Raw genomic sequence first — 57,079 nt, forward strand, 5'->3', positions numbered from 1 at the left:
TAGTTGCCTTTGCTGCTTGGCTTGATGTCGGGAGAGTAGTCGCCCGGCGCATGGCGCTGGACAACTTCAACCACTTGATCAACCAGTTCTGGCTGCGCCAGACCCATGACTTTGTAGGTAAAAGGCGTGGGGAATTCGAGCAGTTCTTTAAGATTGGTTTTCATAGGGGCTCCGGTAACGCCAAAACAAAGACTCCTGCCGCAGCAGGAGTCTGAATATACCACAGATATGGTGGCGTGGAGCACGAAATCAAGAGGGGCTGGCTGCCCCGATCAACCAAACCAGTGATGGAACATCAGCTTGATATAGTCAACGATGCGGCCGAAGAATCCGCCTTCAGGCATGTCATTCAGCACCACCAGCGGATGCTGTTCAATGGTTTTGCCGTCAAGCTGGAAGTTAATACTGCCGACAACCTGATTTTTCTTCAGCGGCGCGTGCAGTTCAGTATTACTCAGCGTGTAACTTGCCTTCAGGTCTTTCATCCGGCCGCGTGGAATGGTCAGATAGACATCTTTTTCCACGCCCAGCTGTACGCGATCGCTGTTGCCAAACCAGACCGGCTCGGACGCAAACTCTTTGCCTGCTTTGAGCGGGGCAACGGTTTCAAAGAAGCGGAAGCCCCAGGTCAGCAGCTTTTTGCTTTCGGTTTCACGTCCTTTGTAGGTATGACCGCCCATTACCGCCGAGATCAGACGCATCTGGCCTTCGGTTGCGGAAGCAACCAGATTGTAGCCTGCGGCTTCAGTATGCCCGGTTTTAATGCCGTCAACGTGCAGGCTGGTATCCCAGAGCAGGCCGTTGCGGTTGGTCTGACGGATATTGTTGAAGGTAAACTCTTTCTCTCTGTAGACCGCGTATTCGTCCGGCACGTCGCGGATCAGCGACTGACCAATCAGCGCCATGTCGCGTGCAGAGCTGTACTGTCCTTCCGCGTCCAGGCCGTGAACGGTCTGGAAATGCGTGTTTTGCAGGCCCAGCGCTTTTACGTAGTTGTTCATCAGGCCGACAAAGGCATCCTGACTACCGGCAACATAGTCCGCCATCGCCACGCAGGCGTCGTTGCCCGACTGAAGCACGATGCCGCGTGTCAGCTGCGAAACCGGTACGCGGTCGCCGGGTTTGAGAAACATCAGTGAGGAGCCTTTAAAGACCGGGTTGCCGGTTGCCCAGGCGTCTTTACCTACGGTCACCACATCTTCCTGATGAATTTTACCCGCTTTAACCGCCTGGCCAATCACGTAGCTGGTCATCATTTTTGTCAGGCTGGCAGGATCGCGACGCGCATCGGCATTTTTTTCTGCCAGCACTTTGCCCGAGTTGTAGTCGATCAGGACGTAAGCTTCAGCGTCAATATCCGGAACGCCCGGGATCATGGTTTTGATATTGACGTCGTCGGCGTGAGCGAAAGTGGTCAGGCTGAGCGCAATCAGCGATCCTGCCGTCAGGCGTTTGATCAGTAGGGAAGAGGTGAAATTGTTCATGTTAAGGACTACAACATCCATGGGCTGAGTTAAAAAAAGTGACTCACTATAGCAAAAGCCGTAACGCCCGGCATCCGTCTTTATCGGCAGTATGTAACAGGTTTAGTCGGCCGGTGACGGCATGCCGGAGCAGTTTGCCTCTGCTAAGGGGCGGCGGTGATAAAAGATTGCTGCTGCGCTTCGTTAAGCAAGCGCTGCTGAAGCGCAGCGGCCTGCTGGCGAGAAGAGAAACGGCCGAGCTGAACCCGATAGACGTTGCCCTGATTGCTGACTGCGCCAGGCACGCCGAATTTGTCGCTCAGCGATGTCTTTAACTGCTGGGCGCGTGCGCTATCGCTGAGCGCGCCGACCTGTACCGACCAGCCGCTGCCAGAGGCGGCTGGCTTGCTGTCAGCAACAGGCGCCGCAACCGGTGCAGCAGCAACGGCGGGCGCAGCGGCAGGCGCAGGCTCACTGCTTTCCAGCACGCCAGCGCGCAGAGGCTGCGCCGCGCCTAAAAAGCCGCTGGAACGCACCGGCGCACCCATTTCGTCACCGGCGGGGTTGCCGTTATCTACCGGATGAGCTTCCGCCTCAGGTTGCGCTGGCGCAGTTTGTGACGCGTCGCCGCCCAATGTGGTCATGCCGCCGGCAAGGTCAGGGCGGGGCGGCAGGGCATAGCTCTGTTTCGCCACGGTCGTGCCGATGGTGCCGGGGCCGGACAGCGTGCCGTCAGGCGCGACGTTGATAAAGTCCACCTTCACACGCGTATTATTAGAGATATTCAGGCGATCGCCAGCGGCGCGGGAGAGGTCGATAATCCGCCCCGGCGTGTAAGGGCCGCGATCGTTCACGCGTACTACGATCTGACGGCCGTTAGCAAGATTGGTTACACGAACATAGCTGGGCAGCGGCAAGGTGGGATGCGCGGCAGTCAGCGCATCGGGATCAAACTGTTCGCCTGTCGCCGTACGGCTGCCGTTGGCCTCTTCGCCATACCAGGTCGCCAGGCCGGTTTCGCTAAAATTAGCGGGATCTTTAACAATACGATAGGTTTTACCGTTGACGCTGTAGTCCTGCTGCGTAGCCGGATTGACCGGTTCATAGCGCGGTTCAACACCGCCGATTTCCACCACCGGCCCGTTATAGGCAGGCTGCTGGCTCTGCTGCACAGGCGCCTGCTGCTCATTTGTAGTACAGGCTGCCAGCAGTGCCGACGCCAGGCCAATCCAAAGCCAATCCTTACGCATGTTTAAGCCTCTTTAAACGCTTTTCGACAATAGTTTCCGGTGGGTATGAATCGACATAATAATGCCAAACCCGGCCATCAGCACAATTAAAGCAGAGCCTCCGTAGCTGACCAGCGGCAGAGGAACGCCTACCACCGGCAGAATGCCGCTGACCATGCCAATATTAACAAAAACATACACAAAGAAAATGAGCATCAGCCCGCCCGCCATCACGCGCCCAAAGGTGGTTTGCGCCCGCGCCGCCATCACCAGCCCACGCATAATCAGCAGCACGTAGAGTATCAGCAGAACCAGTACGCCGACCAGGCCAAGCTCTTCGGCTAACACGGCAAATATAAAGTCGGTGTGGCGCTCGGGTAAAAACTCAAGCTGCGACTGGGTGCCGTGCAGCCAGCCTTTGCCGCGCAGGCCGCCTGAACCAATAGCAATTTTCGACTGAATAATATGATAGCCCGCACCCAGCGGATCGGTTTCCGGATCGAGCAGCATCATCACGCGAGCGCGCTGATAGTCGTGCATCAGGAAGAACCAGAGCACCGGTATGAATGCGGCCACCAGCAGAACCGCAACGGCAATCAGTTTCCAGCTCATGCCGGAAAGAAACAACACAAACAGGCCGGAAGCGGCAATCAGGATCGACGTACCGAGATCCGGCTGTGCCGCGACCAGCAGCGTAGGCATAAAGATCAGCACCAGCGCGATGGCGGTGTTTTTGAGAGTCGGCGGGCATACGTCACGGTTAATAAAACGTGCCACCATCAGCGGCACGGCGATTTTGGCAATCTCCGAAGGCTGGAAGCGAACCACGCCAAGATCCAGCCAGCGCTGCGCGCCTTTACTGATGTGACCAAACGCATCCACCGCAATCAGCAATATTACACAGACAATATAGAGGTAGGGCGCCCAGCCCTCGTAGACGCGCGGCGGAATTTGCGCCATCACCATCATGACCACAAAGCCCATCGCAATCTGACCGATTTTGCGCTCCATCATGCCTGGATCCTGCCCGCTGGCGCTCCAGATCACCAATCCACTGTAAATCAGCAGCGCGGCGATGAGGATTAAAAACGTCGGATCGACGTGAATTTTAGCCCAGATCGTGCGTTTTTGATGACGATCGTTCATCGTTATTCACCTTCATAGCCTGGCGGCACCGGAGCAGCGTCAGGCAGGTTAGTGTTGTTATCGCCCAGCATGATGTGGTCGAGGATCTGGCGCATAATGGTGCCTACTGCCGGGCCGGCGCCGCCGTTTTCGAGGATCATCGTTACCGCCACGCGGGGTTTATCGTAAGGGGCAAAAGCGGTCATCAGCTTATGATCGCGCAAGTGTTCCGCTATCTTGTGCGCATTATAGGTTTCATTTGCCTTCAGGCCGTAAACCTGAGCGGTACCGGACTTGGCGGCGATTTTATAAGGTGCATCCTGAAAGCTCTTCCGCGCCGTGCCGTTAGGACGATTCGCCACACCATACATGCCATCTTTCGCAATTTCCCAGTAGCCGGAGTGGACATCGGCAACGGGCGGCTCGGCCGGCTCACGCCAGGGCACTTTCACATTACTGACAACTCTCGACATCATCAGGTGCGGCGTTTTAATGACACCGTCGTTAATCAGGATCATCATTGCCTTATTCATCTGCACCGGCGTCGCCGTCCAGTAACCCTGGCCGATACCCACCGGGATGGTGTCGCCCTGATACCACGGTTTTTTGTAGCGCTTCATTTTCCATTCGCGCGTCGGCATGTTGCCCGGCGTCTCTTCCGTCAAATCGATGCCGGAAAGCTTGCCGTAGCCGAATTTAGTCATCCATGAGGAGAGGCGGTCGATGCCCATATCGTACGCTACCTGATAGAAGAAGGTGTCCGCGGACTCTTCCAGCGATTTTGTGACGTTCAGACGACCGTGACCCCAGTGTTTCCAGTCGCGGAAACGTTTCTCAGAGCCCGGCAGCTGCCACCAGCCGGGATCGAACAGGCTGGTATTGCGGTTAATGACGCCGCTGGTCAGGGCAGAAACGGCAATATAGGGCTTCACCGTCGATGCCGGCGGGTAAGCGCCTTGCGTGGTGCGGTTAATCAATGGACGGTTAGGGTCGTTTAGCAGCCTGTTATAATCTTTGCTGCTGATGCCGTCCACAAACAGGTTAGGGTCGTAGCTGGGTGTGGAAACCAGCGCCAGAATGTCGCCATTACGCGGATCGGTCACCACCACCGCGGCGCGGCTGCCCGCCAGCAGCGTCTCAATATACTGTTGCAGCTTCAGATCGATGGTCAGGTAAATATCCTGCCCGGCCTGCGGCGACTGCTCGTGCAATTGACGGATTACCCGGCCGCGGTTGTTAACCTCGACCTCTTCATAACCGGTTTTGCCGTGCAGGGTGTCTTCGTAATAGCGTTCAATGCCGAGCTTGCCGATATCATGCGTGGCGGCGTAATTAGGCCATTTTCCCTCTTTATCGAGGCGCTCAACGTCGCGATCGTTGATTTTCGACACATAACCCAGAACGTGGGTGAGGGCGGAATTATAGGGATAGTAGCGGCGCTGATAGCCTTTGACTTCGACGCCGGGGAAAGCGTACTGGTTAACCGCGAAGCGCGCCACCTGAACATCATTCAGGCCGGTTTTCAACGGAATAGAGGTGAACCGACGTGAGCGCTTGCGTTCTGTTTCAAACGCGGCCAAATCGTCGTCGCTGAGATCGACAACAGGCCGCAGCGCCTCAAGAGTCTGCTTGAGGTTATCCACTTTTTCCGGCACCAGTTCCAGCTGATAAATGGTGCGGTTGAGCGCCAGCGGAATGCCGTTACGATCGAAAATAATGCCGCGACTCGGCGCCACTGGCACCAGCTTGATACGATTCGCGTTAGATCGCGTGCTGTAGTCGCTGTAACGAAGTATCTGAAGATGATAAAGATTAACCACCAGCACGCCGGAGAGCAGCAAAATGCCCAAAAATGCGATCAGCGCCCGGCGAACAAACAGCGTCTGTTCAGCGGTATAGTCACGAAATGAGTTGCGTTGTAATTTCATCCGCTGCTTAAGTATATCCGGTTAACCCTGTCGCCTATTCGCGATGATAAGGATGGTTCGCAGTAATGCTCCACGCGCGGTACAGGCTCTCGGCAACCAGCACCCGTACCAGCGGATGGGGCAGGGTCAGCGCAGAGAGAGACCAGCTTTGTTCCGCTGCGTCTTTGCAGGCGGGAGACAACCCTTCAGGGCCGCCGATCAGCAGGCTGACATCTCGTCCGTCCTGTTTCCAGCGTTCAAGCTGTTCAGCCAGATACGGCGTTTCCCATGACTGGCCGGGAATGTCCAGCGTGACGATACGGTTGCCTTTGCCGGTCGCCGCCAGCATCAATTCACCTTCTTTTTCCAGAATGCGCTTGATGTCTGCGTTTTTTCCACGCTTGCCGGCCGGTATTTCAACCAGCTCAAGCGGCATGTCTTTGGGAAAGCGACGCAGATATTCCATGAAGCCGGTTTGCACCCAATCCGGCATTTTCGTGCCGACGGCGATCAGTTGCAGCTTCATGGCTCAGCTCCAGAGCTTTTCAAGCTCATAGAGCTGGCGGCTCTCTTCCTGCATAACGTGCACAATAACGTCACCGAGATCGACAACAATCCAGTCAGCGGTTGCTTTACCGTCCACACCCAGCGGCCGTAATCCCGCAGCGCGGGACTCTTCCACAACATGCTCGGCAATCGAGGCCACGTGGCGCGTGGAAGTGCCGGTGCAGATAATCATGCAGTCGGTAATGCTGGATTTGCCCTGAACGTCTAAAGAGACGATATTCTGGCCTTTCAGATCGTCAATCTTATCAATGACGAAGTCTTGGAGTGCTTGACCTTGCAAAAGGTTCCCCCTCGGGTTTGTAAGTCTGAAACAGGACGATTTTTTCCGCGAACCCGGAAAATTTAGCGGCGCAGTATACCATGAGGCACCGGGTTTCGATATAAACCCGCGTCATTGATGTAGGAGAGCACGGCGGGCGGCAATAACGCATCACAGGACTGGTTCTGGTGAAGCCGCTGGCGAATTTCCGTTGCTGAGATGGCCAGCAGCGGCGTGGTCGCCAGAAAAACCTTTCCGGCCGGGGAGGCATGTAGCAACTGCGGATCGACCGTCTGATGCTGTTGCAGCCAGCGCTGCATCTCAGTCGTTTCCAGCGTGCTGTTATAGCCAGGACGTTTGCAAACCAACAAATGACACACCTTAAGCAGATCCTGCCAGCGATGCCACTTATGTAAGCTTAGCAGTGAATCCTGCCCGATAATAAACGCCAGGGGTTGATCGTTTCCGCGCTCTGCCCGCAGCGCCGTTAACGTATCAATTGTCCAGGAAGGCGTTTCGCGCTGCATTTCGCGCAGGTCGACGTTAAAAAGTGGTGCATCGGCAACGGCCAGTCGCACCATTTCCGCACGCTGTTGCGATGACGCCTCTGGCTGAGGCCGATGCGGCGGCACGTTATTTGGCAGCAGCGTGACGCTCTTCAGACCGATCTGCGCGGCCAGCGCCTCAGCAGGTCTGAGATGGCCATAGTGAATGGGATCGAAAGTGCCGCCAAGAAGCGCATGAAGTGGCTCAGACATCACAAAAACTTTCCGGAAAAGAGGGGCTACAGAGCAGCAGCGTTAACGTTTCCAGTTCTGGCCACACGTCCTGGCCATAATCCTGTTTGAGGGAGATCTCAATGCGCGTCAGCAGGCTGATGGCCTGAGCAAGCTGCCTTGCCGATAATCGCTGAAGCGCCTCAGAAAACAGCGGTCGGCGATTCTGCCAGACGCGATGTTTGTCAAACAGCGCTCTGAGCGGCGTGGTGGCGCTTTGGCGCTGAAGCGTCAGCAATGTCATCACCTCGCGTTGCAGCGTGCGTAGCAGAATGACCGGCTCGCTATCCTCTGCCTTCATCTGCCTGAGAATATGCCTTGCCCGTTTGCTTTTTCCGGCCAGAAGCGCATCCACCCAGTGGAAAGGCGTGAAATGCGCCGCATCGTTGACCGCTTCTTCAACTCTCGGCAGCGTGAGCTTGCCATCGGGCCAGAGCAATGAAAGGCGCTCCAGCGCCTGCGTCAGCGCCAACAGATTGCCCTCGTAACAGTAGCAAAGAAGCTGTGTGGCCGCGTCATCCAGCGTGAGTTTATACTTTTTCGCTCTGGCCGATACCCAGCGTGGAAGCTGCGCCGGTTCCGGCGTCTGGCACGGCACCATCACAGCCTGCGCGCTCAGTGCTTTGAACCAGGCGCTGTTTTCCTGGGCTTTGGTGATCTTCGCCGCGCGAAGCAGCAACAGAATATCAGCATGAAGCAGCGTGGAGAGCGTAACAAGCTGTTCGCTCATCGCTGCGTTTGGGCCATTTTCGGGGAGGGTGAGGAGCAGCGTCTGCCGGCTGGCAAACAGGCTCAGCGACTGACAAGCGGAAAAGATCGCTTCCCAATCGGTGTTGGCCTCAACCGCCATACTGAAATGTTCGGTGAAGCCCTGCTGCTGCGCGGCGTTGCGGACGGTATCCTGCGACTCCTGAAGCAACAGCGGCTCATTGCCGGTAAGAATATAACAGGCGCGCAGTCCTTCATTGAGCTGCGCGCCGAGCTGTTCGGGATAAACCCTGATCATCTTGCCAGCGAGTTGTTGGGGAGCATCGATTCAGGCGAGTTCTCATCAACGGCCGCAGGCGTGGCATCCAGCGTATTGATCGAACTGTCATCCTCTGCGGCGTGTACCGTCAGCAGCTTACGCACCAGCTGTTGTGCGGCCTGAGCGCGCATTTCGCTGGTGATAATGGTCTGCTCCGAATCCTTCGCCAGCGCGGCCAGCGGGTTATCGAAGAACGAACGATAAACCGTCGCACTGATTGGATAGATGCCTTTATTCGGCACCAGAACCTGTGCTCTGACCGTCATGACCAGCGAGTACTCCGCCGTTTTACCGTCCTGGAAAATCGAGGCCGTATCACGTCCCTGAGTTTCACCCAGCAGGCGCAGCGAAGGCACATCTTTGCGCAGCCCTGCATCATCCAGAATGGTAACGTCATTCAGGCGGAGCTGCTCACGAACGGCGCGGGTCAGCGGTCCGTAGGGGTCACTGGTGTCCAGAATCATTGTTTTCATTTCAGGCGGTACAGACGTTGTACCGCGGAGATGAAAGCCACAGCCTGCGGTGATCAGCACCAGCAGAGTGACAAACACAGAGATAATCGGATGTCGCACAGTTCCTCCTGACATCAACCTACGACCAGATTTAATAGCTTGCCCGGTACGTAAATCACTTTACGGATGGTGACGCCAGCAAGATATTTGGCGACCAGATGTTCCTCTGCGGCACGCGCTTGCACCTGCTCCTGCGTGGCGTCCGCCGCAACGGTTATTTTGCCACGTACTTTACCATTGACCTGTACAACAACCAGTATGGAATCTTCCACCATTGCCTGTTCGTCAGCTTCAGGCCAGGCGGCGTTATCGATATCTTCGATGCCGCCAAGCGTCTGCCACAGCGTAAAGCTGGCATGCGGCGTGAAAGGATAAAGCATACGGATAACGGCAAGCAGCGCTTCCTGCATCAGTGCGCGATCCTGCTCCGATTCTTGCGGCGCGCGCGCCAGTTTATTCATCAGCTCCATAATAGCGGCAATGGCCGTGTTGAAGGTCTGACGGCGTCCAATGTCATCGGAAACTTTAGCAATTGTTTTATGCAAATCGCGACGCAGTGATTTCTGTTCGTCGTTCAGACTCGCCACGTTTAATGCGGCGACGGCGCCTTTGCTGGTGTGTTCATACACCAGTTTCCAGACGCGTTTCAGGAACCGGTTAGCCCCTTCAACGCCTGACTCCTGCCACTCCAGCGTCATGTCGGCGGGGGAGGCGAACATCATAAACAGGCGAACGGTATCGGCGCCGTAACGCTCAACCATTACCTGCGGGTCGATACCGTTATTTTTCGACTTGGACATTTTGCTCATGCCCGCGTAAACCAGTTCACGGCCGGTCGTGTCGGTTGCTTTGACGATACGTCCTTTTTCGTCGCGTTCAACGGTGACGTCAACCGGAGAAACCCAATTGCGCTCGCCGTTCACGCCGTGATACCAGAACGCATCGGCCAGTACCATGCCCTGACACAGCAGGCGTTTGGCCGGTTCGTCAGACGTCACCAGGCCCGCATCGCGCAGCAGCTTATGATAAAAGCGAAAGTAGAGCAGGTGCATAATCGCGTGCTCAATACCGCCAACGTACTGATCGACCGGCAGCCAGTAATTGGCCGCAGCGGGATCCAGCATCCCTTGATCATAGTCCGGGCAGGTATAGCGAGCGTAATACCACGACGATTCCATGAACGTATCGAAGGTGTCCGTTTCGCGCAGAGCGGGCTGGCCGTTTACGGTGGTCTTTGCCCACTCAGGATCGGCTTTAATGGGGCTGGTGATGCCGTCCATGGTGACGTCTTCCGGCAGAATGACCGGTAACTGATCTGCTGGCGTGGGCATCACCGTGCCGTCTTCCAGGGTTACCATTGGGATCGGCGCGCCCCAGTAGCGCTGACGGGACACACCCCAGTCGCGCAGTCGGTAGTTTACTTTGCGTTCGCCGACGCCTTTCTCAGCCAGTTTGTCAGCAATTGCATTGAAGCCGTCTTGATAGGAAAGTCCGTCAAATTCACCTGAATTAAACAGCGTGCCTTTCTCTGTCAGCGCGGCTGCACTGATATCCGGTTCGCTGCCGTCGGCGGCGAGGATCACAGGCTTGATCGTAAGGTTATATTTGGTGGCGAACTCCCAGTCGCGCTGATCGTGGGCAGGAACCGCCATAACGGCACCCGTGCCGTACTCCATCAGCACGAAGTTGGCGACCCATACCGGCAGTCTTTCACCGCTCAGCGGATGCAGGGCGTATAAACCGGTTGCCATGCCTTTTTTCTCCATGGTCGCCATTTCCGCTTCGGCGACTTTGGTATTGCGGCACTCGGCGATAAAGTCGGCCAGCGCTGGATTAGAGGCTGCCGCTTGCGCAGCCAGCGGGTGGCCAGCCGCAACGCCGAGATAGGTGGCGCCCATAAAAGTGTCGGGTCGCGTAGTGTAGACGGTCACCTTTTCGCTGCTTTCAGCGACGTCAAAGGTGATTTCAACGCCTTCTGAACGCCCAATCCAGTTACGCTGCATGGTTTTGACCTGCTCCGGCCAGCTCTCCAGCGTGTCCAGATCGTTGAGCAGTTCATCGGCGTAGGCGGTAATTTTGACAAACCACTGCGGGATCTCTTTACGCTCAACCGGCGTATCGCAGCGCCAGCAGCAGCCATCAATAACCTGTTCGTTCGCCAGCACCGTCTGGTCGTGAGGACACCAGTTAACGGCGGACGTTTTTTTGTAGACCAGACCTTTTTCATACAGGCGAGTAAAGAACCACTGTTCCCAGCGGTAATATTCAGGCTGACAGGTTGCCAGTTCACGGCTCCAGTCATAGCCAAAGCCCAGTAGCTTCAGCTGGTTTTTCATGTAATCAATGTTGTCGTAGGTCCAGGGCGCGGGTGCGGTGTTGTTTTTTACCGCCGCGCCCTCAGCGGGCAGGCCAAAGGCATCCCAGCCGATAGGTTGCAGCACGTTTTTACCCAGCATGCGCTGGTAGCGGGAGATAACGTCGCCGATGGTGTAATTGCGTACGTGGCCCATATGCAGGCGGCCAGAAGGATAGGGCAGCATGGAGAGGCAGTAATACTTCTCTTTGCCTTCATCTTCCGTAACTTTAAAGGTTTGCTTCTCTTCCCAATGATGTTGAACGTGGGATTCTATCTCTTCCGGGCGGTATTGCTCTTGCATGGCAGCCTGTGATCCTTTGTAAATAAGCGCTCTTCTCTTTGTCCGTAAGCGTGATGGTTTTGAAACGACAAAGAGTTAACTTTTGCTGTGTTCGTTAAGATCCGCATAGCATAGCTGATAAGCACTCAGCGCAACAACAGTAACCGCCCTGCTGGCGGCCATTTCTCATAAAGGTGGAAGGCGGCAGGCAAAAAAAGTTGTCTGCCTAATCGCTCAGTAAACAATATGTTATCTGCTTCGCAAAAATTATCAGGAACCCGGCGCAGGGAATGAACACTTATGAACATCAACAGGGCGTGATTTCAACTGAAAAGAAAGGGAATTTTACATTCAACTAATGGCCTCTGTGCCGGGAGATTTTATGAATCCAATTAAACGTTCGCTACTGGCAGTCGCACTGACGTTAACCAGTTCTGTGGCGTTGGCCAGCGTTCACTCGGTATCCCAGTCGCAGTCTGACACTCGCCATAATGACAGTGTGGCTGACAGCATGGCCGATGCGGCCAGTGCCATCAACGGCGCCGGTACGGGCTCTTCAATAGGCAGCGGTGGAAACGGCGCGGGCGCGGGCTCCTCAATTGGCAGCGGCGGAAACGGCGCAAACCCGGTTGGCGGCGGCTAATCTGTTCAGGCTGCCTGCCCGTACCGCGATTAACGCGGGCAGGCGGCCCTGTTTTATCCCATCTTTTAGCACCAGAACGTTATTTCTCCGCTGCTTTCCCTCACAGTTGTCGTTTTACCGCTAAAATTAAAACGCTAACGTGCCGGTACGTTAAGGAGAAAAAATGAACAAGGTTGCTCAGTATTATCAGGAACTGGTTGCATCACTGACCGAACGCATTAACCAGGGCGAGCATGATATTGATGCACTGGTTGAGAGCGCGAGGATGCGGATGATCAATCGCGGCGAATTGACCGACAGTCAGATTGACGATGTCGTGCGCGCCGTGCGCCGCGATCTGGAAGAGTTTGCCCGCAGCTATACCGAACATCATGTTGATGCTGGCGACAGCGTCTTTTTACGGGTTATTCGTGAAAGCGTTTGGAAAGAACTGGCCGATATTACCGACAAAAGCCAGCTGGAATGGCGTGAAGTCTTTCAGGATCTGAACCATCATGGTGTCTATCAGAGCGGTGAAGTGGTGGGATTGGGCAATCTGGTCTGTGAAAAATGCCGCTTCACACGGGCAATTTACACGCCAGAAACGCTGACCCGCTGTCCGGAGTGCGGGAACGATCAGTTCCAGCGCCAGCCTTTCGAACCGTAAATCTGCCGGGCGGCGCTAATCCGCCCGGCAGGCGCTACGTTAATGCAGGATTTTCGCCAGGAAGTCCTTAGCGCGATCGGATGCCGGATCGTTAAAGAACGCATCTTTTGGCGAATCCTCCACGATTTTCCCTTCATCCATAAAGATCACCCGGTTAGCCACTTTACGAGCGAAGCCCATTTCGTGCGTCACCACCATCATGGTCATGCCTTCGTTGGCCAGTTCCACCATGACGTCCAGCACTTCATTGATCATCTCCGGGTCAAGCGCGGAAGTTGGCTCATCGAACAGCATGGCGATGGGGTCCATACAGAGCGCGCGGGCGATTGCCACACGCTGCTGCTGACCGCCGGAAAGCTGGCCGGGATGCTTATTGGCATGCGCTGAAAGTCCAACGCGCTCCAGCAGTTTCAGCCCCTTTTGCCGCGCGGCTTCTTTGTTGCGCTTGAGTACTTTGACCTGGGCAATGGTCAGATTCTCAATAATGGACAGATGAGGAAACAGCTCGAAATGCTGAAACACCATGCCGACTTTTGAGCGTAGCTGGGCCAGATTCGTGCGCTTATCGTTCACGGCAATGCCGTTCACTTCAATGCTGCCTTGCTGAATCGGCTCCAGGCCGTTCACCGTTTTTATCAGCGTGGATTTACCCGAACCGGACGGGCCACAAACCACGACCACTTCGCCTTTTTTCACTTCGGTTGAGCAGTCGGTCAGCACCTGAAAGTGACCATACCACTTAGAAACGTTTTTCAGGGAAATCATTTAAACTGTCCTTTTTTTCTTTAAATAGCTGACCAACAGTGAAGCGCTAAGGCTGATAACAAAGTAAACCGCACCGGCAAACAGCACCATTTCGATTTCGGTACCGTTGTTGATGCCGATGGTGTCGGCGGTACGGAAGAAGTCGGCAAGACTGAGCACGTAGACCAGTGAGGTATCCTGAAACAGCACGATACCCTGCGTGAGCAGCAGCGGCACCATGGCGCGAAAGGCCTGCGGCAGGATGATCAGCTGCATTGATTGCCACGACGTCATGCCAAGCGCCAGCGCAGCGCTCCCCTGTCCGCGAGCAATACTGATGATCCCGGCACGGATAATTTCTGAATAGTAGGCGGCCTCAAAGAGTGAAAAGGCGACCATAGCGGAAATCAGGCGAATATCGGTTTTTGGCGACAGGCCCAGCACCTGTTGTAAAAAGCTGGGTACAACCAGGTAAAACCACAGCAGCACCATGACCAGCGGCACCGAGCGGAACAGGTTTACGTAAAGCCGGGCGAACCAGCTGATCGGCTTAAAGCGCGACAGGCGCATTACCGCCAGAAGGGTTCCCCAGACGATGCCAAATATCACCGCGGTCACGGTGATTTTCAACGTGATGATCATGCCGTTAATCAGGTAGGGCAGGTTCGGCGCGATGGTGCTCCAGTCAAATTCGTACATTATTTACCTCCCATTCCACCGGGCAACCGGACTTTTCGCTCCACCAGGCTCATCAAAAACATCACCACCAGATTAATAGCGATATAGGCCACGGTTATGGCAGTAAAGGATTCATAAGCGTGCGCGGAGTAGTCGAGCAGTTTGCCCGCCTGCGCGGCCATATCAACCAGCCCGATGGTTGAGGCGATAGCGGAGTTTTTCACCAGGTTAAGCATTTCTGATGTCATCGGCGGCACGATAACGCGATAAGCGTTCGGCAGCAGCACATAGCGATAGGTTTGTGGCAACGTCAGCCCCATGGCCAGGCCGGCGTTCTTTTGTCCACGCGGCAGCGACTGAATGGCGGCGCGAACCTGCTCGCAGACGCGGGCAGCGGTAAACAGACCCAGGCAACAGACGGAACAGACAAAAAACTGGATGTCAGGATCCAGCTCGGACTTAAACCAGATGCTAATATCTTCCGGCAGCAGTTCAGGTATCACCAGATACCAGATAAAGAACTGCACGATCAGCGGAACGTTACGAAACAGTTCCACGTAGCAGGTGCCGATCCCGGAAAGCAGGCGGTTGGGGACGGTGCGCAGAATACCGAACAGAGAGCCGACGCAGAAGGCGAGTATCCAGGCGCAAAAAGAGACGGCAAGCGTCACCTTGAAGCCTGACCACAGCCAGCCCAGATAGGTGGTGTTCCCGAACGGAGCCTGTTGTAGAAAAATGCCCCAGTTCCAATCGATTGACATAACGTACTCCGTTAAAAAAAGGGTAGCGAAGCTACCCTGAAGATTGGTGAGAGCCTGTATCCGGACGCGATGGGGAACGACCACTGCGTTCAGTAAACCCAACGTCAGCCGCTGTCAGCGCAGCCTGCGGTCGGGGTGTCTGTCCGGCCCGTATTCAACAATCAGAAGGCGACATGAGCCGCCCTTATTTTCTTTATTTAGTTAAGCGCTTTGTCGTTCGGCGTTTTGAACGTTGCTTTCATGTCATCCGACAGCGAAAAATCCATGTTCAGATTTTTAGGTGGAATAGGCTGCTTAAACCACTTATCAAACCATTTTTCCGCTTCGCCGGAAGTCTGTGCTTTGGCGATGGTGTCATCCATCAGCTTTTTAAAGTCTGCATCGCCTTTACGCAGCATGCAGCCATAGGCTTCTTTGGATTGTGGCGTGCCGATAATGTCCCAGTTGTCAGGTTTTTTGGCCTTAGCGCGTTCACCAGCCAGCAGTGCGTCATCCATCATGAAAGCAACGGCACGACCGCTTTCCAGCGTGCGGAAGGAGTCACCATGATCCTTCGCACTGATGATGCGCATGCTCATTTTTTTCTCGTCGTTCAGCTTATTAAGCAGAATTTCAGACGTGGTGCCGGAGGTAACAACCACGGTTTTCCCTTTCAGGTCCGCGAAGTCTTTAATCGGGCCGCCTTTTTTCACCAGCAGGCGCGTGCCGATAACAAAGATGGTATCGGAAAAAGCGGCCTGTTTCTGACGCTCGAGGTTGTTGGTGGTGGAACCACATTCAAAATCATAGGTGCCGTTTTGCAGCAGCGGAATACGGTTTTGCGAGGTGATTGGCAGCATTTTTACCTGAAGGTCGGGCTTATTCAGTTTGGCTTTGATAGCTGCCACAATGGCGTTTGAATAATCCTGAGAGTAGCCAACGACTTTTTGCTGGTTATCGTAGTAAGAGAAAGGTACAGATGACTCGCGATGACCGACAACGATAACGCCATTTTTGGCAACTTTATCCAGCGTGGACATCTGCGGTGCGTCTTCTGCACGAGCAATACCGGATGCCAGACCCGCCAGAGCCAGGCAAAGTCCCAGTTTCCGTAATTTCATCTCTAACTCCTTCATTGTGTGGCGCGCAAAAAACGCGCCGATTATGATGTTATGTTTATTGCCTGCTGCTTTCTTTTCAAATCCCAAGCCGTAACGCGCTTTGAACAGCCATAACATAGCTGATTGTTAACAATATGAAACAGGAAAGTTTCTTTTTTGCGAGATGCCCCGCACCAAATAATGGCATTTCTGCCACGCTGCGCTTTTATGGCGCATCGGGTGAGCTTTTATGGTGCAAAAGTATCGTTAACCGGGCGTCACGGCGGTTTTAAAGCGATTTCGCCGTAATATTTTGCAAAGGTCATGCCAGATAGGAGAGGGAGGAGGGACTGGAAGAGAGAAAAAACGCTGAATCCGTGATGAATTCAGCGTTTAAAGATTAACGGCGTTTTCTTACGCTGACGATCGCAGCGATAACAGCAAACAGCGCGGTCACTATCCAGACCGACAGGTTGCCAAAGCGTGCATACGGCGTCAGCCCCCGTGTTGGCGTCACCTGAGCAGTCAAAACCTGCGTGGTAAACTGCGGGATCATCTCCTCCGCATCGCCGTTGGCATCAATCACTGCCGTTACGCCATTATTGGTGGCGCGCAGCAGCGGACGACCCAGCTCAAGTGCACGCATTCTGGCCATCTGGAAATGCTGCCATGGCCCGATAGAGTGACCAAACCAGGCGTCGTTAGAAATAGTTAACAAAAAGTCCGTGTCGGGGCGGAAGTTATCCCTGACCTGTTGGCCAAGCACGATTTCATAGCAGATGGCCGCCGTGAGCCGCATCCCGGCTACCTTTAACTGCGGCTGAACATAGGCGCCCCGGCTGAAGGAAGACATTGGCAGATCGAAAAACGGTGCCAGCGGCCGCAGTAGGGTTTCCAGCGGCACAAACTCTCCGAACGGCACCAGATGATTCTTTTGATAGCGATTCTGGCTGTTGTAGCTGTAAGGCTGCTCGCCGCCCAGTACGATAATTGAGTTGTAATCGTGATAGCGATTGTTTTCCAGGCGCGAATCGACAATGCCGGTTACCAGACTGCTTCTGCTGGCGCGCAGCTCACGATCGATGGTGGTGAGAAACGGTTGCTGATTGCTTTCCAGATCGGGAATAGCGGATTCCGGCCAGACGATCAGCGGAGTTTTGCCCACCAGCGGGCGGCTCAGAGAGGTGTAGGTTTTCAGCGTGTTGATCAACTGCTGAGGATCCCACTTCATGGATTGCGGAATGTTTCCCTGCACCAGCGCGACGTCAACAGCGCGATCCGGTTCAGGCTGGTACCAGCTTATTTGCTGCATGGGCCAGGGAAGCAGCAGCACGGCAAAGGCCGCCATTCCCGCAACCCAGCGGCGCTTAACCATGGCGAAAACCATCAGGCCGCAAATAACAGAAAGAAGGAAGGTAATCCCTTCAACGCCAACCAGCGGCGCCAGGCCTTTTAGCGGGCCGTCTATCTGGCTGTAGCCAAACTGAAGCCACGGAAAACCGGTCAATATCCAGCCGCGCAAAAACTCAGTGACCTGCCACAGCACCGGCGCGGCAATCACCAGCCGCACAACGCTGGCGACGGGAAACAGGCGATTAAGCAGCGCGGTGAACAGCAGCGGATAAAGCGCAAGGTAAGCCGCAAGCAGAATGACGAGGAAAACGTTGATCGGCCCCGGCATGCCGCCAAAGGTTGCGATACTGACGTAGACCCAATTAATACCGCTGCCAAACAGGCCAAGGCCCCAGACAAAACCAATCGCACTTGCCTGACGCGTCGAGCGGTTAAGCGTCAGGCCCAGCAGGCCAGACAGCGAAACAATTGCTGCGGGCCAAAAATCATACGGTGAAAATGCGCACGTGCCAACGGCACCCGTCAGCAGCGCCAGCAAAAGGCGAACGCGCTGGCGCTGATATAAAGAGGCAATAGCCATAGAGCGATTATTCTTCCATTATGGGTTGCGGTGCGTCTTCCGGGATCCTGACATGAACCTGAATAATACGACGGCTGTCGGCCATAGCGACCTTAAAGTGATAGCCGTCAATTTCAATGCTTTCGCCGCGCGCAGGGAGGTGACCAAACGCCTGCATCACCAGACCGCCGATGGTGTCGACCTCTTCATCGCTGAAGCTGGTTTCAAAGACGTCATTGAAATCTTCAATAGGCGTCAGGGCGCGGATAGTATAGGTGTGACGGCTGAGCTGACGGATATCGCGATCTTCTTCATCGTCATATTCATCTTCAATTTCGCCAACGATCAGCTCCAGAATATCTTCAATCGTCACCAGGCCGGAGACGCCGCCGAACTCATCAATCACAATCGCCATGTGATAGCGCTGCGAGCGAAACTCTTTCAGCATGCGGTCAACGCGCTTGCTTTCCGGCACCACGACGGCGGGGCGCAGAACCTCTTCCATGCTGAACGGCGCCGACTCGCTGCTCATAAAAGGCAGCAAATCCTTCGCCATCAGGATGCCTTCAACGTGATCTTTGTCTTCGCTGATCACCGGAAAACGGGAATGTGCCGACTCAATAATCACCTCCAGACACTCTTCTAAGGTCTGGTTACGCTTAAGGGTAATCATCTGGGAGCGGGGGATCATGATATCGCGCACGCGCTGCTCGGCGATATCCATCACCCCTTCGAGCATATCGCGGGTATCGGGATCGATCAGGTCGTTCTGCTCGGAATCGCGGATGAGTTCCAGCAGGTCGTCACGGTTTTTGGGTTCGCCGTGAAAAAGCTGATTGAGGATAAGGGTGAAAAATCCCTTTTTACTGCCGGGACTGTCATTATTCTGTGAATGGTCATCGCTCATGGCGTTTTGGTTTCTGTCACTCATGTTGTGAGGGGGAAGTGTCCCTTACCGGCAAAGGCACGGCCGGGACGATAAAATCAGGATTACGCTTTCTCCGAAATGTACGGGTCGTCATAACCAAGAGCAAGCATTATCTCGGTTTCAATCGATTCCATCTCTTCGGCTTCATCATCGTCTATATGGTCATAACCCAGCAGGTGCAGACTGCCGTGAATGACCATATGCGCCCAGTGCGCCAGCAAGGGTTTATCCTGTTCAACGGCTTCTTTCTCTACCACCTGACGACAAATAATCAGATCGCCGAGCAGCGGCAGTTCAATGCCGGGCGGCGCTTCAAACGGGAAAGAGAGCACGTTGGTAGGCTTGTCCTTTCCGCGATAGGTGTGGTTCAACGTATGGCTTTCGGCCTCGTCAACCACGCGAATCGTCACTTCGCTTTCTGCCTGGAACTGGGGCAGAACCGCTTCCAGCCAGCGTTGAAAATCAGCTTCAGGCGGAAGCCCTTCCGCGCTGTCGCAGGCAAGCTGAAGATCCAGGATCACCACGCTCATTTCTGCTCCTGCGCGGCCAGTTGAAGCGCCAGCGCTTCACGTTTGCGCTCTTCCGCCTGGGCGTCTCGGCGTTTCTGCTCAGCGGCTTCCCATGCTTCATAGGCGACAACCACGCGTGCAACGACCGGATGGCGTACCACGTCTTCGCTGTGGAAGAAGTTAAAGCTGATCTCTTCCACCTCCGCGAGCACCTCGATAGCGTGACGCAGGCCCGATTTCTGATTGCGTGGCAGGTCAATCTGCGTGACGTCGCCGGTGATCACCGCCTTTGAGTTGAAGCCGATGCGGGTCAGAAACATTTTCATCTGCTCAATGGTGGTGTTCTGGCTCTCATCAAGAATGATAAAAGCGTCATTGAGCGTGCGGCCGCGCATATAGGCCAGCGGGGCGACCTCAATCACGTTGCGCTCGATGAGTTTTTCAACGCGCTCGAAACCCAGCATCTCGAACAGGGCGTCATACAGCGGACGCAGGTAAGGATCCACTTTTTGACTCAGATCGCCCGGTAAAAAACCAAGCTTCTCGCCAGCTTCAACGGCGGGACGAGTCAGCAGAATACGACGAACTTCCTGACGTTCCAGCGCATCCACGGCGGCGGCGACGGCAAGATAGGTTTTCCCGGTACCCGCCGGGCCCACCCCAAAGGCAATGTCATGATCGAGGATATTCGCGACGTACTGTGCCTGGTTCGGCGTGCGCGGTTTAATCACACCGCGGCGGGTTTTGATATTTACCGCCTTACCGTACTCCGGCACGCTGTCGTCAGACTGCTCCAGCACCCGGCTCTCTTTAATTGAGAGATGGATCTGCTCAGGATCGATATCAGGCACGTTACCGCGAATCGGGGCGGTATCGACGTACAGATCGCGCAGGATGTTCGCAGCAGCATTGACGTTTAGCAACTTGCCGACCAGTTTGAAAACATTGTCGCGACGGTTGATCTCAATGCCCAGACGACGTTCAAGTTGTTTCACGTTGTCGTCGAAGGGGCCGCACAAGCTGAGCAGACGTCGATTGTCGGCAGGTTCTAAAGTGATTTCACGTGTTTCAATATTCAAACTAATCCTTTGGGTCGCTCAGGGCCAGTTAAGGATGGCATTTTCATCGGGACATCGCTGCGGTGATCCGCCATGTCACAGGAGAATTATTTATGGCTGTGCGCTAATGCGCAAGCGCAGGAAAAGATATTTGGGCGCTGCTTTCAGAAAGCAAGTGTAACGCGGTGAATAGATGCAGCGAACCCGGAAGGCCCGCCGCATTCATTAGCGATCAGGGCTGGAAAGTACCGACGCCCAGCTCATTTTCTTTGCGCGTACGCGCGATGACGGATGCAGGCGTTTCCATGCTGCGCAGATCCATCTGGTCTTCACTTCTCACCACCACGCCGCGCAGCGAGTTTGAATAGACGTCAACGATCTCCACATCCACGAACTTACCCACCATCTCAGGCGTGCCTTCAAAGTTGACCACGCGGTTGTTTTCGGTGCGTCCTGACAGCTCCATCACGTTTTTACGCGAGGTGCCTTCCACTAAAATGCGCTGAACGGTGCCCACCATGCGTCGGCTCCAGGCCATTGCCTGCTGATTGATACGTTCCTGAAGTATCCATAGACGCTGCTTTTTCTCTTCTTCAGGTACGTCGTCTGGCAGATCTGCCGCCGGCGTGCCGGGGCGCGCCGAGTAGATAAAGCTGAAGCTCATATCGAAATTAACATCGCCGATCAGTTTCATGGTCTGCTCGAAATCCTGCTGGGTTTCGCCAGGGAAGCCGATGATGAAATCTGAGCTGATCTGAATGTTGGGACGCGCGGCGAGCAGTTTGCGGATGATCGATTTATATTCCAGCGCCGTATGCGCGCGCTTCATCAGCGTCAGAATACGATCGGCACCGCTCTGCACCGGCAGGTGCAGGAAGCTCACCAGCTCGGGCGTGTCGCGGTAAACCTCAATAATGTCATCGGTAAATTCGATAGGATGGCTGGTGGTGAAGCGAATGCGATCGATACCGTCAATGGCCGCCACCAGACGCAGCAGATCGGCAAACGTGCAGACCTCGCCTTCAAATGTCTCGCCGCGATAGGCATTGACGTTCTGGCCGAGCAGGTTCACTTCACGCACGCCCTGCGCCGCCAGCTGGGCTATCTCAAACAGGATATCGTCGCACGGACGGCTCACTTCTTCGCCGCGCGTATAAGGTACGACGCAGAAGGTACAGTATTTGTTACAGCCTTCCATAATGGAAACAAACGCCGTCGGGCCGTCCGCTTTCGGTTCAGGCAGGCGATCGAACTTTTCGATTTCAGGGAAGCTGATATCCACTACCGGGCTTTTTGAACCGGCGACGGTGTTGATCATTTCCGGCAGACGGTGCAGGGTTTGCGGGCCGAAAACGATATCGACATAGCTGGCGCGCTGGCGGATGTGATCGCCTTCCTGCGATGCCACACAGCCGCCGACGCCGATAATTAAATCCGGGTTGCTTTCCTTGAGTGTTCTCCAGCGACCAAGCTGATGGAATACCTTTTCCTGGGCCTTTTCACGGATTGAACAGGTGTTGAGCAGCAGAACGTCGGCTTCTTCTGCTGCGTCTGTCAGAATGAATCCGTGGGTGCTGTTTAACAGGTCAGCCATTTTGGATGAATCATACTCATTCATCTGGCAGCCCCAGGTTTTGATATGCAGTTTTTTAGTCATCTGATTGCCGTTTATCATGCGGAACAAGGTGCAGGGCGCGTATTGTAATGCTTTGACGCGGTTGTGACCAGCGTACGACCTTTTAAAGCGTAATGGTATGGCAAATTCCGTTACACTACGCGTAAAAGAACCGCTTCTGAGCGTATAAAAGACAGGGGCCGTCCATGGGACAGGATAACGATCATGCCAGATTCAATACCGAAATATGATATCGCCGTTGTGGGCGGCGGCATGGTGGGCGCCGCGCTGGCCAGCGGGCTTACCGCGCAAGGCTTCACAGTGCTGGTGCTTGAACAGCAGGCACCGGCAGAGTTTGACCGCGACAGCCAGCCTGACCTCAGGATCTCCGCCATCGGCGCCGCATCGGTGGGGCTGCTTAAGCAGCTTGACGTGTGGCAGGCTGTGCAGCAAATGCGCTGCGCGCCTTACCGCCGGCTGGAAACCTGGGAGTGGCACTCCGTGCGCGTGAACTTTGATGCACAATCGCTTGGCCTGCCGGAACTGGGCTATATGGTGGAAAACAGCGTGCTACAGCGCGCGCTGTGGGAGCGTTTGCAACGGCAGCAGGTGAATATACTCTCTCCGGCGCGGCTGAGCGATTTGCAGCCGCACAGCGGCGGATGGCATCTGCGGCTGGAGGGCGGTAAAACGGTTTCCGCGCGGCTGGTGGTGGGCGCCGATGGCGCTAACTCACAGGTACGCCAGCTCGCCGGCATTGGCATTCACGGCTGGAATTATACGCAATCCTGCATGCTGATTAGCGTCAAATGCGGACGCGACGCGGGAGATTGCACCTGGCAACAGTTCACGCCGGACGGCCCGCGCGCCTTTCTTCCTCTTTTTGACGGTTGGGCTTCGCTGGTGTGGTATGACAAACCAGCGCGTATTCGGCAGCTTCAGGCAATGAACATGCTGCAACTGGAAAAAGAGATTCATGCGCACTTTCCCGCACGGCTGGGCCAGGTGACGCCGGTTACCGCAGGTGCCTTCCCGCTGGTGCGACGCCATGCCACGCGCTATGTATTGCCGGGGCTGGCGCTGGTGGGCGACGCCGCGCATACCATCAATCCGCTGGCGGGGCAGGGGGTGAATCTGGGCTATCGCGATGTGGATGCGCTGATTGAGACGCTGACAGCGTCGCGCGCGCGCGCGGAGAACTGGGCGTCTGAAGCGACGCTGCTGCGTTATCAACGCCAGCGGCAGAGAGACAATTTGCTGATGCAAAGCGGGATGGATCTGTTTTACTTCACCTTCAGTAATCAGGTGGCGCCATTGCGGATTATGCGCAATCTGGGGCTGATGGTTGCTGAGCGTTCAGGCGTGTTGAAGCGTCAGGCGCTGCGCTATGCGTTGGGCTTATAGCATGGGCGGGGGAAGCATTCTCCCGCGTTGCTGACGCACAGCAATAAAAAAGCCCGCATAAGCGGGCTTTTTTATTAAGTGGCTGGGGTGCAGGGATTCGAACCCCGGAATGCTGGTATCAGAAACCAGAGCCTTACCACTTGGCGACACCCCAATTTTTCATTGCGACCCGCAAGGCAGGTCGTCTTTTTTATGGCTGGGGTGCAGGGATTCGAACCCCGGAATGCTGGTATCAGAAACCAGTGCCTTACCGCTTGGCGACACCCCAATAAAATTGGTGGCTACTACGGGAATCGAACCTGTGACCCCAGCATTATGAGTGCTGTGCTCTAACCAGCTGAGCTAAGTAGCCAAATTTTACTGCGTACAACGTTAACATACTTTTGCGTGGCTGGGATACCTGGATTCGAACCAGGGAATGCCGGTATCAAAAACCGGTGCCTTACCGCTTGGCGATATCCCAATGTCCGTTTCACAAAGTACAGCGACCATCAAAAACTGGCTGGGGTACCTGGATTCGAACCAGGGAATGCCGGTATCAAAAACCGGTGCCTTACCGCTTGGCGATACCCCATCCGTGCATTACCGATTTGGAAATGGTGCGGGAGGCGAGACTTGAACTCGCACACCTTGCGGCGCCAGAACCTAAATCTGGTGCGTCTACCAATTTCGCCACTCCCGCAAAAAAGATGGTGGCTACGACGGGAATCGAACCTGTGACCCCAGCATTATGAGTGCTGTGCTCTAACCAGCTGAGCTACGTAGCCATCTTTTTTCGCGCAACCTTCATCGGCGTTGCGGGGCGCATTATGCGTATTGCGTCTTTTAGCGTCAACAAATTTTTTCCCGTTTTTGCCCTGAAACGGGTTGTTTGTCTGGCTTATAACCAGCCTGCCGATTAAATCAGCAAATTCCCGCGCTGACAGCGGAATAACAGAAAATAACGGGCTGAATATCAGCCCGTTATTTATCGTGTCTTACCGTGTATTAATAGGCGGACTGGTGAACGCCTACCGCACGTCCTGACGGATCGTCCATGGTTTTGAACGCTTCATCCCATTCAATGGCTTTTGCGGATGAACAGGCCACGGAAGGGCCGCCCGGCACGCATTCTGCCGCGCTGGGCAGCGGGAACAGCTCTTCGAAGATTTCGCGATACACGTAGCCCTCTTTTGAGCTCGGCGTATTGTGTGGAAAGCGGAAGTGCGCCGTTGCCAGTTGCTGATCGCTGACCTGCTTCGCGGCGATCTCTTTTAGCGTGTCGATCCAGCTGTAGCCCACGCCGTCGGAGAACTGCTCTTTCTGGCGCCACGCCACGCTCTCCGGCAAATAAGAGGAGAAGCATTCACGCAGAATATGTTTTTCCATTTTGCCGTTTTGCCCGCACATTTTATCCTGCGGGTTGATGCGCATGGCAACGTCGAGGAACTTTTTGTCCAGGAAAGGCACGCGCGCTTCAACGCCCCAGGCAGACATTGCTTTGTTGGCGCGAGCGCAATCAAACATATGCAGCGCGAGCAGCTTGCGGACGTTTTCTTCGTGGAATTCCTTCGCGTTGGGCGCCTTATGGAAATAGAGATAGCCGCCAAAGACTTCGTCCGCGCCTTCGCCGGAAAGCACCATTTTAATACCCATTGCTTTGATTTTACGCGACATCAGGTACATCGGCGTTGAGGCGCGAATGGTGGTCACATCATAGGTTTCAATGTGATAGATCACGTCGCGAATAGCATCGAGGCCTTCCTGCACCGTAAAGTGTATTTCATGGTGTACGGTGCCCAGATGATCCGCCACGGATTTCGCGGCTTTCAGATCGGGCGAGCCTTCCAGGCCTACGGCGAAAGAGTGCAACTGCGGCCACCAGGCTTCGCTCTTGTCCTGATCCTCAACGCGCTTGGCGGCGTACTTTTTGGTGATCGCTGAAATAATCGATGAATCCAGACCGCCTGACAGCAGTACGCCGTAAGGCACGTCGGACATCAGGTGCGTTTTAACCGACTCTTCCAGCGCGTCTTTCAGCGCAACAGCATCCGTTTTGTTGTTTTCAACGGCTTCATAGCTGAACCAGTCGCGCTGCCAGTAGCGACGAATTTCGCCGTCGGTGCTGGACATATAGCTTCCCGGCGGGAATTCTTTAATGGTTTTGCACACCGGCACCAGCGCCTTCATTTCTGAAGCGACAAACAGGTTACCGTGTTCGTCATTGCCCATATAAAGCGGAATGATCCCGATGTGGTCGCGGCCAATCAGCCAGCTCTTTTTCACGCTGTCGTAGAGAACAAAGGCAAACATTCCCTGTAGGTCGTCAAGGAAATCAACGCCTTTTTCCTGATACAACGCCAGGATCACTTCGCAGTCAGAACCGGTCTGGAATTCATAACGATCGCCCAGTTCAGCGCGCAGCGCCTGGTGGTTGTAGATTTCACCATTGACGGCCAGCACGTGCGTGCGTGCGGCATTAAACAGCGGCTGCGCGCCGTTGTTAACGTCGACAATTGACAGACGTTCGTGCGAAAGAATGGCGTTATCGTCCGCATAGATGCCGGACCAGTCCGGGCCGCGATGACGCATCAGACGGGAAAGCTCCAGGGCTTTCTTACGCAACTCAACAGGATCGCTTTTCAGATCCAGCACGCCAAAAATTGAACACATAGCTAACTTCCTCCCGACATCCCTGAATAACATTATTCTTTAATGGCGACCTATTTCGCCCGATAGATAAGAAAATGCGTCAGACGCAGGCATGATGCAAGCAATTTAGCTTTTCTGTGAAAAAAAGTCTGTTGCGTGGCGCAGATTATTGATGATTATTCATTTTTATACGCGAAAAATTATCGTATCGGTAAAAAGATGGGAATACTGTTCATTATTTAATCGACGAACTGAAGATTCGTTTATTAAAAAATGAGATGCGCAGGCCAGGCTGCGCATTGAGAAAGCGTTATGGGCGGCCTTCAAGAAGATGTTGTAGCAGGATACCGTTCAGCATGGCGCGCTTTGCCAGCGCGAAGGCGCCAATCGCAGAGCGGTGATCGATTTCGGAGCGCACGACCGGCAAATTTTTACGGAAAGCTTTTAATACCTGCGTATTGATGCAGCCCTCGATGGCGGGCAACAATACGCGGTCAGCCTCAGTGATTTCACCGGCAATAACGACTTTTTGCGGGTTGAACAGGTTAATGGCTATCGCCACCGCTTTGCCCAGATGGCGCCCCACGAATTCAATGACCTCGGTTGCCAGCGCGTCGCCGCGATTGGCCGCTTTACAAATTTGCGGCATATGGCAATCCTCCAGCGTCAGCGAGCTGGGATAGCCCTGCGTTAACAGATTGCGGACGCGATTCTCTATGGCACCATTCGCAGCAATGGTTTCCAGACAACCGAAATTGCCGCAGTGACAGCGTTCGCCCAGCGGATCGACCTGAATATGACCAAGCTCGCCGACGTTGCCGTTGCTGCCGAGAAAAATGTGGCCGTTGGCGATAATACCCGCTCCTGTGCCGCGATGAACGCGCACTAAAATTGAGTCTGCGCAATCGCGCGACGCACCAAAATAGTGCTCCGCCAGCGCCAGACTGCGTATATCGTGGCCGACGAAGCTGGTGACGTTAAAGCGCTCCTGGAGTCTTGCCACCAGCGGCCAGTAGCTCACGTTGATATGCGGCATATAGCGGATTACGCCGTTATTGGGGTCAACCAGGCCCGGCAGGATCACCGCAATTGCGATCAGCTCACGCAGCTTGCGCTGGTGCAGTTCGCTGAAGGTGGCAATGGCGTTAAAAAGGGCGAGTTCCAGATCCTCCTGCGAGCGTTCCGGCAGGGGATAGTCTTCCTGCGCCAGCGATTTGCCGCTCAGGTCGAAAAGCGTCAGCGTGGCGTCATTGCGGCCGAGGCGTACGCCGATAGTATGAAAACCCCGGGTTTCGGTAATAATTGAAATAGCGCGGCGGCCTCCGGTGGAGGCCTGCTGATCAACTTCTTTGATCAATCCGCGTTCAATAAGCTGGCGGGTGATTTTGGTGACGCTGGCGGGCGCAAGCTGGCTGTGCTCGGCAATCTGAATGCGCGAAATGGGCCCCTGCTGGTCAATCAACCGATAGACGGCCGCGCTGTTGAGTTGCTTTACAAGATCGACATTTCCGATTTGAGCCAGGCCGCCATTGGTCATTCAGTATCTACTCACTTAAGACTTCATCGCCATTAACGATAGTCTGGATTATTTTATAGTCGCGCGTGAAAACCGTCAGGTTTGCCACTTTTCCGGCTTCAACAGTACCCAATGTTTTATCGATTCCCATTGCTTTGGCCGGATAAAACGTCGCCATGCGCAACGCTTCGTCAAGCGCAATTCCAACATGTTCGACGCTGTTCGCAACCGCTTCGATCATTGTCAATGCAGAACCGCTCAGCGTGCCGTTTTCATCCACGCACAGTCCGTCGCGATAGTATATTGTTTTTCCTGCAAAAATGAACTTGTCAATTGCAGCACCCGCCGGCGCAGTCGCGTCTGTCACCAGGATCAACTTGTCGCCTTTAACGCGTTTGGCATTACGGATATTGGCGTAATGAACATGCAGTCCGTCAGCGATAATGCCGCAGTACACCTCTGGCGCATCCAACAACGCGCCGATCAGGCCGGGTTCACGACCAGAAGTGGTAGGCATGGCGTTATAGAGATGCGTCGAAAAACGGATGCCGGCAGCAATGCCGCAGCGTGCTTCATCATAGGTAGCGTGGCTGTGACCGCTGGAAATAATGATACCGGCGTCGGAAAGCTGGCGAATAAAGCGGCTGTCAACCTGCTCAGGCGCGAGGGTGATTTTAGTAATGACGTCGGCATTGGCGCAGAGAAAATCGACCAGTTCCTGAGTGGGTTTACGAATCAAAGCGGGGTTGTGCGTGCCGGGTTTACGCGGGCTCAGCCACGGGCCTTCCAGGTGTAGCCCCAGCGCTTTATTCTCATTTTGAGAAAGCCACATGCGCATCACGTCAACTGCACGCTTCATCATCTCGTCGGTACTGGTGATAAGCGTTGGTAAAAAACTGGTGCAGCCTGATTTTTCGTTCGCTTTCTGCATGATGCTCAGCGTTTCAATGCTCAGCGCGCTGATGTCGTCATTGAACTGTACGCCGCCGCAGCCGTTGAGCTGCAAATCGATAAAGCCGGGAGCAATGATTGCGCCGTTTACATCACGCGTGGTCACGCCAGCAGGCAGTGCGTTCAACGGACAGACGCGTTCAATCAGACCCTCTGCAATGACAACGGCATGATTATCCAGAATCTCGTGGCCGGTATAAATACGGCCATTGGTTAAAGCGTACATAGTTTCCCCCCGGAAATTTTCGACGCGACGACCGCCTGTGGTCCTGGCGTCGCGCCGTTAAACACTGTGCTGGCAACTTACAGATCTTTCACGTTTTCCGCTTCCATTTCACGGAAGTATTTAACGGTTTTCACCTTCAGTTCCATGGTGGCAGGCTCGTCACAAACGACCACGGCTTTCGCATGCAGTTGCAGGCAGCTGATGGTCCACATGTGGTTAACATTGCCTTCAACGGCAGCCTGAAGCGCCTGCGCTTTCACGTGGCCGATAACCAGAATCATCACCTCTTCGGCGTCCAGCAGCGTGCCGACGCCGACGGTCAGGGCATATTTCGGCACCTGATTGACATCGCCATCAAAGAAGCGAGAGTTCGCTACGCGCGTATCGTGGGTCAGCGTTTTGATGCGGGTGCGGGAAGCCAGTGAAGAGGCTGGTTCGTTAAACGCGATATGACCGTCGTTGCCCACGCCGCCCATAAACAGATGGATTTTGCCATAAGCACGAATTTTTTCTTCATATTGACGGCATTCGGCATCAATATCTTCTGCGTTACCGTTAAGCAGGTTGATGTTTTCAGGTTGAATATCAACGTGATCGAAGAAATTTCTGTACATAAAGCTGTGGTAGCTTTCCGGATGCTCTTTCGGCAGGCCGACATATTCATCCATATTGAACGTTACAACATGTTTAAAGCTGACCTGGCCCGCTTTATGCATCTCAATCAGATGTTTGTAGGCTTCAAGCGGCGTTCCGCCAGTAGGAAGTCCAAGAACGAACGGGCGTTCAGCGGTGGGTTTGAAGGCATTGATACGATTAACGATATGGCGGGCGGCCCATTTGCCAACCTGTGTTGGCGTAGCCAGAGGAATCAATCTCATGTAGCACCTCATTTAAACAGAAACAAAAACAGGAAGAAGGATGGAACGGCGATTGCGATAGTGTCAAATTAACACAGCTTCAGGTTAAGACTTCCGAAGAACTTATCCGTTCTGATTTTTCGGATCATAAAATAAGTTTACAGCGATAGCCAGTCATGTCGTCTCTTTCGCACCAATTTTGGTGATAAAAGTCACATATACGGCGGTTTTAATTTGCGGAGCGAATTAATTTTTCAATACACTCCGTTTCAGGGTTTTTGATGTCATATAAAAACCACACAGCCGTGATAACAAAACAAAACGGCCACGTGCGCCTTAACAGGTCTCATAGGGGGAAAGGTGAATATACTTGGATTTTTTCAACGGTTAGGTCGCTCATTGCAGCTTCCTATCGCGGTTTTACCGGCTGCGGCGCTCATGCTGCGTTTTGGTCAACCCGACTTACTTAATATGCCTTTCATCGCGCAGGGCGGTGGGGCAATTTTCGATAACCTCGCGCTGATATTCGCTATCGGCGTGGCATCAACCTGGTCTAAAGATAATGCCGGTTCAGCGGCCCTCGCGGGTGCGGTAGGCTATTTCATCCTGACTAAGGCGATGGTGACCATCAACCCGGCAATCAATATGGGCGTACTGGCCGGTATTATTTCCGGGTTGATTGCAGGGGGAACGTATAACCGCTGGTCAGATATCAAACTGCCTGACTTCCTCAGCTTCTTCGGCGGCAAGCGTTTTGTCCCGATTGCGACGGGCTTTTTCTGTCTGGTACTGGCTGCAATCCTGGGCTATGTCTGGCCGCCCGTACAGGCCGCTATTCATGCCGGTGGTCAGTGGATCGTTTCCGAAGGCGCGTTCGGGGCCGGTATCTTTGGTTTTGTTAACCGTCTGCTGATCCCTACCGGCCTGCATCAGGTGCTGAATACCATCGCCTGGTTCCAGATTGGTGAATTTACCAACGCCGCAGGCGCCGTGTTCCACGGTGATATCAACCGTTTCTACGCGGGCGATGGCACGGCGGGCATGTTTATGTCCGGTTTCTTCCCAATCATGATGTTCGGCCTGCCCGGCGCGGCGCTGGCCATGTACCTGGCGGCGCAAAAAGAGCGCCGTCCTATGGTCGGCGGCATGCTGCTTTCGGTGGCCATCACGGCTTTCCTGACCGGGGTAACGGAACCACTTGAATTCCTCTTTATGTTCCTGGCGCCAATGCTGTATTTGATCCACGCCATACTGACCGGCATCAGCCTGTACGTAGCGACATTGCTCGGCATCCATGCAGGGTTCTCTTTCTCTGCCGGCGCCATTGACTATGCGCTGATGTATAACCTGCCCGCCGCCAGCAACAACGTCTGGATGCTACTGGTGATGGGCGCGGTGGCGTTTGTACTCTACTTTGTTCTGTTCACCGCCGTGATTCGTATGCTCGATCTGAAAACGCCTGGTCGCGAAGAGGTTGTAGTTAGCGAAAGCGATCTTAACAGCAATACCGAAGAAGGCATGAGCCAGCTTTCTCAGCAGTATATCTCTGCCGTAGGCGGCTCTGACAATCTGAAGGTAATTGATGCCTGCATCACCCGTCTGCGTCTTTCCGTTAAAGATGCCGGGCTGGTTAACGATGCGGCCTGTAAGCGCCTTGGCGCGTCTGGCATTGTGAAACTTAACAAGCAGACCGTACAGGTTATCGTCGGCGCGAAAGCAGAATCCATTGCCGAAGAGATGAAAAGACAGATTGCTAAAGGCCCGATTGCCGCAGCATCTGCCGCTGCTTCCGTTGCCGCACCGCAGGCGGTAAATCGCCAGGCGATACCCAACGCCGCCAAAGGTATCGTCGCCACGCTGGTTGCGCCGGTGAGCGGCGATGTTGTCGCGCTGGAGCAGGTACCGGATGAAGCTTTCGCCAGCAAGGCCGTTGGCGATGGTCTGGCTATCCAACCTACCGGTAATACCGTGGTTGCGCCTGTTGCCGGGACGATAGTGAAAATTTTCACTACCAATCATGCCTTCTGTCTGGAAACGGCCAGCGGCGCTGAGATAGTGGTGCACATGGGGCTGGATACCGTTGCGCTTTCTGGTAAAGGCTTCTCGCGCCTGGTGGAAGAGGGGGCGCAGGTCACCGCAGGTCAGCCGGTGTTGGAAATGGATCTGGCCTGGTTGAACGCCAATGCCCGATCAATGGTCAGTCCGGTTGTCGTCAGCAATATTGAAGATTTCAGTGGCATTACGCTGCTGGCGGGCGACAAAGTGGTTGCCGGAGAAAGCCGTATCTTTGAGATTAACGGTTAACCTCTTGTCACATCAGTCAACAGGGCGGGAAGTGATTCCCGCCCTTTTTTTATCGCAGCCTGTAACTAACGGTTGTTTCCGCTCCCGGCTTTGTGGATCATACTCCGTTATTTCACGTACTAATTGCGCCCTGAGGAAATTAAGATGAGTGAGGCAGACGCCCGCCCAACTAACTTTATTCGTCAGATTATTGACGAAGATCTGGCGAACGGTACGCACGCAAGCGTGCATACCCGCTTCCCGCCTGAGCCTAACGGCTATCTGCATATTGGCCATGCTAAATCAATCTGCCTGAATTTTGGCATTGCTCAGGATTATCAGGGGCAATGCAACCTGCGTTTTGACGATACCAATCCGGTAAAAGAAGACCTGGAGTATGTTGAGTCAATCAAGCAGGACGTAAAGTGGCTGGGTTTTGAGTGGAACGGCGACGTTCACTACTCTTCAGATTATTTCGATCAGCTTTTTAATTATGCCGTGGAGCTGATCGGTAAAGGTCTGGCCTATGTTGATGAACTGACGCCTGAACAGATCCGCGAATATCGCGGCTCGTTAACCTCGCCGGGCCAGAACAGCCCTTATCGCGAGCGCAGCGTGGAGGAGAATCTGGCGCTTTTTGAGAAAATGCGTAACGGTGAATTTGCCGAAGGCACCGCCTGCCTGCGTGCAAAAATCGATATGGCGTCCAGCTTCATCGTGATGCGCGATCCGGTGCTTTATCGAATTAAATTTGCCGATCACCATCAAACCGGTAGTAAGTGGTGCATCTATCCGATGTACGATTTCACCCACTGCATTTCCGATGCGCTGGAAGGGATCACGCATTCACTTTGCACCCTGGAGTTCCAGGACAATCGCCGTTTGTATGACTGGGTGCTGGACAACATCACCATTCCCGCGCATCCACGTCAGTACGAGTTTTCACGCCTGAATCTTGAATATGCGATCATGTCCAAGCGTAAGCTGAATCTGCTGGTCACGGAAAAAGTGGTGGAAGGATGGGACGATCCGCGTATGTTGACCGTTTCCGGCCTGCGCCGTCGTGGCTATACAGCCTCGTCCATTCGTGAATTCTGCCGCCGTATTGGCGTGACCAGGCAGGACAACCTTGTGGAAATGGCATCGCTTGAGTCCTGCATTCGCGACGATCTGAATGAAAATGCGCCGCGTGCCATGGCCGTGCTGGATCCGCTGAAGGTCGTTATTGAAAACCTGCCATCGAATCACGAAGAAATCATCAGCATGCTCAATCATCCGAATAAACCGGAGATGGGCACGCGTGAAGTCCCCTTCAGTCGTGAAATTTATATCGATCGCGCAGATTTCCGCGAAGAGGCGAACAAGCACTATAAGCGTTTGGTGTCAGGTAAAGAAGTTCGCCTGCGCAATGCCTACGTGATCAAAGCTGAACGCGTGGCGAAGGACGAAGAAGGTAACATCACCTGCCTGTTTTGCACCTGCGATGTCGATACGTTGAGCAAAGATCCTGCTGACGGTCGCAAAATTAAGGGTGTTATTCATTGGGTTTCAGCTGAACATGCGCTGCCTGCCGAGTTCCGCCTTTACGATCGGCTGTTCAGCGTGCCAAATCCCGCTGCCGCTGATGACTTTCTCTCAACCATCAACCCGGAGTCGCTGGTTGTCCGTGATGGTTTTGTCGAGCCAGGTTTAAGTAAAGCCGTAGCAGGATCGCCTTACCAGTTTGAGCGGGAAGGATATTTTTGCGCCGACAGCCGCTATTCGACGCCGGTTAAACTGGTGTTTAACCGCACGGTAGGCCTGAGAGATACGTGGAACAAAACAGGCGAATAATTAGCCTGATTAGTTATTTAAGCAGCCGTCGGGCTGCTTTTTTTTGGTTAATGTAATAAGACGCATAACATCATTAAAAGTGTGGTCGCCGTCAAGCTTTAACGATTATTATCAAATTACACATTGATAATTCGCGCTGCGAAAAATAATATAATCGGGATGACTGGCGTTGTTTTATCGCTATTTATATTATGGAATAATTTATTTGAGAGGGAATTCTCATGCAGTGGTCAGCTCTATTTCGTAGCGCGTTACTTTCTCCCTTATTTTTTGGTGTGTTTTATTTTTCACCGACTAATGCAACAGGATTCGTGGACGAATCCGAGCTGAGCGGTAGCGTTTATTACTGGCAGCGCCATCGCGAGAGAAAAGATCGCGATCCCGGAAGTGATAAAAACGGACAATATCAACAAAACCTCCATCACTCCACTTTTAACGCTAACCTCGATTTTTCTTCCGGCTATGCCGCTGATTTTGTCGGTATCGATCTGGCCGCCTTTGGCGCGCTTGAGCTGTCTGATAAGGGGCCGGCTGCCCCAAACGAAATTGGCTTCAGCGATGCAAATACTCGCTGGGACGAAGCGTGGACGGGAGATAAAAACGGCCTGAGCCTTTATAAAGCGGCGCTGAAAATTAAACATGATAAATATTGGCTACGGGGCGGTTATATCCAGCCTGTCGGTCAGTCGCTGATTGCTTCCCATTGGAGTTTTCTGCCTGGGACCTATCGCGGCATAGAGACGGGAGCCAGCTATGATTTTGCCGATGTGGGAGCGCTTTCTTTTTCCTGGCTCTGGAGTGATAAATATAAGGCGCCCTGGTATCAGCACATGTATAACTTTCGCAAGGCGGATGGAGAAAGCGGAATAAGCTATTTGCATTCACTGGGCGCTAAATATGATTTTAAAAACGGAATAGTATTTGAAAGCGCATTTGGTCAGGCAGCGAATTATATGGATCAGTATTTTACCAAAGTTGCCTGGGCTTTCCCGCTCTCTGAAAACAAGTTACTGACTACCTGGCAGTTTTATGGCGCTAAAGATAAAGAAAGCGGTGGTGCCGGAAACGCTAATGACGTTTATAACGGTCTTGCCTGGCTTCAGGCCGTGACGTTGGGCTATACCGCCGGGCCGTTTGATTTCCGGCTGGAAGGAACCTGGGTAAAAGCCGAAGGTAATCAGGGCTTCTTTTTACAGCGAATGACGCCTGGCTATGCCACATCAAACGGTCGACTCGATGTGTGGTGGGATTCGCGTTCGGACTTTAACGCGAACGGCGAGAAAGCGCTCTTCGCGGGAGTTATGTACGACCTGACAAACTGGCGGTTACCTGGCTGGGCCGTCGGCACCTCCTATGCCTGGGGATGGGATGCGAAACCCTCGTCTAATCCGTTATATGACCAGAACAGGCGCCTGAAAGAATCTGCCTGGAATTTGGATCTCCTCTATACCGTGCAGCAGGGGCCGATTAAAGGAACCTTAGTCAAACTGCACTACACACGCTATGACAACCACTCAAATCTTCCAGACTGGGGCGGCGGTTATGGCAACATTTTTCAGGATGAGAAGGACGTTAAGTTCATCGTAATAGCGCCTTTCACGCTATTTAGTGCAGGTAAATAAGATCGCTGCCGGTCAAGGGAGAATGCCATATGAAATCTATGTTAGCGCTCATCGCCATGCTGATGCTCAGCGCGTGTGCAACAAAAAGCGCGGAGCAGCCACAGGAAACCATTCCCAGTCTCGATTATCAGCGCTGTCTGGATGCTGAACAGATGGGCGGCGCGGAGAGCATTGAGGCACGATGCGGCAAGCTTCAGCAGGAAACAGAACACACCTCTTACTAGTTGACAAGGAAAACGGATGAATACGTTCAAAGCCACCCTCATTGCGGTTGCGTTGATGTCAGCATCAGGAAGTAGCTACGCGAATGCGAACCAGAAAATTGTCGATCAAATCAGCCGGTTTGGCGTGAAGTACAAGGTCACCGATAATCAGGCCGCGCAGCATAGTGTAGACTGCGCGGCACTGGGTGCCGACTGGAGCGCCTGTAATCGCGCAACCATTACTCTGACCAATCATGGCCCGGCAATCGACAGCAAAGACTGGGCAATTTATATGTCTAACGTTCATGAAACGCTAAAGGTTGAAAGCGATCAGTTTCGTATGGTGCATATTGTTGGGGATTTGACTCGGCTGGAACCTACGGACAAATTCAAGGGGTTCGCTGCCGGTGAGTCCGTAGAAATCCCCATTATTAATGAATACTGGCAGCTCTTTATCACCGATGTCATGCCTCGATGGTATGTGACCTCAGGTGAGGCGAAGCCGAAGATAATGATCGGTACCGACTCAGAAGATCTGACAACGTTTGTCGAACCATTTGGCGAACAGTGGAAGCGCATCCAGGATGATAAAAATGTGCTGATGGTGGCTTCCAGCCGTTTCGATAAAAACAGTGATGTGGCTTTGCTTCCTTCTTCAGCACTTAGAGGACAGATTGTTCCGACACCCATGAAGGTCGAGATTCTGGCTGAGGATGCTGACCTGTCGAAAGGCGTAAAGCTTGATCTCTCCAGTCTGTCCGCTGATAAAGCGCAGGCGGTAAAGCAGCGGTTCGAGCTACTGGGACTGAAAGAGCACGCCAGCGGTTATGAGATTTCCACGCGAATTGACAGCAACATGTTGAATGCTGAGCAGGCGATTGCCGGTGGCTATCAGTTGGTGATTGATAAAGAAAAAGCACAGGTGGTTGGCTACGATCAAGGCGGTGTATTTTACGGCCTTCAGTCGATCCTCTCATTGCTCCCTGCGGACGGCAGCGCAAAAATTGCCACTCTGAAAGCCAGCGACGCGCCTCGTTTTCCCTATCGCGGCGTTTTCCTGGATGTTGCACGTAACTTTCACAGCAAAGCGGCGATTCTCCGCATGTTGGATCAGCTTGCCGCGTGGAAAATGAACGTATTTCACTTTCATCTGAGCGACGATGAAGCCTGGCGTATTGAGATTCCTGGCCTGCCTGAACTTACCGGGGTGGGTGGAAAGCGCTGTCACGATCTGACCGAGCGGCGCTGCCTGTTGCCGCAGTTGGGTTCCGGTCCGGACACCAATAATAACGGCACCGGTCATTTCAGCCGTCAGGATTACATTGAGATTTTGAAATACGCCGCAGCAAGAAATATTGAGGTGATCCCGGAGATTGACATGCCGGCTCATGCCAGGGCTGCCGTAATCTCAATGGAAGCCCGCTATCATCGTCTGATGAAAATGGGCAAAACGTCCGAAGCCTCAGAGTATCGTCTGGTCGATCCCACGGATAATTCTAACACGACCTCGGTGCAGCTTTACGATCGTACCAGCTACCTGAACCCCTGCCTGGATTCTTCGCTGCGCTTTACCGATAAAATAATTGGTGAAATTAACGAAATGCATCGTGAGGCCGGGCAACCGCTTAAAACCTGGCACTTCGGCGGCGACGAAGCAAAGAATATTCGTCTGGGCGCCGGTTATTCCGACATTAACAAGCCGGTAGCGGGCACGGGCTTACTCGATATGCGCAAAGAAGATAAACCGTGGGCGAAATCACTGGTTTGTCAGAAAATGATTAAAGATGGCAAAGTGGCGGATCTGGAACACCTGCCCAGTTATTTTGCATTGCAGGTCAGCAAGCAGGTTAACAAACACGGCATTGAAAAAATGCAGGCCTGGCAAGACGGGCTGAAGGATGCGGAAAGTGCGAAAGCGTTTGCCACTGAACGCGTTGCCGTTAACTTTTGGGATACGCTCTACTGGGGAGGCTTTGACTCTGCCAACGACTGGGCAAACAAAGGTTACGACGTCATCATCTCCAGTCCGGATTATGTTTATGTAGACTTCCCCTATGAAGTGAATCCGCTGGAGCGCGGCTACTACTGGGGAACCCGCTTTAGCGATGAGCGGAAAATATTCAGCTTTGCACCTGATAATCTGCCGCAGAACGCCGAGACCTCGGTGGATCGCGACGGTAAAACCTTTACTGCGAAATCTGACAAAGCCTGGCCGGGCGCATATGGCCTGTCCGCCCAGCTTTGGAGCGAAACGTCGCGCACTGACGACAACACAGAATATATGATTTTCCCTCGTATTCTTTCAGTAGCTGAACGCGCCTGGCATCGTGCCGCATGGGAGCAGGATTATCAGGCGGGCAGGGAATATATCGGTGGAGAAACTGAGCACGTTGATCGCCAGGCGTTGCATCAAGACTGGCAGCGATTTGCCAACCTGCTGGGACAACGCGAACTGGCAAAACTGGATAAGCGGGGCATTCACTATCGTCTGCCGGTTCCTGGCGCGCGTATTGTTGATGGGAAATTAAACGTCAATATCGCCTTACCAGGCGTGGCCATTGAGTACAGCGTGGATGAGGGAAAAAACTGGCAGCGTTATGATGCCAGTGCACGGCCAACTGTGGCAGGGCAGGTGAGTGTTCGCGCCGTCAGCGCGGATGGGAAACGTTTCAGTCGCACTGAAATACTGTGAGATAAACGGCCCGAAACAGGGGCCGTTTGAGTTCAACGGAGCGTTTAAAGAGCGTAAATTACCGGTAGTTGAGGGTAATGCTACCGGTGAGATCTTTACATGCCAAAAACAAAAACTGCACCTTACTTGTCGGATGGCCAACTTTTCGGGTGCAGTTCATCTTACTGATACTTATGGCGCCAGGGCCGATTACTCGTCGTGCAAAGACTCATCTTCACGACAGTCGCCTGTTGCGCAGTGACCATACAGATAGAGACTGTGATTACTGAGCTTGATGCCATGCCGCGTGGCGATATCACGCTGGCGTGTTTCAATGGATTCGTCAGTGAATTCGATCACTTTTCCACAGTCCAGGCAAATCAGATGATCGTGATGGTGCTGCTGCGTCAATTCAAATACGGATTTACCGCCTTCAAAGTTGTGGCGCGTCACAATCCCTGCGTCGTCAAACTGGTTCAGCACGCGATAGACCGTGGCCAGACCAATTTCTTCGCCCATATCAATCAGGCGCTTATACAAGTCTTCCGCACTGACGTGATGGCCCTCTGGTTCCTGAAGGACTTCCAGAATCTTTAAGCGTGGAAGCGTGACTTTCAGGCCGGCCTTCTTTAATGCGGTGTTATTGTCAGTCATGCGGATATTATCCTGTTACTTTGCTAGTCACTAAGTGGCTGAAAAACCGTGAACATCGGTCGACACAGAAAGCAAACTGCGTCTCATTATAGAACTGATACGTTGAAATGGAAACGGGCTGCCGTAGTCGCCGCCAGAGCAAACTGCTCAAAAGGCTGGATAACCGATGCGGGTATTCTACAGTTATGCGGGCAAAAGTTACAAATATGTATCTATCACTTCTATAGGAAAAACCACTGGCTTGATGTGACTTCTCTCACATCAAGCTAAAGTGTTCGTTATGCTTCAAGGATCTCTTTGAGCTGAAGCTCTTCATAAATCTGCTTTACCCACTGTTCCGTACGGGAAGCGGTCAACTCGGGTTGACGATCTTCGTCAATGGCCAAACCAAGGAAATGCGTATCGTCCGCAAGCCCTTTAGAGGCTTCAAAATTGTAGCCTTCGGTCGGCCAGTGACCAACAATCACCGCGCCGTTAGGCTCGATAATGTCGCGAATGGTGCCCATCGCATCGCAGAAATATTCAGCATAGTCTTCCTGATCGCCGCAGCCAAAAAGGGCAACCAGCTTACCATTGAAATCAATCTCTTCCAGCGTAGGGAAAAAGTCGTCCCAGTCGCATTGCGCTTCACCGTAGTACCAGGTCGGTATGCCTAAAAGCAGAATATCAAAGGCTTCAAGATCTTCTTTGCTGCTTTTAGCGATATCATGAACTTCAGCAACGTCAGAACCGAGCTGCTTCTGAATCATTTTTGCAATGTTTTCCGTATTGCCCGTATCGCTACCAAAGAAAATGCCTACGATTGCCATGCGTCTAGTAACCTCTTGAAACGTATTGATATGGTGGCTGCTGATAAAACAGATTCAGGCAATAATAGCAGAGAGGCAGAAGGGTATAAACGTGAAATGCTCCTGCTTTTGTCGCTTTGTGCTGTGAGATAACGCATTCTGTAATGTTAAAACTTAACGCTGCTGACGGGTTAACTGCGCCAGCACCATCTCTTCAATCAACTCGCTACGACTGATATTTCGCGCTTCGGCAAGCTGATTAAGTGCATCAACAGCTTCGGCGTTTATTTTCAACTCAACGCGCTTCAGGCCGCGCACTTTGTCCCGCCTGAGCTGATTGCGCTTATTAATACGCAACTGCTCATCGCGCGTGAGCGGGTTGGTCTTTGGACGTCCCGGACGTCGTTCATCGGCGAACAGGTCGATCGTCGTGCGGTCCGTGTTCTCTTTTGCCATAGGATCGTACTAATGAAAGGCTGAAGGGTTAATAAATGGGCTCTTAACGCCTGAAATACAACCAGCGGCCCTTAATGAGCGCGCCATCATACCCTGGCAAAACTTACCGCGACAACGATTTAACAAATCGACTGAATATTTCTGTTTATTGTGCAAGAAAGCGTCGGATACCGCGTAAAACGGCATCGGGTTTCTCAGCATGTACCCAGTGTCCGGCACCGCTGATAACGTGCGCGCGTGCCTGCGGAAACTGGGAAAGCAGCGCATCACGGTAAGCATCATCCAGATAAGGTGAGCGCTCCCCCCGAATAAACAAAGCCGGATGCGGCCAGGCCGGAACGGCTTTCCAGCCAATAAGATCGTCGTAGTGCTGCCATAAAACCGGCACGTTAAAACGCCACTCACCTTCATGGAACGATTTCAACAGGAATTGAATAACACCCTCTTCATTGAGCATCTCCCGCATCAGGTCGGCAGCGTCGCTGCGTCGCGTAATACCTGCCTTGGTAACGGCGTTCAGCGCGGCGAAAATGGCGTCATGATGCCGTTCCGGATAGGCAACGGGCGCCATATCAATCACCACCAGCTTATTGACGCGTTCCGGCGCAAGGGCAGTTAACGCCATGGCGATTTTACCGCCTATTGAGTGGCCCACCACCGAGAATTGCCCGATAGCCGCATCGTCCAGCGTATCAAGAATGTCCTGCGCCATGGACGGATAATCCATCTCCTCCGCGCGGGGAGAAAGGCCGTGATTACGCACGTCAACCAGCACAAGCCGACAGGTATCTTTCAGCCCCCTGGCCAGCACGCCAAGGTTGTCCTGGCTGCCGAAAAGGCCATGGATTAGCACGACTGGCGCATCGGTCAGTTCAGATTGTTCAGTTTGCAGGCGGGCATTCAATTTCATAGCAAAGTTCTTACGGATGGGCCGAAGGGTTAGGGTATCATAAATGCATATTTCTCTGTCGGCATGGCGAAAAACCTTATCGCGAACTTTTTGCGGCATATTCTGACTTTTGCCACTATTAAGGCCTGGCGCTACACCCCGGCAGGATTTAACTTTATAATCCTGATGTTAGAGCAGGTTTGCCCATCGTTCAGGAAATTTATCGACTGCATAAGGTGCAGATCGGCTCTTATAAGCAATAATCGTACTGGATCATGATGAAAACTATTGAAGTCGACGAAGAGCTATACCGTTATATTGCCAGCCACACGCAGCATATTGGCGAAAGCGCATCTGACATTTTACGGCGTATGCTGAAATTTTCCGCTGGTCAAAGCGTTGCAGCCTCATCGGCAACCGGCGCAAAACAGGCGGCGTCAGCCAGTGTGGAAGCACGGCCTCAGGATCGCGTTCGCGCGGTTCGCGAACTCCTGCTTTCAGATGAATATGCGGAACAGAAAAAAGCGGTTAATCGCTTTATGCTTATTCTCTCGACCTTATATACGCTTGATCCCAAAGCATTCGCCGCCGCCACCGAGTCTCTGCTTGGCCGCACGCGCGTTTACTTTGCGGGTAATCAACAGACTCTGGTTCAGAACGGCACCCATACCAAGCCGCAGCACATTCCGGGCACGCCGTACTGGGTAATTACTAACACTAACACAGGTCGTAAACGCAGCATGGTGGAACATATCATGCAGTCGATGCAGTTCCCGGCGGAGCTTATCGACAAAGTTTGCGGCACCCTCTAACTGATAACATAAGCGTCAGGGAGAAGCGCCCCATGGCTAATCATCCCCGTGCCGGACAGCCAGCACAGCAGAGTGATTTGATTAACGTTGCACAACTGACTTCACAGTATTATGTCCTGCAACCGGATTTGACCAACCCTGAACACGCGGTGAAATTTGGTACATCAGGCCATCGTGGCAGTGCAGGGCGTCAGAGCTTTAATGAGACGCATATTCTGGCAATTGCGCAGGCGATTGCGGAAGAACGTAAAAAGAATGGCATTACCGGCCCCTGTTTTGTGGGTAAAGACACGCACGCGCTGTCAGAACCGGCGATCATTTCGGTACTGGAAGTGCTCGCCGCCAACGGCGTTGACGTTATTGTGCAGCAGGAAAACGGCTATACGCCGACGCCTGCTATCTCTAACGCTATCCTCGAGCACAATAAAGCCGGTGGCCTCCAGGCTGACGGCATCGTGATTACGCCTTCACACAATCCACCGGAAGATGGCGGCATCAAATACAATCCGCCAAACGGCGGCCCGGCGGACACTAACGTCACAAAAGTGGTTGAAGATCGTGCCAATGCGCTGATCAAAGACGGCCTGAAAGACGTTAAACGTATCGCGCTGGATAAAGCCTGGGCAAGCGGCCACCTTCAGGAAAAAGATCTGATCCAGCCTTACATTGAAGGTCTGGCGGAGATCATCGATATTCCTGCTATTCAGAAAGCGGGCCTGAAAATTGGTGTCGATCCGCTTGGCGGTTCCGGCATTGCTTACTGGCAGCGCATCGCTGAATTTTACAATCTTGACCTGACCATCGTTAACGACGCCGTCGACCAAACCTTCCGTTTCATGCATCTGGATAAAGATGGTGTAATCCGCATGGACTGCTCATCCGAAAGCGCCATGGCGGGCCTGCTGGCGCTGCGCGATAAGTTTGATCTGGCTTTCGCTAACGATCCTGACTATGACCGCCATGGCATTGTTACGCCTGCGGGACTGATGAATCCAAATCACTATCTGGCCGTTGCCATCAACTATCTGTTCCAGCATCGCCCGCAGTGGGGCAAAGAGGTGGCGGTTGGCAAAACGCTGGTTTCCAGCGCGATGATCGATCGTGTGGTGAACGACATTGGTCGCAGGCTGGTGGAAGTACCGGTGGGCTTTAAGTGGTTCGTTGATGGCCTCTACGACGGCAGCTTCGGTTTTGGTGGCGAAGAGAGCGCGGGCGCTTCATTCCTGCGTTTTGACGGCACGCCATGGTCGACGGATAAAGACGGTATCATCCTCTGCCTGCTGGCGGCGGAGATCACTGCGGTGACCGGTAAGAATCCACAGCAGCACTATGATGAGCTGGCCGAACGCTTCGGCGCGCCAAGCTACAATCGTCTTCAGGCGTCGGCCACGTCTGCGCAGAAAGCCGCACTCTCTAAGCTGTCGCCGGAAATGGTCAGCGCCGATACGCTGGCAGGCGATCCTATCACCGCACGCCTGACGGCTGCGCCTGGCAATGGCGCCTCTATCGGTGGACTTAAAGTGATGACGGAAAACGGCTGGTTTGCGGCGCGTCCTTCCGGCACTGAAGATGCCTATAAAATCTACTGTGAAAGCTTCCTTGGCGCGGAGCACCGCGAAAAGATTGAGAAAGAAGCGGTAGAAATCGTCAGCGAAGTGTTAAAAAACGCCTGATATAGTACGTTTTCTCATCTTAGATAAAGCCCGACGCTGGTCGGGCTTTTTTTTTTAACTAACCCGCTGCGTTAATAACATGTAAAAAACAATGGCAAGTTTAACGAATATGTAACTTAATTACGCGACAGAAAAATAAAAGCCGTTTTTTTATACATAAAGTGGTCGGATGAGTAGTAAAATTACACAATAAGCGTTATTATTTTGCACAGACAACGCAATTTTATTTATCTTCCGGGAGGATGTATGGACCTTTATAAAGCTTATCCGCTGCACCGCATCGTCCTTCGACGCATTGCTGTCGCCGTCGTTGGCATTATTGCCCTGCCTGTCATGCTGTTTCGCAGCGATCGAGCGAAGTTTTACAGCTATTTGCATCGCGTATGGAGCAAAACCAGCAGCCAGCCGGTGTGGATGGCACAAACGGAAGCGGCAGGCTGCGATTTTTATTAACAACGCCTTTTCCTGAACGCCCGGAAATATCATCGTTTCCGGGCCGATCGCGTCTCAATCCATATCAAAAAGCGGTGCCTTTTTCTCACCCAGTGAGGCAACGTAGCGCTGCGCATTCAGCTTCATGCTTTTCATTCGCTCCGGCTCGGCCGCGGCGAGATCCTTCTCTTCGCTGACGTCCTTCGTTACGTTATAAAGCAGCGGCGCCGCCAACGGCGCAGGTTTACCGTCTTTCAACGCATTCAGCACGATTTTGTAATCGCCTTCACGCCACGCCATCAGTTCGCCCATATAAAAGTAAGGCACGCTGGTACGCGGAGAGTTCGCATCGCCGAACAGGGCAGGCGAGAGATCGACGCCGTCCAGGTCTTTCTGCGCGTGTTCGGTATGGCTCAGAGACATCAGCGTAGGCAAAATGTCCAGCGTGCTGCCAAGACCACTTTTCACCGCCGGCACAATTTTACCTGGCCATTTAATGATAAACGGCGTGCGCTGACCGCCTTCAAATACGCTACTTTTACCATCACGCAGCGGCACCGCCGAACCGGACAGGCCCCACTTATCAAACGGCAGCCAGGGGCCGTTATCTGAGGTGAATATGACAATGGTGTTCTTATCCAGACCACGTGCTTTTAATGCGTTATTTATCTGACCCACCGACCAGTCAACCTCGGCCATAGCATCGCCATAGCGATTATGTCCTTTGCCAATAAATGCGTCCGAGGTAAAAATGGGTACGTGGTTTTGCGGCCATGCCATATACATAAAAAACGGTTTTTCACTCTGCTCATTAATATAGTCGACGGCTCGCGCAGTAATATCCTGCGTAAAGTCTTTTTGCCGTAGTCCACCGGGAACCTGGTAATCCACATAGCGGCCTTTTTGTCGGTAAGAATCATACAGCGGCACGTCCCAATATTTTTGATCGGGTACGGCCATCTGCTGCATCTGTATTTTTCTTGCACTGGCAAAGGCTTCCGGCGAGGCAGGATTTTTAGCTGACAGCAGCGTTTTAAAATCAGGCGCGGTGGTATGCCATAAATCATTACTGGTCGGAATACCGTACCACTGGTCAAAACCATGGCGCGTTGGCAGGCCGTCCGGCTGTGAGCCTAAATGCCACTTGCCAAACATGATAGTGCGGTAGCCGCCGTCGCGTAGCGACTCCGCGAGGCTGACTTCTTCATCAGGAAAACCATCCGGGTCAGACTCAAAAAAAACCGGCACCGTACTGCCGTACAGGCCGGTTTTGGTCTCGACCCTGCCGGTCAGCAGGGAACCACGGCTTGGGGAGCAAACGGGCGATGCGACATAAAATTGTGTCCAGCGCTGGCCCTCCTTCGCCATCATATCCAGATTTGGCGTGGGCGTTTTTCCACCTTGAGAAGAGATATCCGCCCATCCCATATCATCGGCGAGCATTAAAATAATATTTGGTTGTGAGGCGGAAAAAGCGGCATGACTGAAACCGGAGGCAAGCGCAATACTTACCGCTAATGCGGAAACTAACTGTCTTTTCATCATATCTTCCCTGTTATTTAACGAGCATAAAATCGAAGGCAGTATGTTTATATCTTGCCTGTTTTTATGTGTTGAAGATCACAAAAAAGCAGGCGCGTTTAAATTAACTTTTTTGCTGCGAATAAGTTAGCTTTTTAATTTACTTGCTTATGTTATCTGTAATTAATTATGTGAGGATTCACATTGTCGTTAATAATATTTAACTGGTAAACGTCATGCAGTTAATAAAAACTCTATAAGAAAACGCTTTTTCACAACCTTTACTTTTCACATGCCGCCCCGCCATCAAGCCTTTTGCGCGCAAACTTGTACAACTTTTTGTTTGTTGTATAACTTGGCGTAAGCGTCTACACTGGTCGTACGGTTTAAAAAGGGGGTGGATATGAACAGAAAAATTCCTGTCGGCATCAGTGCCTGTTTGTTGGGTAACAATGTTCGTTTTGACGGCGGCCACAAGCGCTGTGAGTTTGCGTCGGTCGATCTCGCCCCCTTTGTGCGTTATCAGCCTGTCTGCCCGGAAATGGCTATTGGCTTGCCGACGCCGCGTCCGGCGCTGCGCCTGACCGAAAATGCCGCGGGCACAGTCGAACTCTGTTTCAGCAATGGTCAGGGCGAGCCGATCACTGAAGAGATGCGCAGCTTCTCGGATAAAGTCATCGCCAATATGCATCACCTTTGTGGCTACATTGTTTGTGCGAAATCGCCCAGCTGCGGTATGGAACGCGTGCGTATTTATCAACAGGACAATAACAACAACCGGAAAGAAGGCGTGGGGATCTTCACGCGTCAGCTGATGGAGCAGATGCCCTGGCTGCCGGTTGAAGAAGATGGTCGTCTTCACGATCCGCTTCTGCGTGAAAACTTTGTTGAACGTGTTTACACGCTGCATGAATTCAATGAGATGTGGCGAAGCGGATTGACGCGCGGCAAGCTGATTGCCTTCCACAGCCGTTACAAGCTGTCGCTGTTGGCCCATTCGCAGCCGGATTACCGCTCGCTGGGGCGCTTTGTCGCAAATATCGAAAAATGGGACTCGCTGGAAGCCTTTGCGATGGAATATCGTCAGCGCCTGATGGATCTGCTTAAAAACAACGCGACGCGCGGTAACCATACCAACGTTCTGATGCACGTTCAGGGATATTTTCGTCCGCAGCTTAATACCAAACAGCGTCACGAACTGACGTCGCTGATTGAAAATTATCGTCAGGGAACGCAGCCGTTGCTGGCTCCGATGACGCTGCTTAAACACTATATGTCCGAGTACCCCGACCCGTATCTCTCGCAGCAGCGCTATTTTACGCCCTATCCGGAAGCGCTGCGTCTGCGCTACGGCCATTAACGTAATCAGGGAGTTTCATGGCCACGCATCTGGTTTGGCTGCGCAATGACCTGCGCATTCATGATAACTATGCTCTTCATGCCGCCTGCCGCGATAAAGACGCCACGGTACTGGCGCTGTTTATCGCCACCCCGCAACAGTGGGCGGCGCACGACATGGCGCCACGGCAGGCCAGGTTTATCTTTTGCAGCGTGCAGGATGTACGGCAGTCGCTGGCTGAAAAGGGCATTGCGCTGCACGCCATTGAGTGCGAAGACTATACAGCTTCCGTTGCACGACTAACGGAATTCTGTCAGCAGCACAGCGTTGATCGCCTGTTTTACAACTATCAATATGAAGTTAACGAACGCAAGCGCGATGCCGCAGCCGAGCGGGCACTGTTTGATATTGATGTTATTTCGCAGGGTTTTGACGACAGCGTGCTGTTGCCGCCGGGCAGCGTACTGACCGGTAACCGCGAAATGTACAAAGTGTTTACGCCCTTCAGTCGTGCGTTTGTGAAGCGCCTGCATGAAGGGCTGCCTGAATGCGTTCCGGCGCCTGCCGTGCGTCACGGCGCGCCATTAAACGAAATGCCAGCGCTCGAGCCTTTCGGCTACCCGTTACAGGAAATCGATGAAGAGATGTTTCCGGTGGGTGAAGGGAAAGCGTTACAGCGTTTACGCGCCTTTTGTCAGGCACCGGTCACCGACTATCCTCAGGCGCGCAACGCCCCTTCAGTAAATGGCACCAGTCGCGTCTCGGCCTACCTCACCGTTGGCGTGCTCTCGCCACGTCAGTGTTTGCATCGGTTATTAAGAGAACATCCGCATGCGTTGGTAGACAGCAAAATTTTTAGCTGGCTTAACGAGCTCATCTGGCGGGAATTTTACCGTCATTTGCTGGTGGCTTTTCCCGACCTGTGTCGGCATAAACCCTTTATTGACTGGACGAGAAAGATTCAGTGGCGGCAGAACGATGCGCATCTCAAGGCCTGGCAGGCGGGGAAAACCGGTTATCCCATTGTGGACGCTGCTATGCGCCACTTAAACGCACGTGGCTGGATGCACAACAGATTACGTATGATCACCGCCAGTTTTTTAATCAAGGATCTGCTGATCGACTGGCGCATCGGCGAGCGCTATTTTATGACCCAGCTTATTGATGGCGACCTGGCGTCTAATAACGGTGGCTGGCAGTGGGCCGCATCAACCGGCACCGACTCCGCTCCCTATTTCCGCATCTTTAATCCCACCACGCAGGGCGAACGTTTCGACAAAGACGGTCACTTTATTCGCCAGTGGTTGCCGGAACTGCAAGACGTGCCTGATAAATACATTCATCAGCCCGGCGAATGGGCAGAAAAAAAAGGTATCACGCTGGATTATCCTGCGCCGATTGTCGATCATAAAGCAGCGCGCAGGCAAACGCTTGACGCCTTTGAGGCCGCACGACAATCGCAAACCAGGAATATTTATGCGTAATACCGAGCTTGAAAATCTTGTTAATCAGCAACTTGCTACCGCCAGCTTTAATGATTACGCGCCAAACGGGCTTCAGGTTGAAGGCCGTAGTGATATCAAAAAAATCGTTACCGGCGTGACCGCCTGTCAGGCGCTGCTGGATGAAGCGGTGCGTCTGGAGGCCGATGCGGTACTGGTGCATCACGGCTACTTCTGGAAGAGTGAATCGCCGGTGATCAAGGGCATGAAGCGCAACCGCCTGAAAACGCTGCTGGCCAATGACATCAACCTGTTTGGCTGGCACCTGCCATTGGATGCGCACCCGGAACTGGGCAATAACGCGCAGTTAGCAAAGCTGCTGGGCATTGATGTGCAGGGACATATTGAACAACTGCTGCCCTGGGGCGAACTTCGCGAACCGTTAACAGGCAGCGCGCTGGCGGCGCGCATCGCTTCCGTACTGGGTCGCGAATCGCTGCACTGCGGCGATAACGCGCCTGAAACAATCCGCCGTATTGCCTGGTGTAGCGGCGGCGGGCAGGGATTCATTGACGCTGCCGCCGCACACGGCGTGGATGCGTTTATTACCGGCGAAGTTTCGGAGCAGACTATTCACAGCGCTCGCGAGCAGGGCCTGCATTTTTTTGCTGCCGGGCACCACGCCACCGAACGCGCAGGTATCCGGTCGCTGGGCGACTGGCTTGCCGATGTGCACGCTCTTGACGTTACCTTTATCGACATCCCCAACCCCGCCTGATCTTCAATGGGCGGCACAGCGCCGCCCGCAGCATGTATTGACACGTCCCCCACATTTCCGCATAACTATTTGCCAAAAGTCGCTACAGGCCTGCTCATCTGGCCCGAAGGAGAAGTATTTTGCAACGAGCACGTTGTTACCTGCTAGGCGAACGCGCTGTGGTGCTTGAGCTGGAACCCCCCGTTTCGCTCAGCAGCCAGCAGCGGATCTGGGGATTATCCGACCAGTTAAAAGACAGACCGGAAGTGGTGGAAGTGGTTCCTGGAATGAATAACATCACGGTGATACTCAGCGATCCGCAGAGTACGGCGCTGGATGCCATTGAATGGTTGCAAACCTGGTGGGAAAAGAGCAGCTCGCTGGAGGTCGCTTCACGTCAGGTTGAAATCCCGGTGATTTACGGTCTGGAGGCCGGGCCGGATCTGGCCGAGGTGGCGCAGCACAGCGGCCTTACGCCCGCGCAGGTGGTGGAAGCCCATGCCGCCAGCCAATACGTCGTCTTTTTTATCGGCTTTCAGCCAGGTTTCCCCTATATGGCCGGGCTGGATGCGCGTCTTCATACGCCGCGTCGCGCTGAGCCACGCATCCAGGTACCCGCCGGTTCAGTGGGCATTGGCGGCAGCCAGACCGGCGTCTATCCGCTGTCCGCGCCCGGCGGCTGGCAGCTGATTGGCCGTACCGATATCAAATTATTTAATCCGGCACATCAGCCGCCAACGTATTTGCGGCCCGGCGACAGCGTGCGCTTTGTTCCGCAGAAGGAGGGCATATGCTGAAGATCCTACGTGCCGGCATGAGCACCACGCTTCAGGATCGCGGACGCACCGGCTGGCGACAATTCGGCGTGGGGCCGGGCGGCGTGCTGGATCAGCCCGCCATGGAAACGGCGAACATGCTGGTCGGCAATGCCCGAAACAGCGCGGTGCTGGAAATCACGCTGGGGCAGTTCAGCGCTGAATTTGGCCGCGACGGCTGGATTGCGCTGACCGGCGCCGGTTGCCATGCCGATGTTGATGGCGACCCGGTGTGGACCGGCTGGCGCACACCGGTTCGGCGCGGGCAGCGGCTGACGCTGAAGATGCCGACGCGCGGCATGCGCAGCTACCTGGCGCTGGACGGCGGGTTTGCCATCGAGCCGGTGCTTGGCTCATGCAGTACCGACGCGAAAGCCGGTTTTGGCGGCTTCAAAGGCCGTAAAATTGAGGACGGTGACAGCCTGCCGCTGGCGGCGCCTGCACATCATTTCACCGAACCGGCAGGCGTGCGACAGTTATTGTTTGGCAATCGCGTGCGCGCGCTGGCGGGGCCGGAATATCATGAATTCAGCGAAGCCAGCCGCGAGGCGTTCTGGCGGACGTCATGGAAGCTCAATCCGCAGAGCAACCGGATGGGTTACCGCCTTCAGGGACGGCCTCTGGAGCGCGTCCAGGATCGGGAGATGCTGTCGCACGGCCTGCTGCCCGGCGTGGTGCAGGTGCCGCCGAACGGCCAGCCAATCGTACTGATGGCGGATGCGCAAACCACCGGCGGCTATCCGCGCATCGCCTGCGTCATTGAAGCCGATCTTTATCATCTTGCCCAAATTCGTCTGGGCGAACCGATTCATTTTGTTCACTGCACGCTGGACGAGGCGCTGAAGGCGAAGCGCGAACGTGAACGCGCGCTTGAGCAGATGGCATGGGGGTTAGAACATGAAAGTTGATCTTAATGCCGATCTCGGCGAAGGCTGCGCCAACGATCGCGCGCTGCTTCAGCTTGTCACCTCAGCCAATATCGCCTGCGGCTTTCACGCCGGCGATGCCGACACCATGCTCCAGAGCGTACGCTGGGCGCTGGAGTTTGGCGTGGCGGTAGGCGCACATCCCAGCTTCCCCGACCGGGAAAACTTCGGTCGTACCAAAATGCAGCTTCCCACGGAAACCGTTTACGCGCAGGTGGTGTATCAAACCGGCGCGCTGAAGGCGCTGGTGGAGAGTGAAAACGGGCGGCTGGTGCACGTCAAGCCGCACGGCATGCTTTATAACCAGTCCGCGCAGGAACCCGCGCTGGCAGAGGCGATCGCCCGTGCGGTGAAAGCGGTCGATCCCGCGTTAACCCTGGTGGGACTGGCGAACAGTGAATCGATCCGGGCCGCGCGCCACATCGGCCTCGCCACGCGTGAGGAGGTGTTCGCCGATCGCGGCTATCAGGCCGACGGCTCGCTGGTCCCGCGATCGCAGCCCGGCGCGCTGGTGGAAAGCGACGAGCAGGCGATTGCGCAGACGCTGAACATGATCCAGCAGCAGCGCGTGCAGAGCCTGAGCGGCGAATGGGTGAACGTGCGCGCCGATACCGTTTGTTTACACGGCGACGGCGCGCATGCGCTGGCATTCGCCACAAAGCTTCGGCAGGCCTTCAGCCAACATAATATAAACGTGACCAGTCAGTAAAATTCGCTGGCACCTGAAGCGCCGTAAAAACCGATTTATTAACATTTGAACATCAGGAGATGAAATGGAAAGTGCAGTTAACCTCTGGCCGCTGGCCGGGATCGTGGCTATCGTAATTGGATTCTTGTTACGGTTTAACCCGGTACTGGTGGTGATTGTCGCCGGACTGATCACCGGTCTGGCGGCAAAAATGCCGATTGGCGATATTCTCGAAAAGCTTGGTTCCGGCTTTCTCAATACCCGCAATCTTCCGCTGATCCTGTTGCTGCCGCTTGCCGTTATCGGCCTGCTTGAGCGGCACGGCCTGAAAGAGCGCGCGCAGGCATGGATTGCGCAGATCAAAACCGCCACGGCGGGCCGACTGCTGATCGTCTACCTGTTCGTGCGCGAAGCAACCGCCGCGATGGGGCTGACCAGCCTCGGCGGCCATCCGCAGATGGTACGTCCGCTGCTGGCGCCCATGGCCGAAGGCGCAACGGAAAATCGCTACGGCGAGCTGCCGCCTGAAGTGCGTCACCGGTTGCGCGCCATGTCGGCGGCAACGGACAACGTCGGGCTGTTTTTCGGCGAGGACATCTTTGTCGCCTTCGGCGCAATTATCTTTATGCACAACTTTATGCAGGAGTCGGCAGGCATCCAGACCGAACCCCTGCATATTGCCGTCTGGGGCATCCCAACGGCCGTGTGTGCCTTTGTGATCCACGCGGTGCGCCTGGGTCGTCTGGACAAAAAGCTTGCCGCTGAGCTTTCCGCGTTGAATGCCAGCGCGTTGAAGTCGAAGGGAGATCGCTAATGGTCCAGCAACAATATCTTTACTGGCTGGCGGGTGCGATCCTGCTGGTGGTAGCAGTGATGTCCTGGCGCGACAAGGCAAACCCGCGTCGTCTGACTACCGGCCTGTTCTGGGCGCTCTACGGCCTTGTCTTTTTGATTGGCGACTGGACGGCAACCTTTTTTGCTACCCGCACGCTACATATCCTGACCGGCGCGATCGTGGTGGTGATGGCACTGATCGCTGGCCTTGGCGGCGTAAAGCTCGGTTCATATCACCAGCGCAGCCAGGCGCAACGTAGTGAAAGCGCGCAGAGGCTGCGCAACCGTCTGTTCCTGCCTGCGCTGGCAATCCCGGTCGTCACGGTCATTGGCGTGCTGACGTTTAATAACGTTCCGGGTTTGCAGGAGCGGGTATTTGGCGCGGGCAATCACTCCACGTTAATTACGCTCTTTTCGATGATGCTGGGCTGCGTGGCGGGCTGGCTGATCGCACTGAAAATGACGCGGGAAAGCCCGGCGCAGTCGGTGCAGGAAGCACGGCGCCTGCTTGATGCTATCGGCTGGGCATTTATTCTGCCGCAAATTCTGGCCACGCTCGGGCTGCTGTTTACCACGGCGGGCGTTGGCACGGCGATTTCTCATCTCACCGAAACTTACCTGGCGGTAGACAACAAATTTGTCGCCGTGGCGACGTATACGATCGGCATGGCGCTGCTGACGATGGTGATGGGCAATGCCTTTGCGGCGTTTCCGATTGTCACTGCGGGCGTGGGTATTCCCATTCTGGTGTTGCAGCATCACGGCAACCCGGCGGTGATGGCGGCTATCGGCATGTTTTCTGGCTACTGCGGCACGTTAATGACGCCAATGGCCGCTAACTTTAACATCGTACCGGCTGCGCTGCTGGAGTTGCCGGATCGCAACGCGGTGATTAAGGCTCAGGTGCCAACCGGCGTGCTATTGTTAATTGCCAACGTGTTTTTACTCTATTTCCTGATGTTCCTGTGAGGCTGCAATGAAAACGGTTCTGATTACCGCCTTTGAGCCTTTTGGCGGCGAGCGGATTAACCCCTCCTGGGAGGCGGTAAGTACCCTGAACGATCGCATGCTGGCTGGCGCGCGCGTGGTGGCGAAAGAACTGCCGTGCGTTTTCGGCGAGTCGCTGGAGGTGTTAAAAGCAGCGCTTGATGAGTTGAAACCCGATCTGGTTATTGCGGTGGGGCAGGCGGGCGGGCGTACCGATATCACCGTTGAACGCGTGGCGATCAACGTTGACGACGCGCGTATTGCGGATAACGCCGGCAACCAGCCCATTGATGAGGCCATTATTGCCAAAGGCCCGGCCGCGTATTTTTCCACGCTGCCGATTAAAGCGATCGTTGACGGTATCCGTGAGGCGGGCATTCCCGCCACGGTATCGCAAACGGCGGGCACCTTCGTCTGCAACCATGTGATGTATGGCCTGCTGCACTTTTTATCGAAATCCCGACGAAAAGTGCGCGGCGGCTTTATTCATATTCCTTATCTGCCGGAGCAGGCGGTACATCATCCGGGTATGCCCAGTATGCCCGCGCAAACGGTGACCCTGGCGCTTGAGATGGCGCTGAGTATTGCGTTGAGAGTTGAAGAGGATATTCGCCTTGAGGGCGGAGCGACACACTAACGCGGAAGGAAATAAGGCATGCCGGAAGGGCCGGAGATCCGTCGTGCGGCGGACAAGCTGGAAAAGGCGATCAAAGGGAAAACGCTCACCGAGGTCTGGTTTGCCTTCCCCGCGCTGAAAAATTACGAGGCCTCGCTGCTGGGCGAGCAGGTTGATGCGATAGAAACGCGCGGCAAAGCCATTCTGACGCATTTCTCAAATGGCCTGACGCTCTACAGCCATAACCAGCTTTACGGCGTATGGCGGGTGGTTAACAGCGGTAAACAACCGGAATCGAATCGCATACTGCGCGTTAAATTAGCTGCCGCGGACAACACCATTCTGCTTTACAGCGCCTCGGACATCGACATGCTGGATCGCGACGCGCTGGCGGCGCATCCGTTCCTGCTGCGGGTAGGGCCGGACGTGCTGGATATGTCGCTGACGGTGGAGCAGGTGGCGGAGCGGTTGCTCTCTCCGCGCTTTCGTCGACGACAGTTCAGTGGACTGCTGCTCGATCAGGCTTTTCTTGCCGGGCTGGGTAACTACCTGCGGGTGGAAATCCTGTGGCAGGCGGGGCTGGCTGCGCGGCATCGTGCGATGGATCTCACGCCAGAGCAGGTGGAGCAACTGGCCGGTGCGCTGCTGAGGATACCGCGTCTTTCTTATCAGACACGCGGCAGGGTAAATGATAAGAAACATCACGGCGCGCTGTTCAGCTTCAGGGTTTTTCACCGTCAGGGTAAGCCCTGCGAGCGCTGCGGCGGAATAATTGAGAAAACGACGCTTTCGTCACGCCCTTTTTACTGGTGTCCGGGCTGCCAGAAATAATCTTTCGGGGCATTATTTAATACCCGAGCGCGCAACAGTGATAAAAAAAGGGCCGTTCATTTCTGAACGGCCCTGCTTAACCTCAAACATTTATTTGAGCGCGGATTTAAAATCGCGCTGATCGTAACCAGTATAAAGCTGGCGAGGACGCGCGATTTTAACGCCGTCGTCGTGCATCTCTTTCCAGTGAGCAATCCAGCCTACGGTACGCGCCATTGCGAAGATCACCGTGAACATGGAGGAAGGAATGCCCATCGCTTTCAGGATCAGCCCTGAATAGAAATCGACGTTTGGATAAAGTTTACGTTCAATAAAGTAGGGGTCATTCAGCGCGATGTTTTCCAGTTCCATCGCCACTTCCAGCAGGTCGTCCTTCATGCCGAGTTCATTCAGCACTTCATGGCAGGTTTCACGCATTACCGTGGCGCGCGGATCGTAGTTCTTGTACACGCGATGGCCGAAGCCCATCAGACGGAAGGAGTCGTTCTTGTCCTTGGCGCGCTTCAGGAATTCAGGAATATGTTCAACGGAGCTGATCTCTTCCAGCATACGCAGACAGGCCTCGTTCGCCCCGCCGTGCGCCGGTCCCCACAGAGAAGCGATACCGGCCGCAATACAGGCAAACGGGTTGGCGCCTGAGGAGCCGGCGGTGCGTACGGTAGAGGTTGACGCGTTCTGCTCGTGATCGGCGTGCAGGATCAGAATACGATCCATCGCGCGCTCCAGCACCGGGTTCACCACGTACTCTTCGCAAGGCGTGGAAAACATCATATTGAGGAAATTACCGGCGTAGGAAAGATCGTTACGTGGATAGACAAAGGGCTGACCAATCGAATATTTATAACACATTGCCGCCACGGTCGGCATTTTCGACAGCAGGCGGAACGCGGCGATTTCGCGGTGGCGTTCAATGTTAACATCCATCGCATCATGATAAAACGCAGCCAGCGCACCGACCACGCCGCACATCACCGCCATTGGGTGCGAGTCGCGACGAAAACCGCGGAACAGATGGTGGATCTGCTCATGGATCATGGTGTGGCGGGTCACGATGGTTTTGAATTCTTCATACTGCTCTTTGGTCGGCGCTTCGCCGTTCAGCAGGATGTAACAGACTTCAAGATAGTTAGAGTTGACTGCCAACTGATCGATAGGAAAACCACGATGCAGCAGAATGCCTTCGTCACCGTCAATATAGGTGATTTTTGATTCGCAGGATGCCGTAGAGGTGAAGCCCGGATCAAACGTGAAGTAGCCCTTCGAACCCAGGTTACGGACATCAATCTCTTCCTCGCCCAGCGTGCCTTTAAGCACATTGAGTTCGATAGGAGCTTCGCCTTCAAGCGTTAGCGTTGCTTTTTTATCAGCCATTTACAGTCTCCTTAGCGCCTTATCTATGAACCTTTGACACCTGAAAAGCGATTATGTCCGTGCCGACGCTGACCCCGTGGCATCTTTTTATGTGCAGGGTACAGAGTCAATGGCGCGTGCGGGCCGGTGGGCACAATGTGGCTGCGTTTCGCGGTTGTTAAAGATCCGGTCTGGTCATAACTTATGAGTAACCTTTACCTGATACTTTCTGCTTATTTCTTATCAATGTTACATAACTTGTGCTTAGGGGAAAGTGTATCCCCATAACTTTTGTGCATTACAGAACTTTTGAGCGTCAGTTTGTAACAGGAATGTTGAACTTTTGTCAAATCAGATAATTAAATTTGTATGAATTGTGAAAAACGTGAAGGCGATCACTGTTCCACCTAAATGTTTCCAAAGTGTTTGTAGGGGAATTGTAATGAGAATGTGATCCCCCTATACTTCGGCCAGGTCTCCGGTATACCTGCTGTAGGAGCCACCCAGCGTTATATACGCGTCGTTTTTGACACTGGACGTTGCAGTTTTGGTGCCTGGCGCAGTGCTTTACTTAACGCTGATTGACCCGTCCTCAGGACCGGAGGAAGCAAAATAAGAAAGGCTGTGTGGGCAAAACCGTGAAAAAACAAAGACCTGTCAACTTGGATCTCTCAACGATCCGGTTTCCCGTTACTGCAATAGCGTCTATTCTCCACCGCGTCTCCGGCGTGATTACTTTGGTGGCCGTCGGCATTCTGCTCTGGTTACTGGATCTGTCACTCTCTTCTCCTGATGGTTTTCTTCAGGCATCCGCCATTATGGGCAGCCTCTTCGTGAAATTTATCCTCTGGGGCATTATGACCGCGCTGGCTTTTCATATTGTCGGCGGCATTCGCCATATGATGATGGATTTCGGCTACCTGGCAGAAACGCTGGAGGTGGGCAAGAGCTCAGCCTGGGCAAGCTTTGGTATCACCGTCGTGCTTTCAATTCTGGCT

52 protein-coding genes and 7 tRNA genes (1 of these 59 cut by a window edge) are annotated in these 57,079 nt (G+C 53.9%); 22 read left to right on the top strand and 37 right to left on the bottom strand.

Features of this window, described 5'->3' with window-relative positions; translation table 11 throughout:
• The 11 genes from ybeD to leuS form a co-directional block, all read right to left on the bottom strand.
• On the bottom strand, positions 1-164 hold a 164-nt coding region (gene ybeD / locus GS12_RS23145), incomplete at its 3' end, for a DUF493 family protein YbeD (RefSeq protein ID WP_152601337.1).
• A 108-nt stretch (positions 165-272) separates the two neighbouring features.
• Positions 273-1,484: a D-alanyl-D-alanine carboxypeptidase DacA gene (dacA, locus tag GS12_RS02095; RefSeq protein ID WP_034913299.1), complete on the bottom strand. Its 1,212-nt coding sequence runs from the start codon at positions 1,482-1,484 to the stop codon at positions 273-275.
• Between the two features lie 143 nt (positions 1,485-1,627).
• The gene (gene rlpA / locus GS12_RS02100; protein ID WP_034943505.1) at positions 1,628-2,713 is read right to left on the bottom strand and encodes an endolytic peptidoglycan transglycosylase RlpA; all 1,086 of its coding nucleotides are present in this window, start codon (positions 2,711-2,713) and stop codon (positions 1,628-1,630) included.
• 12 nt (positions 2,714-2,725) lie between these two features.
• Entirely contained in the window at positions 2,726-3,838 is a 1,113-nt protein-coding gene (gene mrdB, locus GS12_RS02105; RefSeq protein ID WP_034913305.1) for a peptidoglycan glycosyltransferase MrdB, read from the bottom strand.
• Between the two features lie 2 nt (positions 3,839-3,840).
• Positions 3,841-5,745 carry a peptidoglycan DD-transpeptidase MrdA gene (mrdA, locus tag GS12_RS02110; RefSeq protein WP_034943507.1) on the bottom strand — a complete coding sequence of 635 codons (1,905 nt, stop codon included), beginning with the start codon at positions 5,743-5,745 and terminating at the stop codon, positions 3,841-3,843.
• A gap of 34 nt (positions 5,746-5,779) precedes the next feature.
• Complete coding sequence (gene rlmH, locus GS12_RS02115) at positions 5,780-6,250, bottom strand: 23S rRNA (pseudouridine(1915)-N(3))-methyltransferase RlmH (RefSeq protein ID WP_034943509.1); 471 nt, start codon at positions 6,248-6,250, stop codon at positions 5,780-5,782.
• A gap of 3 nt (positions 6,251-6,253) precedes the next feature.
• Positions 6,254-6,571, bottom strand: coding sequence for a ribosome silencing factor (gene rsfS / locus GS12_RS02120; RefSeq protein WP_034913314.1), 318 nt, complete (start codon positions 6,569-6,571; stop codon positions 6,254-6,256).
• Between the two features lie 62 nt (positions 6,572-6,633).
• Positions 6,634-7,308 (bottom strand): nicotinate-nucleotide adenylyltransferase, encoded by a 675-nt coding sequence (nadD, locus tag GS12_RS02125; protein WP_034913317.1) that lies wholly within the window; start codon positions 7,306-7,308, stop codon positions 6,634-6,636.
• On the bottom strand, positions 7,301-8,332 hold the full coding sequence (gene holA, locus GS12_RS02130) for a DNA polymerase III subunit delta (protein WP_034943511.1): 1,032 nt from the start codon (positions 8,330-8,332) through the stop codon (positions 7,301-7,303). Before holA ends, nadD begins: the two co-directional genes overlap by 8 nt.
• Positions 8,329-8,925 (bottom strand): LPS assembly lipoprotein LptE, encoded by a 597-nt coding sequence (gene lptE / locus GS12_RS02135; protein ID WP_034943513.1) that lies wholly within the window; start codon positions 8,923-8,925, stop codon positions 8,329-8,331. Before lptE ends, holA begins: the two co-directional genes overlap by 4 nt.
• Before the next feature lie 14 nt (positions 8,926-8,939).
• Positions 8,940-11,522 carry a leucine--tRNA ligase gene (gene leuS / locus GS12_RS02140; protein ID WP_034943515.1) on the bottom strand — a complete coding sequence of 861 codons (2,583 nt, stop codon included), beginning with the start codon at positions 11,520-11,522 and terminating at the stop codon, positions 8,940-8,942.
• A gap of 361 nt (positions 11,523-11,883) precedes the next feature.
• On the opposite strand from leuS, the gene GS12_RS02145 reads away from it, so the two are divergent.
• Together GS12_RS02145 and GS12_RS02150 are read left to right on the top strand one after the other, a co-directional pair.
• Positions 11,884-12,144, top strand: coding sequence for a hypothetical protein (locus GS12_RS02145; protein WP_034943517.1), 261 nt, complete (start codon positions 11,884-11,886; stop codon positions 12,142-12,144).
• Between the two features lie 163 nt (positions 12,145-12,307).
• Positions 12,308-12,790, top strand: coding sequence for a zinc ribbon-containing protein (locus GS12_RS02150; protein ID WP_034943519.1), 483 nt, complete (start codon positions 12,308-12,310; stop codon positions 12,788-12,790).
• Positions 12,791-12,829: 39 nt separating this feature from the next.
• Here GS12_RS02150 and GS12_RS24200 read toward each other — a convergent pair whose 3' ends face one another.
• From GS12_RS24200 to miaB, 9 genes are all read right to left on the bottom strand, one after another.
• Positions 12,830-13,555, bottom strand: a complete 726-nt coding sequence (locus tag GS12_RS24200; RefSeq protein ID WP_034913332.1) for an amino acid ABC transporter ATP-binding protein — start codon at positions 13,553-13,555, stop codon at positions 12,830-12,832.
• Positions 13,556-14,233, bottom strand: coding sequence for a glutamate/aspartate ABC transporter permease GltK (gene gltK, locus GS12_RS24205; protein WP_034913334.1), 678 nt, complete (start codon positions 14,231-14,233; stop codon positions 13,556-13,558).
• Positions 14,233-14,973: an amino acid ABC transporter permease gene (locus tag GS12_RS02165; protein ID WP_034913337.1), complete on the bottom strand. Its 741-nt coding sequence runs from the start codon at positions 14,971-14,973 to the stop codon at positions 14,233-14,235. Before GS12_RS02165 ends, gltK begins: the two co-directional genes overlap by 1 nt.
• Before the next feature lie 197 nt (positions 14,974-15,170).
• The gene (locus GS12_RS02170; protein ID WP_034913338.1) at positions 15,171-16,073 is read right to left on the bottom strand and encodes an amino acid ABC transporter substrate-binding protein; all 903 of its coding nucleotides are present in this window, start codon (positions 16,071-16,073) and stop codon (positions 15,171-15,173) included.
• A gap of 379 nt (positions 16,074-16,452) precedes the next feature.
• The gene (lnt, locus tag GS12_RS02175; RefSeq protein ID WP_034943521.1) at positions 16,453-17,985 is read right to left on the bottom strand and encodes an apolipoprotein N-acyltransferase; all 1,533 of its coding nucleotides are present in this window, start codon (positions 17,983-17,985) and stop codon (positions 16,453-16,455) included.
• 7 nt (positions 17,986-17,992) lie between these two features.
• Positions 17,993-18,871, bottom strand: coding sequence for a CNNM family magnesium/cobalt transport protein CorC (gene corC / locus GS12_RS02180; protein WP_034913341.1), 879 nt, complete (start codon positions 18,869-18,871; stop codon positions 17,993-17,995).
• A gap of 83 nt (positions 18,872-18,954) precedes the next feature.
• Positions 18,955-19,422 carry an rRNA maturation RNase YbeY gene (gene ybeY, locus GS12_RS02185; protein WP_034913343.1) on the bottom strand — a complete coding sequence of 156 codons (468 nt, stop codon included), beginning with the start codon at positions 19,420-19,422 and terminating at the stop codon, positions 18,955-18,957.
• Positions 19,419-20,480: a PhoH family protein gene (locus GS12_RS02190; protein WP_034913347.1), complete on the bottom strand. Its 1,062-nt coding sequence runs from the start codon at positions 20,478-20,480 to the stop codon at positions 19,419-19,421. Before GS12_RS02190 ends, ybeY begins: the two co-directional genes overlap by 4 nt.
• Positions 20,481-20,691: 211 nt before the next feature.
• Entirely contained in the window at positions 20,692-22,116 is a 1,425-nt protein-coding gene (miaB, locus tag GS12_RS02195) for a tRNA (N6-isopentenyl adenosine(37)-C2)-methylthiotransferase MiaB (protein ID WP_034919012.1), read from the bottom strand.
• A gap of 183 nt (positions 22,117-22,299) precedes the next feature.
• Between miaB and ubiF the strand changes: the two genes are divergently transcribed.
• Positions 22,300-23,478: a 3-demethoxyubiquinol 3-hydroxylase gene (gene ubiF, locus GS12_RS02200; RefSeq protein WP_034943523.1), complete on the top strand. Its 1,179-nt coding sequence runs from the start codon at positions 22,300-22,302 to the stop codon at positions 23,476-23,478.
• Between the two features lie 79 nt (positions 23,479-23,557).
• Here the strand turns inward: ubiF and GS12_RS02205 are convergent.
• The 11 genes from GS12_RS02205 to nagB all read right to left on the bottom strand — a co-directional run bounded on the left by GS12_RS02205 (position 23,558) and on the right by nagB (position 29,680).
• A tRNA-Gln gene (locus GS12_RS02205) sits at positions 23,558-23,632 on the bottom strand.
• Between the two features lie 39 nt (positions 23,633-23,671).
• Positions 23,672-23,746 (bottom strand) — tRNA-Gln (locus tag GS12_RS02210).
• 7 nt (positions 23,747-23,753) lie between these two features.
• Positions 23,754-23,830: transfer RNA gene (locus GS12_RS02215), tRNA-Met, on the bottom strand.
• 36 nt (positions 23,831-23,866) lie between these two features.
• A tRNA-Gln gene (locus GS12_RS02220) sits at positions 23,867-23,941 on the bottom strand.
• A gap of 36 nt (positions 23,942-23,977) precedes the next feature.
• Positions 23,978-24,052, bottom strand: a tRNA-Gln gene (locus tag GS12_RS02225).
• Between the two features lie 23 nt (positions 24,053-24,075).
• Positions 24,076-24,160 (bottom strand) — tRNA-Leu (locus tag GS12_RS02230).
• 8 nt (positions 24,161-24,168) lie between these two features.
• A tRNA-Met gene (locus GS12_RS02235) sits at positions 24,169-24,245 on the bottom strand.
• A gap of 220 nt (positions 24,246-24,465) precedes the next feature.
• Positions 24,466-26,130, bottom strand: coding sequence for an asparagine synthase B (gene asnB / locus GS12_RS02240; RefSeq protein ID WP_034913353.1), 1,665 nt, complete (start codon positions 26,128-26,130; stop codon positions 24,466-24,468).
• A gap of 289 nt (positions 26,131-26,419) precedes the next feature.
• Entirely contained in the window at positions 26,420-27,646 is a 1,227-nt protein-coding gene (gene nagC / locus GS12_RS02245; protein WP_034943525.1) for a DNA-binding transcriptional regulator NagC, read from the bottom strand.
• Between the two features lie 7 nt (positions 27,647-27,653).
• Positions 27,654-28,802 (bottom strand): N-acetylglucosamine-6-phosphate deacetylase, encoded by a 1,149-nt coding sequence (gene nagA / locus GS12_RS02250; protein ID WP_034943527.1) that lies wholly within the window; start codon positions 28,800-28,802, stop codon positions 27,654-27,656.
• 77 nt (positions 28,803-28,879) lie between these two features.
• The gene (gene nagB / locus GS12_RS02255) at positions 28,880-29,680 is read right to left on the bottom strand and encodes a glucosamine-6-phosphate deaminase (RefSeq protein WP_034913360.1); all 801 of its coding nucleotides are present in this window, start codon (positions 29,678-29,680) and stop codon (positions 28,880-28,882) included.
• Between the two features lie 339 nt (positions 29,681-30,019).
• Here nagB and nagE point away from each other — a divergent pair, with 339 nt between their 5' ends.
• The 5 genes from nagE to GS12_RS02280 all read left to right on the top strand — a co-directional run bounded on the left by nagE (position 30,020) and on the right by GS12_RS02280 (position 38,292).
• Positions 30,020-31,963, top strand: a complete 1,944-nt coding sequence (gene nagE, locus GS12_RS02260; RefSeq protein WP_034913363.1) for a PTS N-acetyl glucosamine transporter subunit IIABC — start codon at positions 30,020-30,022, stop codon at positions 31,961-31,963.
• Positions 31,964-32,107: 144 nt separating this feature from the next.
• Complete coding sequence (glnS, locus tag GS12_RS02265; protein ID WP_034943529.1) at positions 32,108-33,775, top strand: glutamine--tRNA ligase; 1,668 nt, start codon at positions 32,108-32,110, stop codon at positions 33,773-33,775.
• 221 nt (positions 33,776-33,996) lie between these two features.
• Complete coding sequence (gene chiP, locus GS12_RS02270) at positions 33,997-35,397, top strand: chitoporin ChiP (RefSeq protein WP_034943531.1); 1,401 nt, start codon at positions 33,997-33,999, stop codon at positions 35,395-35,397.
• A 29-nt stretch (positions 35,398-35,426) separates the two neighbouring features.
• Positions 35,427-35,621, top strand: a complete 195-nt coding sequence (gene chiQ / locus GS12_RS02275; RefSeq protein WP_034943533.1) for a ChiQ/YbfN family lipoprotein — start codon at positions 35,427-35,429, stop codon at positions 35,619-35,621.
• Between the two features lie 16 nt (positions 35,622-35,637).
• Positions 35,638-38,292: a beta-N-acetylhexosaminidase gene (locus GS12_RS02280; RefSeq protein ID WP_034943535.1), complete on the top strand. Its 2,655-nt coding sequence runs from the start codon at positions 35,638-35,640 to the stop codon at positions 38,290-38,292.
• A 189-nt stretch (positions 38,293-38,481) separates the two neighbouring features.
• Here GS12_RS02280 and fur read toward each other — a convergent pair whose 3' ends face one another.
• The 4 genes from fur to ybfF all read right to left on the bottom strand — a co-directional run bounded on the left by fur (position 38,482) and on the right by ybfF (position 41,079).
• Complete coding sequence (gene fur, locus GS12_RS02285; protein WP_034913377.1) at positions 38,482-38,925, bottom strand: ferric iron uptake transcriptional regulator; 444 nt, start codon at positions 38,923-38,925, stop codon at positions 38,482-38,484.
• Positions 38,926-39,203: 278 nt separating this feature from the next.
• Positions 39,204-39,734: a flavodoxin FldA gene (gene fldA, locus GS12_RS02290; RefSeq protein ID WP_034913380.1), complete on the bottom strand. Its 531-nt coding sequence runs from the start codon at positions 39,732-39,734 to the stop codon at positions 39,204-39,206.
• A 153-nt stretch (positions 39,735-39,887) separates the two neighbouring features.
• A complete protein-coding gene (gene ybfE, locus GS12_RS02295) occupies positions 39,888-40,169 on the bottom strand; it encodes a LexA regulated protein (RefSeq protein ID WP_034913382.1) in 282 nt (93 codons plus the stop codon).
• A gap of 145 nt (positions 40,170-40,314) precedes the next feature.
• Positions 40,315-41,079, bottom strand: a complete 765-nt coding sequence (gene ybfF / locus GS12_RS02300) for an esterase (RefSeq protein ID WP_034943537.1) — start codon at positions 41,077-41,079, stop codon at positions 40,315-40,317.
• Positions 41,080-41,336: 257 nt separating this feature from the next.
• Between ybfF and seqA the strand changes: the two genes are divergently transcribed.
• The 3 genes from seqA to GS12_RS02315 all read left to right on the top strand — a co-directional run bounded on the left by seqA (position 41,337) and on the right by GS12_RS02315 (position 43,996).
• Positions 41,337-41,870 carry a replication initiation negative regulator SeqA gene (gene seqA, locus GS12_RS02305; RefSeq protein ID WP_034943539.1) on the top strand — a complete coding sequence of 178 codons (534 nt, stop codon included), beginning with the start codon at positions 41,337-41,339 and terminating at the stop codon, positions 41,868-41,870.
• Between the two features lie 32 nt (positions 41,871-41,902).
• Complete coding sequence (pgm, locus tag GS12_RS02310; RefSeq protein WP_034943541.1) at positions 41,903-43,543, top strand: phosphoglucomutase (alpha-D-glucose-1,6-bisphosphate-dependent); 1,641 nt, start codon at positions 41,903-41,905, stop codon at positions 43,541-43,543.
• 246 nt (positions 43,544-43,789) lie between these two features.
• Entirely contained in the window at positions 43,790-43,996 is a 207-nt protein-coding gene (locus GS12_RS02315; protein ID WP_034943542.1) for a YbfA family protein, read from the top strand.
• Between the two features lie 54 nt (positions 43,997-44,050).
• On the opposite strand, the gene GS12_RS02320 is transcribed toward GS12_RS02315, so the two are convergent.
• The gene (locus GS12_RS02320; protein WP_052118335.1) at positions 44,051-45,517 is read right to left on the bottom strand and encodes a sulfatase-like hydrolase/transferase; all 1,467 of its coding nucleotides are present in this window, start codon (positions 45,515-45,517) and stop codon (positions 44,051-44,053) included.
• Positions 45,518-45,899: 382 nt separating this feature from the next.
• Here GS12_RS02320 and GS12_RS02325 point away from each other — a divergent pair, with 382 nt between their 5' ends.
• The 10 genes from GS12_RS02325 (at position 45,900) to nei (ending at position 54,731) form a co-directional block, all read left to right on the top strand.
• Positions 45,900-46,856, top strand: a complete 957-nt coding sequence (locus GS12_RS02325) for a YbgA family protein (RefSeq protein WP_034943545.1) — start codon at positions 45,900-45,902, stop codon at positions 46,854-46,856.
• Positions 46,857-46,873: 17 nt separating this feature from the next.
• On the top strand, positions 46,874-48,319 hold the full coding sequence (gene phrB, locus GS12_RS02330) for a deoxyribodipyrimidine photo-lyase (RefSeq protein WP_034943547.1): 1,446 nt from the start codon (positions 46,874-46,876) through the stop codon (positions 48,317-48,319).
• Positions 48,312-49,055, top strand: a complete 744-nt coding sequence (locus tag GS12_RS02335) for a type 2 GTP cyclohydrolase I (protein ID WP_034943549.1) — start codon at positions 48,312-48,314, stop codon at positions 49,053-49,055. The genes phrB and GS12_RS02335 overlap by 8 nt, the downstream gene beginning before the upstream one ends.
• Positions 49,056-49,174: 119 nt before the next feature.
• Positions 49,175-49,831 (top strand): 5-oxoprolinase subunit PxpB, encoded by a 657-nt coding sequence (gene pxpB / locus GS12_RS02340; RefSeq protein WP_034913397.1) that lies wholly within the window; start codon positions 49,175-49,177, stop codon positions 49,829-49,831.
• The gene (gene pxpC, locus GS12_RS02345; RefSeq protein ID WP_034943551.1) at positions 49,825-50,757 is read left to right on the top strand and encodes a 5-oxoprolinase subunit PxpC; all 933 of its coding nucleotides are present in this window, start codon (positions 49,825-49,827) and stop codon (positions 50,755-50,757) included. Before pxpB ends, pxpC begins: the two co-directional genes overlap by 7 nt.
• Positions 50,747-51,484, top strand: coding sequence for a 5-oxoprolinase subunit PxpA (gene pxpA / locus GS12_RS02350; RefSeq protein WP_034913403.1), 738 nt, complete (start codon positions 50,747-50,749; stop codon positions 51,482-51,484). Before pxpC ends, pxpA begins: the two co-directional genes overlap by 11 nt.
• A gap of 64 nt (positions 51,485-51,548) precedes the next feature.
• Positions 51,549-52,277, top strand: coding sequence for a DUF969 domain-containing protein (locus GS12_RS02355; protein ID WP_034943553.1), 729 nt, complete (start codon positions 51,549-51,551; stop codon positions 52,275-52,277).
• Positions 52,277-53,266, top strand: a complete 990-nt coding sequence (locus GS12_RS02360; RefSeq protein WP_034943555.1) for a DUF979 domain-containing protein — start codon at positions 52,277-52,279, stop codon at positions 53,264-53,266. Before GS12_RS02355 ends, GS12_RS02360 begins: the two co-directional genes overlap by 1 nt.
• Positions 53,267-53,273: 7 nt before the next feature.
• Positions 53,274-53,921, top strand: a complete 648-nt coding sequence (gene pcp / locus GS12_RS02365; protein WP_034913409.1) for a pyroglutamyl-peptidase I — start codon at positions 53,274-53,276, stop codon at positions 53,919-53,921.
• Positions 53,922-53,939: 18 nt separating this feature from the next.
• A complete protein-coding gene (gene nei / locus GS12_RS02370; RefSeq protein WP_034943557.1) occupies positions 53,940-54,731 on the top strand; it encodes an endonuclease VIII in 792 nt (263 codons plus the stop codon).
• A 90-nt stretch (positions 54,732-54,821) separates the two neighbouring features.
• On the opposite strand, the gene GS12_RS02375 is transcribed toward nei, so the two are convergent.
• Positions 54,822-56,102 (bottom strand): citrate synthase, encoded by a 1,281-nt coding sequence (locus tag GS12_RS02375; protein ID WP_034913415.1) that lies wholly within the window; start codon positions 56,100-56,102, stop codon positions 54,822-54,824.
• 605 nt (positions 56,103-56,707) lie between these two features.
• Here GS12_RS02375 and sdhC point away from each other — a divergent pair.
• A protein-coding gene (gene sdhC / locus GS12_RS02380) for a succinate dehydrogenase cytochrome b556 subunit (protein WP_034943559.1) crosses the window boundary here: on the top strand, positions 56,708-57,079 show its 5' portion. 18 nt of this gene lie beyond the right edge of the window; 372 of the gene's 390 nt are visible here — the first part of the coding sequence; the start codon lies at positions 56,708-56,710; its stop codon lies beyond the right edge, outside the window.

Origin of the sequence: Erwinia oleae, assembly GCF_000770305.1 — a bacterium.
Classification (GTDB): domain Bacteria; phylum Pseudomonadota; class Gammaproteobacteria; order Enterobacterales; family Enterobacteriaceae; genus Erwinia; species Erwinia oleae.

What these genes read in the sequence shown, in the direction of transcription:
- GS12_RS02150 (WP_034943519.1), top strand. Translation starts at nt 12,308, where the DNA reads ATGAACAAGGTTGCTCAGTATTATCAGGAACTGGTTGCATCACTGACC.
- rlmH (WP_034943509.1), bottom strand. Translation starts at nt 6,250, where the DNA reads ATGAAGCTGCAACTGATCGCCGTCGGCACGAAAATGCCGGATTGGGTG.
- GS12_RS02320 (WP_052118335.1), bottom strand. Translation starts at nt 45,517, where the DNA reads ATGAAAAGACAGTTAGTTTCCGCATTAGCGGTAAGTATTGCGCTTGCC.
- GS12_RS02335 (WP_034943549.1), top strand. Translation starts at nt 48,312, where the DNA reads ATGCGTAATACCGAGCTTGAAAATCTTGTTAATCAGCAACTTGCTACC.
- miaB (WP_034919012.1), bottom strand. Translation starts at nt 22,116, where the DNA reads ATGACTAAAAAACTGCATATCAAAACCTGGGGCTGCCAGATGAATGAG.
- dacA (WP_034913299.1), bottom strand. Translation starts at nt 1,484, where the DNA reads ATGAACAATTTCACCTCTTCCCTACTGATCAAACGCCTGACGGCAGGA.
- pxpA (WP_034913403.1), top strand. Translation starts at nt 50,747, where the DNA reads ATGAAAGTTGATCTTAATGCCGATCTCGGCGAAGGCTGCGCCAACGAT.
- GS12_RS02315 (WP_034943542.1), top strand. Translation starts at nt 43,790, where the DNA reads ATGGACCTTTATAAAGCTTATCCGCTGCACCGCATCGTCCTTCGACGC.
- mrdA (WP_034943507.1), bottom strand. Translation starts at nt 5,745, where the DNA reads ATGAAATTACAACGCAACTCATTTCGTGACTATACCGCTGAACAGACG.
- ybfF (WP_034943537.1), bottom strand. Translation starts at nt 41,079, where the DNA reads ATGAAATTGAATGCCCGCCTGCAAACTGAACAATCTGAACTGACCGAT.
- GS12_RS02355 (WP_034943553.1), top strand. Translation starts at nt 51,549, where the DNA reads ATGGAAAGTGCAGTTAACCTCTGGCCGCTGGCCGGGATCGTGGCTATC.
- ybeY (WP_034913343.1), bottom strand. Translation starts at nt 19,422, where the DNA reads ATGAGCGTGGTGATCCTGGATCTTCAGCTTGCCTGCGACAGCGCGGAA.
- nagA (WP_034943527.1), bottom strand. Translation starts at nt 28,802, where the DNA reads ATGTACGCTTTAACCAATGGCCGTATTTATACCGGCCACGAGATTCTG.
- phrB (WP_034943547.1), top strand. Translation starts at nt 46,874, where the DNA reads ATGGCCACGCATCTGGTTTGGCTGCGCAATGACCTGCGCATTCATGAT.
- nagB (WP_034913360.1), bottom strand. Translation starts at nt 29,680, where the DNA reads ATGAGATTGATTCCTCTGGCTACGCCAACACAGGTTGGCAAATGGGCC.
- gltK (WP_034913334.1), bottom strand. Translation starts at nt 14,233, where the DNA reads ATGTACGAATTTGACTGGAGCACCATCGCGCCGAACCTGCCCTACCTG.
- ybfE (WP_034913382.1), bottom strand. Translation starts at nt 40,169, where the DNA reads ATGGCAAAAGAGAACACGGACCGCACGACGATCGACCTGTTCGCCGAT.
- pgm (WP_034943541.1), top strand. Translation starts at nt 41,903, where the DNA reads ATGGCTAATCATCCCCGTGCCGGACAGCCAGCACAGCAGAGTGATTTG.
- rlpA (WP_034943505.1), bottom strand. Translation starts at nt 2,713, where the DNA reads ATGCGTAAGGATTGGCTTTGGATTGGCCTGGCGTCGGCACTGCTGGCA.
- GS12_RS02165 (WP_034913337.1), bottom strand. Translation starts at nt 14,973, where the DNA reads ATGTCAATCGATTGGAACTGGGGCATTTTTCTACAACAGGCTCCGTTC.
- GS12_RS02145 (WP_034943517.1), top strand. Translation starts at nt 11,884, where the DNA reads ATGAATCCAATTAAACGTTCGCTACTGGCAGTCGCACTGACGTTAACC.
- GS12_RS02375 (WP_034913415.1), bottom strand. Translation starts at nt 56,102, where the DNA reads ATGGCTGATAAAAAAGCAACGCTAACGCTTGAAGGCGAAGCTCCTATC.
- chiQ (WP_034943533.1), top strand. Translation starts at nt 35,427, where the DNA reads ATGAAATCTATGTTAGCGCTCATCGCCATGCTGATGCTCAGCGCGTGT.
- chiP (WP_034943531.1), top strand. Translation starts at nt 33,997, where the DNA reads ATGCAGTGGTCAGCTCTATTTCGTAGCGCGTTACTTTCTCCCTTATTT.
- GS12_RS02325 (WP_034943545.1), top strand. Translation starts at nt 45,900, where the DNA reads ATGAACAGAAAAATTCCTGTCGGCATCAGTGCCTGTTTGTTGGGTAAC.
- seqA (WP_034943539.1), top strand. Translation starts at nt 41,337, where the DNA reads ATGAAAACTATTGAAGTCGACGAAGAGCTATACCGTTATATTGCCAGC.
- ubiF (WP_034943523.1), top strand. Translation starts at nt 22,300, where the DNA reads ATGCCAGATTCAATACCGAAATATGATATCGCCGTTGTGGGCGGCGGC.
- GS12_RS02280 (WP_034943535.1), top strand. Translation starts at nt 35,638, where the DNA reads ATGAATACGTTCAAAGCCACCCTCATTGCGGTTGCGTTGATGTCAGCA.
- nagC (WP_034943525.1), bottom strand. Translation starts at nt 27,646, where the DNA reads ATGACCAATGGCGGCCTGGCTCAAATCGGAAATGTCGATCTTGTAAAG.
- GS12_RS02360 (WP_034943555.1), top strand. Translation starts at nt 52,277, where the DNA reads ATGGTCCAGCAACAATATCTTTACTGGCTGGCGGGTGCGATCCTGCTG.
- nei (WP_034943557.1), top strand. Translation starts at nt 53,940, where the DNA reads ATGCCGGAAGGGCCGGAGATCCGTCGTGCGGCGGACAAGCTGGAAAAG.
- GS12_RS24200 (WP_034913332.1), bottom strand. Translation starts at nt 13,555, where the DNA reads ATGATTTCCCTGAAAAACGTTTCTAAGTGGTATGGTCACTTTCAGGTG.
- glnS (WP_034943529.1), top strand. Translation starts at nt 32,108, where the DNA reads ATGAGTGAGGCAGACGCCCGCCCAACTAACTTTATTCGTCAGATTATT.
- GS12_RS02170 (WP_034913338.1), bottom strand. Translation starts at nt 16,073, where the DNA reads ATGAAATTACGGAAACTGGGACTTTGCCTGGCTCTGGCGGGTCTGGCA.
- pcp (WP_034913409.1), top strand. Translation starts at nt 53,274, where the DNA reads ATGAAAACGGTTCTGATTACCGCCTTTGAGCCTTTTGGCGGCGAGCGG.
- mrdB (WP_034913305.1), bottom strand. Translation starts at nt 3,838, where the DNA reads ATGAACGATCGTCATCAAAAACGCACGATCTGGGCTAAAATTCACGTC.
- nadD (WP_034913317.1), bottom strand. Translation starts at nt 7,308, where the DNA reads ATGTCTGAGCCACTTCATGCGCTTCTTGGCGGCACTTTCGATCCCATT.
- pxpC (WP_034943551.1), top strand. Translation starts at nt 49,825, where the DNA reads ATGCTGAAGATCCTACGTGCCGGCATGAGCACCACGCTTCAGGATCGC.
- fldA (WP_034913380.1), bottom strand. Translation starts at nt 39,734, where the DNA reads ATGGCAATCGTAGGCATTTTCTTTGGTAGCGATACGGGCAATACGGAA.
- fur (WP_034913377.1), bottom strand. Translation starts at nt 38,925, where the DNA reads ATGACTGACAATAACACCGCATTAAAGAAGGCCGGCCTGAAAGTCACG.
- corC (WP_034913341.1), bottom strand. Translation starts at nt 18,871, where the DNA reads ATGAGCGATGACCATTCACAGAATAATGACAGTCCCGGCAGTAAAAAG.
- holA (WP_034943511.1), bottom strand. Translation starts at nt 8,332, where the DNA reads ATGATCAGGGTTTATCCCGAACAGCTCGGCGCGCAGCTCAATGAAGGA.
- lnt (WP_034943521.1), bottom strand. Translation starts at nt 17,985, where the DNA reads ATGGCTATTGCCTCTTTATATCAGCGCCAGCGCGTTCGCCTTTTGCTG.
- leuS (WP_034943515.1), bottom strand. Translation starts at nt 11,522, where the DNA reads ATGCAAGAGCAATACCGCCCGGAAGAGATAGAATCCCACGTTCAACAT.
- asnB (WP_034913353.1), bottom strand. Translation starts at nt 26,130, where the DNA reads ATGTGTTCAATTTTTGGCGTGCTGGATCTGAAAAGCGATCCTGTTGAG.